Here is a 57,671-nt window from a genome sequence, read left to right on the forward strand (position 1 = left end):
TTTGCCATGATGGTTTCCTCGAGTATATGCGATCATACAGACAGATCGCAACATTGTTAAAATTTGATTTATGATACCATCTGACCATCAGATGGTATCTGGTAATACACTACCGCTAACAGATGATGAATTACTCGTCATCGTCCTTAGCTGTAAATTTCTTAATGATCTCGTCAGCAACGTTCTTCGGAGTTTCTTGGTATTTCAAGAATTCCATTGAATAAGTTGCACGACCTTGAGACATTGAGCGCATTTGTGTTGCATAGCCGAACATCTCAGCCAATGGTACTTCTGCACGAATCGACTTGGTGCCGCCTGGCAGATCATCCATGCCTTGAACCATACCGCGACGACGGTTCAAGTCACCCATGATATCACCCATGTAGTCTTCAGGAGTTTCTACTTCAACTTTCATGATAGGCTCAAGCAGCGCTGGGCTTGCTTGTAGGAAGCCTTTTTTGAACGCCATAGAACCTGCCATTTTGAACGACAATTCGTCAGAGTCAACGTCATGGTAAGAACCATCATATAAAGTGGCTTTGACGCCAACAACTGGGTATCCTGCGATAACGCCGTTTTTCATACGCTCTTGGATACCTTTGTCAACTGCTGCATGGTATTCTTTTGGAACCACACCACCGACGATTTCTTCGCTGAATTCATATTCAACATCGCCAGTAGGATCAAGCGGCTCAAGACGCAACCAAACGTGACCAAATTTACCACGACCACCAGTTTGACGGACAAATTTACCTTCAACTTCTACCGATTGGCGAATTGTTTCACGATAAGCTACCTGAGGCGCACCAATATTGGCTTCAACATTGAATTCACGCTTCATACGATCAACGATAATATCAAGATGAAGCTCACCCATACCTGAAATGATCGTTTGACCTGATTCTTCATCTGTACGCACACGGAATGAAGGATCTTCTTTCGCTAAGCGACCCAACGCAACTGACATTTTTTCTTGGTCAGCTTTGGTTTTTGGTTCAACCGCCAAAGAAATTACTGGCTCTGGGAATTCCATACGCTCTAGAGTGATGATGTTATCGTTATCACAAAGCGTGTCACCAGTAGTAACATCTTTCATACCTACCAAGGCTGCGATGTCGCCTGCACGGATTTCTTCAACTTCTTTTTGTTCGTTTGCGTGCATCTGTACGATACGACCGATACGCTCACGCTTCATCTTAACAGGGTTATAGACACTATCGCCTTGCTTAACAACACCAGAATAAACGCGAACGAAGGTCAAGTTACCCACGTACTTGTCATTCATGATTTTGAATGCTAGTGCAGAGAAAGGTGCTTCATCAGACGCTTCACGTGAAGCTTCAGTTTCAGCTTTATCATCCAAAATACCTTTGATCGCTTCAACATCATCAGGTGCTGGCAAGAATTGGATCACAGCATCCAGCATACGCTGTACGCCTTTGTTTTTGAACGCTGAGCCACATAGCATCGGCTGAATCTCGCTCGCCAAAGTACGGATACGCAAACCTTCGACGATGTCTTCTTTTGACAATTCGCCTTCTTCAAGGTATTTATCCATCAGCTCTTCAGATGCTTCTGCAGCAGCTTCGATCATGTTGGTGCGCCACTCTTCGGCAGTATCAACCAAGTCTGCTGGGATTTCACCATATTCAAACTTCATACCTTGAGATGCTTCATCCCAGATGATAGATTTCATCTCGATCAAGTCGACCACACCAGTAAAGCTTTCTTCTGCACCCACTGGAATAACGATAGGGACAGGATTGGCACCCAAACGCGTTTTCATCTGTTCAACAACGCGGAAGAAGTTTGCGCCTGTACGGTCCATTTTATTCACGAACGCCAAACGAGGCACTTTATATTTGTTAGCCTGACGCCATACGGTTTCAGACTGTGGCTGTACACCACCAACTGCACAGTAAACCATGCAAGCGCCATCAAGGACACGCATAGAACGCTCAACTTCTACAGTGAAATCAACGTGACCTGGAGTGTCAATAACATTAATACGGTGTTCTTTAAATTGGCTAGCCATGCCCGACCAAAAAGCTGTGGTGGCAGCAGAAGTAATGGTAATACCACGCTCTTGCTCTTGCTCCATCCAGTCCATGGTGGCAGCACCATCATGCACCTCACCAAGTTTGTGTGATACACCTGTGTAGAACAAAATACGCTCAGAAGTAGTAGTCTTACCTGCGTCAATGTGTGCCGAGATACCGATGTTACGATAGCGGCTAATAGGGGTTGTACGAGCCATAATTTTTCCTAGAAAAATTCTGTTTAATTTGGTAAATCTGTTGGCTGCTAATGATCACAGCCACACAGATTTTTGAGTATTGTTTTTGAAATAAATTTTCATAAACAATCGCAACAGAGAATGTATCAAAAAATCTTTGATCAATTCCCAATTAGAAACGATAGTGTGAAAACGCTTTGTTTGCGTCCGCCATACGGTGAACATCATCACGTTTTTTAATGGCTGCGCCTTTGCCTTCTGAAGCATCATTTAGCTCACCAGCTAAGCGAAGAGCCATTGATTTTTCAGAACGCTTTGAAGCAGCATCGGCTAACCAACGCATAGCCAAGGCAGTACGACGGGATGGGCGTACTTCCATAGGTACTTGATAGGTAGCACCACCAACGCGGCGAGCTTTAACTTCGACGGTTGGGCGAACATTTTCTAGCACTTCTTCAAAAAAAGCTACAGGATCTTGGATGTTCTTTTTGGCAACAACTGCCTCAAGCGCACCATAAACGATTTTTTCTGCAACTGATTTTTTACCATCAACCATCACATGGTTGATGAATTTAGCGATTGTTTGGCTGCCGAATTTAGGATCTGGTAGAATTTCACGGGCAGCGACGACACGACGTCTTGGCATAATAGTTTCCTTATCTCTTCAGGATTATCTGGTATAAAGCTAGGTTTAACCAGCCTTACTGCATGATTGGGTTTGACACACCAAACCCTGATTCACGCAAAAATGTCTTAGGCAAATGATTAGGCCTTAGGACGCTTAGCACCGTATTTAGAACGGCCTTGCTTACGATCTTTCACGCCTGCACAGTCAAGTGCACCACGTACGGTATGATAGCGCACACCTGGCAAGTCCTTAACACGACCGCCACGGATTAGCACAACGCTATGCTCTTGAAGGTTGTGACCTTCACCACCGATGTAGCTAGAAACTTCATAACCTGAAGTCAAGCGTACACGGCAAACTTTACGCATTGCTGAGTTAGGTTTTTTTGGTGTGGTGGTGTAAACACGAGTACACACGCCACGACGCTGTGGGCACGCTTGCAACGCAGGAACTTTTGATTTTTCCTTGATGGTTGTGCGACCCTTGCGGATTAGCTGGTTTGTAGTTGCCATAGGGCAATTTTCTCCCGTTGTTGTTAAAAATTCGCCATCAGCAAAGCGCCAATCTAAGTTGGCACTTTTAACCAATAACGTAAATCCCCATTTGGGGCAATATATTATAGGGCTAAATCAAGAAAACTTCAAGCAGCCCTATAAAATAAGTTAGGTTTTTGATGAGAATAATTCAAATCGCTATCAAAACATGACTCTTTGATAGCGATTTTTATATTATTCTTCAGTGGTTGATTCTTGGTTTTCAGTATTTTCAGCTGAGTCAGAAATCAAGGTGCTGCTTTGATTAAAACTATCTGAAAAGGTTGCCATTGCTGTGCCAATCACTTCATCAATCAGCTCATTATTATAATGAGCGCCCACTGCCACTGCTGAAATTGGTAGAATCTTGTTTAACCAATTTGGATTAAGATTATCTAAATTGACATATTTATCCAAATCCATAAATTGCTTGGCATAAGGCTGACTTTCGCGGTAACGCTCAGCCAACGCATCAAGCTGCGCTTTGATTCCAGTATGCTGAGCATTGGCAAGCATACTACTTCCCAGAGCCAAAGCTGTCAAAATCACTTGCTTTTCTTGAAGTTTTTCAAGATTGGCGCCTGATAGCACACCATAAGCCTTCTTGGCACCTTCTTTACCAGTCAATGGCTGATCATAAATTGCTGATAGCTGATAAACGGTGCGCAAGGATACCATCAATAGCCATGCTGTGTCTGCGACGACGCCTTTTAGACCTGCCAAGCCTGCGACACCGCCAAGCGTAGCAAGTGCACGATTTTGATTAGCGACATCTTCAGCAAAAGCATCACGCTCTTGAGCACTCATGGTATCGATTAAATCAAATCTTGGATCGTTTTTAAGGTCTTTGATTGCCCATGTGTTCGACCACTCAGCGACTTTGTTATAGACAGATTCACTGATGGCTTCAAATTTAGATTGCGGAACGACTTTGGCTGCGACATTCTTAGCCGCGACTGCTTTAGCACCAAATACTTGTCCTGCAAAAAAGCTACTTTGGGCATGAAACGCATCTTCATCAAAACTTCCGCGATCCAAATCAACGCCTTGATAATGCTTGGTTTTATTTTGGCTAACACCATACATGCCAGATAAATAGGCGCCCACTTTACCAAGTTTGGCAGTCAAGCCCTTGTCTTTATGCGTGGCTTCATACTCTTCGCCAGCAGCTTTGGCGGCTTGCAGGGATTCTTGAGCGCTAACTTGTAGCGCCTGTGCTTCTTCTTTGATGACTTGAGTCGCCAAATCGACATTTTCGGTGACTTCATTAATTTTATCAGTGGCACCAAATTTCTCGCCCAATTCTTGAACTTTTTCATCCAAGGCAGATTTACCTTGTTCAAAAAGCTGATTGAGTTTGTCTTTTGCGCTTTGAGCTGTTGATTGCGCTGAATCAGCAGCAGCGACCGAACCACTGACGACGGCAGCTTGAGCTTCTGTAATGGCGTCGTCAGCAGCCGTTTGGGCGTTTTGTTTGAGCTCTTCGCCTGAAGATTTTAAAGCATCTGCTTTTTGGCTCATCTGAGATTTAACTTCTTCTGTTTTATCCAAAGCGGCTTGCTTAATCTCATCGATTTTTTCACTCACAGTATTTTTCAAAGATTCGGTGGTGTGCTTGACATCATCGACGATATCTTCAACTTTATGCTTAGCCCCTTCAACCGCATGCGCAGCTTTATCTTTAAGCGCTTCTTTTTCTTGGTCAGCACTGTCTTTTAGGGAGTCGACCTGATCGAGGACTTGCTCTTTGATGGTTTCTAACTTATCTTCAACCGCTTGTTTGGCTGAGTCAAATTTTTGGGCAGCGTCATCTTTTAGCGATTCAGCTTCAGCTTTGGCAGCCTCGACTTTATCAGCGGCAGCTTCTTTTAACGCTTCAACTTTATCGGCAGCATCTTCTTGCAAAGACTCAGCCTGAGCCTTGATGTCTTCGACTTTATCCTCAACCAAGCTTTGAGCTTCCTCTACCTTATCTTGGGCTTGAGCTTTGAGATCTTCAGCTTTTTCTTCGGCAGTTTGTTGTAAAGATGCTGCTTGTTCCTTAGCTTGATCGACATTATCTTGAACAGCCTCTTTGGCAGACTCAAGTTTTTCAGACGCTTTGTCTTGCAGATTTTGTGCTTTATTCTCAGCATCTTCTTTGACTGCTTCAGCTTTTTGCTTAGCGTCATCGACCAAAGTCTCACCTGCTTCAGAGACGTCCTTCTCTTGATCCGCTTGGTCATTGGCTTTAGCATCGGTATCGTCGCTCGTATCAGTATCTCGAATGATCAGCACATCAGAGACGGCTTGATTTTCGATATCTACCTCAGCCACGATTTCAACATCGTCATGCTCAGCCACTTCTTGAGCCAATTCTTTGACTTGATCATCATAGCTGTGCTGTGTTTTTTTGGCGGCTTTGTGGGCGGATTTTTTATTTGATTTTGCCATCAGTGACATCTCCATAGTTGTGGCGCTGAGATCAGGGGATTTTTATAAAAGACCAAAAGTCATTTGCTTTTATCTATCGTATGCCCGTCTCATTAAATTGTGTGAAAATTATCAGAAATCATACTCTAAAGACTATCACAAAAACCAAACGACGCCTAGTAATAATATATAACATAAATGTTATTAAATGTTCATAAATACCACCACCAACTGACGCAATAGTGAATGTTTGGTAAATCCTTGCCCATCTTTGCTTATTTTCACCTATTTTTATGAAAATTTTGGGAAAAATTCCCTAAGTTTTAAAGAATTTGTTACAATAGCAAGCATTACAACTGTAAACTTTTTTTAGGATGAAATTATGAAACGTGTTGTCATCACAGGTGCAGGGATTGTGTCTTGTTTGGGTAATGATTTGGACACTGTCAAGCAAGCCTTAGAAAATGGACGCTCAGGCATTCGCTTTAAGCAAGAATATGCCGATTTGGGATTCAAATCATGCGTGGCGGGCAGTATTGATCATGATAGCTTGGACACCACAGGCATCGATCGTAAATTAAAGCGATTTATGAGCGACGCTAGCCTTTATGCGTATATCAGCGCTTTATCAGCCATCAAAAACGCAGGGCTTAGCATTGATGCTGTCGCCGACAATCCTAGGGTTGCGGTGGTTGCCGCGTCAGGCGGGGCTTCTACTGCAGATGTCATGGCGGCTGTGGATGCCATGCGCGAAAAAGGTCTGCGCGGCGTAGGCGCGATGGCAGTTCCCAAAATCATGGCAAGCTCGGTGTCTGCCACCTTGGCAACAGGACTAAAAATCAAAGGCACGTCTTATTCGCTGTCGTCTGCCTGCGCTACATCAAGCCACTGTGTTGGGCATGCTATGGAGCTGATTCAACTTGGCAAAGCCGACATCGTACTGGCGGGTGGCAGCGAAAGTGAGCATTGGACGCAGTCGTGCATGTTCGATGCCATGGGGGCGATGAGTACGCAGTACAGCGATACCCCGCAAGCAGTCAGTCGCCCATACGATCAAGATCGTGATGGCTTTGTGATTGCGGGCGGTGGCGGCATGGTCGTCGTTGAAAGTCTTGAGTCGGCACAAGCCCGCGGGGCGACGATCTTGGCAGAGATCACAGGCTACGGCGCGACATCTGACGGTGCAGAGATGGTCGCACCAAGCGGCGAAGGAGCGGTACGCTGTATGCAGATTGCGCTTGCTCAAGCTAGACTGACTAGCGTCGATTACATCAATACGCACGGTACCAGTACACCGCTTGGAGATATCACAGAACTCAAAGCAATCGCAGCCGTCTTTGGTGGCTCAGATCGGACGCCACCAATCAGCTCAACCAAATCCATGACTGGTCATAGCTTGGGCGCGGTGGGTGTCCAAGAGCTGATCTATTGTCTGCTCATGATGAATCATGGGTTTATCGCGCCGACCATTAATGTCCAAAATCTCGATGAAGGTGCCAAAGAGTTTGATATTGTTACCCAAACTCGCCAAACAGCGCTTGATAGCGTGATGAGCAATAGCTTTGGCTTTGGGGGCACCAACGCCGCTTTGGTTATCCAAAAATTTAAAGGCTAAGACAATCAGGTCATGGGGCAGCATCCCCATGACCTGATCAAATTTAAAACCATCCATCCAAATCTGACAGCTTTTGATTGTCTAAGCTTGGCTTAACATTCTAATCTCAGCTTAAAAGTCAAACCACACCCCCTTTTTCTTTTGTGCAATTTGTTTTACAATTTGCCTTTTTACTTGCCATTTTATAATGCTAAAACACCACATCGCCACCGCCTACACTCCAAGCCAAATCACCGCACTTATCGCCACATATCAGCCAGATTGGCAAGTATGTTTTTTACATAATGCGCATCGCCCTGTGATTGGGATTTGCCCTAAGGTTGCATGGACGGCTAGTTTTGATGATGGACTATCCCTTCACAAAAAAACACGACAAGACGATGAGATGGGCAGCTTGGATGAGCGCTACCCATCTACTTATGACGACTGGCAGCATGAGCTGATCATGTATGCCGATCAAGCCAGTGCCGATGCTCGCGGCTATGACTGCACAGATCATGGCAGCTATGTGCATGGCTTTATGGGCTTTATTGGCTATGATATATCAGCGCATCAGTTGAATCATCAGATTACCATCAAGCCCCATCAGCCTTGCGGCTATTTGGCGCATTATGACATGTATCTTCAGCCTGTCGAAGGCGGCTATGACTTCGTTGGTATGGGCAGCTGTTCTGAATTTTTTCAGCGAATTCATCATCAGCTGTGTAAGTTATTATGCCGCCCCTTGCCCACCGCATCACCTGTGGACTTTCAGCCCACTTGGACACAGGCAGAGTATGTCAAAGCTTTTGAGCGCACCCAAAACTATCTCAAAGCAGGCGATACTTATCAAATCAACCTCACCCAAAAGTGGCACGCCGATGCTTGTGATTTGGCAAGCCATTTACCCAATCTGCATCATGCCATGAATGCACCTTTTGCAGGGTTTTTAAAATTGGGGGAATTTGAACTGCTGTCTATCTCGCCAGAGCTGTTTTTTGAATTTCAAAAAACAGACGGCAAAATTCATCTGATTACCAAGCCCATCAAGGGTACGCGTCCACGCCATGCTGACCCCATCATGGATGACAAGCTTAGACAAGCGCTTATCAATAGCGAAAAAGACATCAGCGAAAATCTGATGATCGTCGATTTGCTCAGAAATGATTTGGGTAAATATGCACAAATCGGCACAGTCAAGACGCCCAAGCGCTTCGCCATCGAAAGCTTTAAAAATGTGCATCACATGGTCAGCACCGTCACAGCCACACTGAGCGATGCGCATCCCATCACAGTATTATTTGGCTCATTGCCAGCAGGCTCCATCACAGGCGCGCCCAAAAAACGTGCGTGCGAGATCATCCATGAGCTTGAAACCTCACCTCGTGGCGCGTACTGTGGCACGATGGGCTATCTGAATTTTAATGGTACAGGCAATTGGAATGTCCTGATTCGCACACTACAAAAATGGCAAAAATGTGAGATTTGGGCGGGTGGTGGCATCACCATCAAGTCTGATGCCAGCGAAGAGTATCAAGAATGCCAAGATAAAATTGGCACTATTTTGGCGCAAATATCCACACCAAAATAGTGCTTGATTTAAGGCTCAGATGGCTTTGGTTCTTTCGATCAGCCAGTCTTTGGCTGCACCACTGACACGATCAATCAGCTCATCATGCACGCGCTGATGATACTGATTTAGCCACGCCTTTTCACCGTCGGTCAAAAGCTCAATCAAAATCAAGCGTGTATCAAAGGGGCATAAGGTCAAATCTTCGAATTTTAAGAATGAGCCAAACTCGCTTTCGGCTGCCGAAACACATGCCAAGCAGTTTTCTAAACGAATACCCCATTGACCTTCGCGGTACAGACCTGGTTCATTGGTGGTGACCATACCACGCTTTAGCACACGCTCTGGCGATGGCGGCGCAAAAACAGAGATCACCTGCGGACCTTCGTGTACATTCATAAAATAGCCGACGCCATGCCCTGTGCCATGACGATAATCCAAGCCCTGCTGCCACAGATGCACTCGAGCCAGTGTGTCGACTTGTGATGACGCCACGCCATCAGGGAAATGCGCTTGAGCCAGTCCAATATGCGCCTTCAGCACATAAGTGACATCACGCTTTTCATCATCACTCACCTGACCGACGCTTGCCATGCGGGTGATGTCGGTTGTGCCATTATAATACTGTGCGCCTGAATCAATCAGTAAGAGCCCATCGCCTGTGATGGCGCTGTGACTGTCTTCAGTGGCTCGATAATGCACAATCGCCCCATTTGCCCTAAAGCCTGCGATGGTATCAAAACTGGGTGACACATAGTGTTTTTGGCGGCTACGCGCTTCGATGAGCATGCGATCGACATCCAGCTCAGTTAAGGGCTCGCCAACCGCTGTTTTGGTTTCAAATTCAGAAAAAAATTCACACAGCGCCGCACCATCTTGACGCATCGCTTCTCGGATGTGCTTAAGGTCTGCCTCGGATTTGATGGCTTTTAGTAGTGTACTTGGATTGACCGCATAAATCAGCTTGGCAGATTCAGGCAACTGCTTTAGTGTGCCTATTGCCACGCGTGCAGGATCAATCAAAAGCTTGCCCAGGATCACAGATACTGCGTCGCCGATCGCTTGATAGTCGGCAATTTGAACACCGATTTTTTCAAGCGTTGAGCGAATTTTTGGACTTAATTTCTCCACATCAACAAACAAAGTTGCCTTAGTATCATCAATCAATAAATGCGCCAAAAATACAGGATTAAACGCCACATCCGAGCCGCGCAAATTCAAAAGCCATGCAATGTCATCCAAACTACTAATCAGATGTGCATCTGCCTGTTTTTGCTGCATTTGTGCGCGCACTTGTTTAAGCTTATCTAAAGCGCTTGTATCCACAAATTCGGCAGGATGCTCATAGATCAGTGCCGTCGGGAGGCTTGGGCGATCTGTCCAAATTTTTGATAAAATATCCAGCTGTGTGACAAGTTCAATGCCTTTGTCCAAAAAAGCGTTTTTTAGATGATCATATTCATTGACCGATAATACATTACCATCAATGGCAACTTTGGCACCAGCAGGCAGCGCATCTGCCAAAAACTGTGCAAAGGTCGGCTGACCGATTTGCATTTTTTTAAGTTCGATGCCTGTACCTGCCAGCTGAATGGGCGCCTGCACCCAATAGCGACTGTCTGCCCATAGCCCTGCGAAGGTTTCGGCGATCACCAATGTACCCACCGACCCTGTAAACCCAGATACCCAAGCCCGACCCTGCCAATACTCAGGCAAATACTCAGACATATGCGGATCGGCTGAAGGGATAATCAGTGCGTTTATGCCTTCGGCTGCCATTGTCTGACGGGCAAGCTGGACGCGCTCTTGATGTTTATTTGTTGAATCTAACATAGCTCTTCCTTATTTTATCGTGATTAATCTGCATGAATCGATATGACCAAAGTCTCTAATTTTAGCATAAGTTTGGATATTTGCTGCATTATAAGACATCCGATTCAGCCAATCTTAAGATCTCAAATAATAAAATAAAAAACCCTTGTGGAGCACACAAGGGTTGAGAGTAAGAAAAAGAATTAGTTGCTCTGTGGTGCAGCCGCTTCCGCTTCAGTCGCTGCGGCTTGATCGGCAGGCGCGGCTTCGGCAGCAGGCGCATCGCTCGGTGCTTCTGCTTCTGTTTGAGCGTCAGTTGCTGGCTGTGCCGCTTCAGGTGCAGGCTCTGCTGCTTGAGCTTCAGCCTCTGACTGCGCTGATGGCTCTGCGTCAGCGGCGGCTGGCTGAGCCACTTCAACTTCGGCAGTTTCTGCCATTGCTTGCTCTGCCTTTGCAGGATGCTCGCCTGCAGGACGTAACCACGCCGAAATCGCAATACCTGCGATCATCACAAGAAAGAGCACAACGCCGATCAGTGCTGTTAACGATTCTTTAAGTGGGTTATTGTTTGAAGCATCATGTGCCATGGTTACCTGCCTAATCGAATAAAATGGGGGGGGTTAATTAATTTGGGATTTAACCTGAAATAAATTTTCCTTATTATATACCAAATTCTGTGTTTTTGTACAATTCCTTTTATCAATTAAGGAATTATTACACCAATCAGCGATCAGCGACACCTTCAGCGGTATAATATTTTTCTCGTTTGGCACTGGTATTGTTGAGTTTATTTGCCCAAATACTGAGCAAAATCAGCACAATCGCTAAACCCAAGACCGGATAGTGACCCCAAACCATATAAGGCGTGCGACCCACGTAGCTCGGCACCTCGCCTCGCAGCACGCCTCGCTCAAACTGCGGTATCTGACTGACCACCCGCCCTTGATGGTCGATCAACGCAGTGACGCCATTATTCGTTGCACGCACAAACCAACGTCCATTCTCCAAGCTTCTCATCTGCACCATTTGTAGATGCTGTATCGGTCCTGCCGTTGTGCCAAACCAAGCATCATTAGAAACGGTTAAAAGAAAATCGCTACCGAGTGCATTTTTGCGTGTCGTATCAGGATAAGCCACTTCATAACAAATCGCTGCACCAATTTTCTCGCCATGCTCACCACCGATCATCAGCGGATCTTGGTCATCATGGCCACGGCTTAGGCTGACCATGCCTTGCATCCCTTCAAGTCCTGGCAACACATCTAAAAGACCGCCCAGCGGAATGTACTCACCAAACGGTACCAACTGCTGCTTTTTGTAAACCGACACTTCATCGCGATCATGTAACATCACGCTATTATATAAAATTGGCATGACGCCCTCAACAGTTGGCATCAAGCGATACATGATGCCAGTCATCCAAGCGCTGCCAGCTTGGGACGCCTGCTGAGCAATGGCCTGAATTTGCCAAGCCGCCTCATCTTGAAACATCGTAATCGCTGCCTCTGGCCATACCACCAAATCACGCCCCCATTCAGACTGCGAAAGCCCTGCATAGATGCCAATGGTCTGTAGACCTGAGCCTTCTTGCCACTTAAGATCTTGCGGAATATTACCCTGTACGAGCGAGACGGTGGTGGTAGAGCCTGTTGGCTTCGTCCAATTTATCCCAATCACCGAAATAATCACAGCAGCGCCTGTCAAAACACCGCCAATGATTACATGTCCAATATTACGGCGAAATAGCTCTATGATGGCCGCCCCGATAAATACTGCCAAAAATGACAGTCCAAACACACCAAAAATCGGTGCAATGCCATTAAGCCAGCTGACTTCTGTAAAAGCATAACCCACAAAAAGCCAAGGAAACCCAGACAAAAACCACGTTTTCAGCCACTCTTGGACTACCCAAAATCCTGCAAAAGACATGGGCTGCCTGGCACTAAAGCGTACAAACGCCCATGCCATCAGCGCATGAAACAGCCCCATGACCAGCGACATCACCCCGATGAGCACAAGCGCCATCGCGGTAGGTACGCCGCCATAATAATGAATGGAGTGATACAACCAAAATGCGCCCACCGCCCAAGTGCCAAAGCCGTACAGCTCCCCCAACCAAAAAGCCTGCTTGGCACTTTGACAGTCCTTAAGCACCACGTATAGTAGCATAGGTGACAAAATAGCGACCGGCACCCAATAATATGGCGCCAATGCCAAACTAAAGATTGCGCCAGAAAATAATGCAATCATCGCTGCAGCAGCAAACGGCAGGCGTGATTGGGTGTTGGCTTTGGTTCTAAATGCAGCGGTGGCGATTCGGGTCATGAGATAATGATGATATTAAGAAATGATAAAACACCATTTTGCCCAATCGGTTGTATTCACAACTTAGGCAAAATGGCAATTGGGTAAACTGGCTATTAAAGAGCTTTTTAATCAAGGCGACATATTAGATTCATGCACTCGCAAGATAAATTTATGCGGTCATCACTTAAATGATTCAAAACACTCAAACACGCAGCCCAGCCTTGATACATCATAAACTAAGGCTGCTAATAACAACGTTTGAATCAACAAGTCAAACCAAGATCAGCGACCTTCTTGGACCTCAGCATCTTGTGTGGCGGTCTCTGCCGTCTCATCAATTTCTACTACTTCAGCGATCTGGGTGGTATCGCCGTCAGCGAATGCTTCAGGTACCACCTGCTCAATCGATGACTCAGACGAATCACTGGGCACAACAATTACTGGTTCGGCAGGCTCAGCCGACATAGGAACTTCTTTTTCTTCGACTGGCTCAGCGGTAGAGTCTTCAGTTTTTTGTGCACAAGCAGACAACGCCAACACAGCAGATATTGCCACGACTTGCCAAATGGTTTGTTTCATGGTGTCACTCCCTTACTTTTTAAGTAAATAGCCAACCTCATGACGCGACATGCGCTTTAAATGAGAGTGGTTTACAATTAGCTTAGTATAGCACAGTTTTTTTATAAAACCCTAATCTTAGGCGCAAGCTTAAACACTCAACACCCAAAGTCCGTCACCACCGATAAAGACTAGCTTAGTTTGCCATGACATTGTTTGTATTTAAGACCAGAACCACAAGGACAAGGCGCATTTCTGTTGATATGCTCAGGAATCACCAATTCATCATCAGGTATGATATGAGCATCCTCTGCCACCACGGGTGCGGCGGCGCCTAAAGTCAGGGTCATACGCTGAGTTGGGCGAGATTCTGCCTGATCCAGATCTGCATCTGGCGTTTGGCTGCCATCGAGATTTACCTCATTGTGCTCAAACATCATACGCATCTGCTCAGCCTGCTGACGACGCTGCTCCTCTAAGGCAGCAAGTTCTTCAGGCGTCGGCACATGTACGCGCGCCAAATCTTGGATCAAATCAGATTTGATCGCACCAAGCATCGACTGAAATAACTCAAATGATTCACGCTTATACTCTTGTTCTGGATTTTTTTGAGCATAGCTGCGCAGATGAATCCCTTTTCTTAATTGATCCATTTGGGTCAAATGCTCTTTCCAGTGGCGATCTAGGCTAGATAGCATGAAGTGGCGCTCAAGCTGCGCTGCTGTTTGTTCGCCCATCTGCTCACGGCGCGTCTGGTAGCGCTCTATGGCAGTTTCGATGATTTTGGAGCGCAAGCCGTCTTCGTCCAAGCGACGGTCGGCATCAAGCCAATCATTAATCGGCATATAAAAACGGAACGCCTCTTCGATTTCATCTTCTAAGCCATCAATATTCCACTGATCATCGATCGAACCTGGCGGCACAAACTGGTCAATCAGTGCATTATACACCTCGTGATGCATGGCTTTGATGCCTTCTTGCAAGTCCATCTCTGCCAACAAATCATCGCGCTGTGAGTAGATGACCTTACGCTGCTCATTGGCAATGTCATCATACTTAAGCAAACTTTTACGAGCATCAAAATCTCGTGCCTCAACCTTGCCTTGAGCGCCTTCGATAGAGCGAGAAACCATTTTATGCTCAATGGCTTCATCTTCTTTTAAGCCCATGGCGCGGAACATATTCGTAATGCGGTCGCCAGCAAAAATGCGCATCAAATCATCTTCAAGCGACAAGAAGAATCGTGACTGACCCGGGTCCCCTTGGCGGCCAGCACGTCCGCGCAGCTGATTGTCAATGCGGCGTGATTCGTGACGCTCAGAGCCAATGATATGTAAGCCGCCCGCCGCCAGAACCGCATCATGACGCGCCTGCCAAGCCGCTTGTGCCTCACTGCGCATCTCATCGGTGATGACTTCGTGCCCATCAAGCTCTGCTTGCCAATTACCGCCCAAAATGATGTCCGTACCACGACCTGCCATATTGGTGGCAATCGTTACAGCGCGTGGTCTGCCCGCCTGTGCGATGATGTCTGCCTCACGCTCATGCTGCTTGGCATTTAGCACATTATGAGTAATGCCTTCTTGATTTAATAAATATGACAACTCCTCGGATGCCTCAATGGTGGCAGTACCCACCAAAACTGGGGCGCCTTTTTCGGTGATTTGCTTAATCTCACGAATGATGCCTTGATATTTACCAAGTTTGGTCAAGAAAATCTGGTCATCCATGTCAATCCGCGCAATCGGACGATGGGTTGGGATGATCACCACATCCAAATCATAGGTAGACTTAAGCTCCGCAGCTTCGGTATCTGCCGTTCCTGTCATACCTGACAATTTATCGTATAAGCGGAAGTAATTTTGGAAAGTGGTGGTCGCCATCGTTTGGTTTTCGGCTTGGATTTCCACGCCTTCTTTGGCTTCGACCGCTTGATGCAGACCATCCGACCAGCGGCGACCTGGCATGGTACGACCTGTATTTTCATCAACAATAATCACTTCGCCATCTTGAACGATGTAATGAATATTTTTGACAAATAGATGATGCGCACGTATGGCGGCTTGAGCATGCGCCAATAAAGGCAAGCGTGCTGGGCTGTACAAGCTTTCATTTTCGCCAAGCTCACCGACTTCCACCAAAAAAGCCTCGATCTTTTCATAGCCTTTTTCGCTGATCTCAATGGTGCGGTTTTTTTCATCGATCCAAAAATCGCCATCGGTGTTGTTTTTATTTTCTTCTTCGTCTTTGGAGCGGACCAAACGCTCAACGATCTTATCAATCAAAGCGTACAGATGCGCTGAGTCTTCGGCTTGACCTGAGATGATCAGCGGCGTACGCGCCTCATCGATTAAGATTGAGTCAATTTCATCGATGATGCAGTAGTTCAGCGGACGCTGCTTTTTTTCACTTAAGCTAAATACCATATTATCGCGCAGATAATCAAAACCGTATTCGTTATTGGTGCCATAAGTGATGTCAGCACGATAAGCGGCAAATTTTTCTTGGGGCGGCTGCTGACTGTAGATCACGCCCACCGTCAAGCCCAAAAAGCTAAATAACGGACGGTTCAACTCGGCATCGCGGCTTGCCAAGTAGTCGTTTACAGTCACCACATGCACGCCTTTGCCACTGATGGCGTTCAGATAAATCGCCAAGGTCGCCATCAGGGTCTTACCTTCCCCAGTTTTCATCTCGGCGATCTTGCCTTCGTGCAGGGTCATACCACCGATCAACTGCACGTCGTAGTGGCGCATGCCATTGACGCGCTTAGATGCCTCGCGGCAAACGGCAAAAGCTTCCGGCAGCAGCTTATCCAAGCTTTCGCCAGCTTGGTGACGCTGCTTAAATTCCTCAGTTTTTTGGCGCAATTCTTCATCGGACAGTGCCTGAATGCCTGCTTCATAACTATTGATTTTGGTGACCACTTTGCGCATACGCTTAAGCTCGCGGTCGTTTTTTGTGCCGATGACTGTGCTGATGATTTTTGTAAACATACTTAATTTTCCGTCAAGAATAGATCACTTATCTATTCCAATGGGCAAAGGGTTTTGTCAGCTTAAACCAGTGAACCAAACTGTCAAAAACGCCCAACCAAATTATAATTGTGAAAATACTTGATCTGCCGCTTCGATGGTTTTATCCAGATCTTCATAGGTGTGTGCTGCACTCATAAATGCCGCCTCAAAGGCTGATGGTGCCAAATAAATGCCCAAATCTAACATGCCATGAAAGAATTTGGCGAATTTTTTGGCGTCGCAGCGACTTGCAACATCATTAAAATTCTTTGGCAACTGATCGGTAAAGAAAATACCAAACATACCGCCCACCGCGCACGTCTCAAAAGGTACACCATGCTTATCAGCGGCCGCTTTTAAGCCCTTGATCAGATAGTCGGTCTTTTTGCTAAGCGACTCATAGAATCCTTCACCAGTCAGCTCATCAAACATCGCCTTGCCTGCACGCATCGCCAATGGATTGCCTGATAAAGTCCCTGCTTGATAGACGCCGCCAAGTGGTGCGATACATTCCATAATCTCGCGCTTACCGCCAAACGCACCAACCGGCAAGCCTGCGCCAATGATCTTACCAAAGGTCGTCAAATCAGGCGTGATGCCAAAATGCGCCTGTGCGCCGCCCAGTCCAACACGAAAGCCCGTCATGACTTCATCAAAAATCAGCACCACGCCATGCTCGGTGCACAGGCGGCGCAGCGCTTGATGAAACTCATGGCTTGGGATTACCATGTTCATATTGCCAGCGATCGGCTCTAAAATCACGCAGGCAAGCTCATCGCCAAATTTCTCAAAACACGCGGTCAGCGCTTCGATGTCATTATATGGTAAAGTCACCGTATGCTTGGCAAAATCTGCAGGCACACCCTTTGAAGTCGGCTCACCGATATCAAGCATCCCCGAGCCTGCCTTGACAAGCAGACTGTCAGAGTGCCCATGATAACAGCCTTCAAATTTGACGATCTTATCACGACCTGTATAGCCACGCGCCAATCGAATCGCGCTCATCGTCGCTTCTGTGCCTGAGCTTGTCATGCGTAGCAAATCAATGCTTGGGACGATTTGACAAATCAAATCCGCCATCGTCGTCTCAGAAGGCGTCGGCGCACCAAAAGACAATCCATCTTCTGCGGCAGCTTTCACCGCATCGATGACTTTATCATGCGCATGACCCAAAATCATCGGACCCCATGAGCCGACATAGTCAATATAAGCATGACCTTCGGTGTCATAAATATAAGCGCCTTTTGCACGCTGCACAAACACTGGCACACCGCCCACGCCGGCAAAAGCACGCACAGGCGAGTTAACTCCCCCTGCGATGTGGCGTTTGGCGTCATTGAATAATTTTTCATTGGTTGGGCGAATGTGTGTCATGGCTGCGTCCTTATGATACATTAAATGAAGTTGAGACAATTAAGCTTTTTTGACGACCGAAGATTTGAGCTTCATGGCACCAAAGCCGTCAATTTTACAATCGATATCGTGATCATCAGGGGCATCATAAATCAGGCGAATGGATTTGACTTTTGTGCCAACTTTGATCGGCGTGCTTGAGCCTTTGACCTTTAAATCCTTGATCACTGTCACCGCATCGCCATCCTGGAGCACGTTACCGACGGCATCTTTGATCACAGCAGCTTCATCGGCTTCATCACCTTCTTGCCACTCGTGAGCACACATGGGGCAAATCAGCAGCGCGCCATCAGCATAAGTATAAGATTCATGACATTTTGGGCAGGCAGGTAGGCTCATGATATCACCTTAAATTGATTCTCAATAAAAAACTTAACTGCTTATTGTAACCGATTTTAGGGGTTAATTGTTATGTTCACTGGTATTTTGTACAAAAATTTAACATCTGCCATCAAATTTATCCTATAATTTGATCAAACAATCCCTATATTTATGATAATAACTGTTTAAAAAAGAGACAACCATGACTGATTTTTGTTATTTTGAGATGACAGGCGCTGACAGCGAAAAATTTTTGCAAGGACAGATCACAGCAGATATCGCTGATATTGGCGAGCAGTTTTTGCCGACAGCGATATGTAACCTTAAGGGTCGTGTACAATTTGGACTTTGGATTGTGCGCACTTTGGCAGGTTTTGGTATCGTTGTGAGCGCCGATATGGCACAGGCTTTGGCAATGCACATCAAAAAATTTGGCGCATTCTCCAAAATCACCCTATCGTCAGCCGAGCCAATCTATCCGCACATCACAGACGGTCAGCCAACCTTTGACCATCACCAAAAAAGCGATGTTCAGCAATGGGAGCGATTAAGCATCGAGACAGGCAATTATTGGCTGACTGCCAATACCAGTGAGCTGTATCAACCCCAAGAACTTCGCCTGCACCAAAAAGGAGGGGTGGCGTATGATAAAGGATGTTATTTGGGTCAAGAGATTGTCGCGCGTCTGTATTTTAAGGCTCGCCCAAAGGCTTATTTGCACCGTATCTTAGGCAAAGGAGAGATGCCAGATGCGGGCAGCAGCATAGGGTCTGTCAGTGTGGTTAATGCCACAAAAACCGATTTGGGCTATGAAGCCTTAGTCATCGCACGCCCTGCAGATTTGGCAGATTTTGAGATTTTGCCGCTGCCAGAAGCTCTGCAGGCAGATGTGGGACGATCAGACTAAGCCTTATGATCATATAAGACTAATAAAAAACGGAAGTAAACAACTTCCGTTTTTTAAGCATTCTCCACCTGTGGTATGAGCACCAGCTCCAGCAAATGGATAAATCGCGCCTCAACATCAACTACCGTGATTTGCCACTCATCAATCTGCACTACCGCCCCCTGAAGGTGGCTGACAAACCCAAGCGCCTGCATCACAAGTCCGCCCATGGTATCAACATCAGCATCATCAAAATGACTGCCCAGAATCTCATTACAATCACTGATCAAAGTAGATGCCTGCACAAGCCAAACACCTGGCTTGTCAGGATGCGGGATGATGTTATTAATGTCGCTGTCTTCATCAATATCATCATGCTCATCGACGATATCTCCGACAATCTCCTCTAACAAGTCCTCCATCGTCACCACGCCCGACACCGACCCAAATTCATCCACCACGATCGCCATATGCACTTGGGCTTTTTGTAGAGAGCGCAACAAAGTGTCTGAGCGTGCGGTCTCACTGATATATAGCGGCTTTCGCACAATATCAGCCAGTTTGAGCGGCTGCTCTTTACCGTCAGCTTTGGCTTTTAGGTACGGTATCAAGTCCTTAATCAGCAAAATCCCGACCACGGCATTATCATCCAAACTGTCAAGCACAGGATAGCGAGAGTGCTCAGTCTCTAAGACTACCGACAAGATGTCGGATAAGTCATCGTCGCTTGCCACAGCATGAACCTGAGGGCGCGGCGTCATAATCTCACGCACTTGGGTTGCCGGCAAGTCAAGCACCCCCTCAAGCATATCCACCGTATCAGGCTCCAAAAACTGGCGAGAGTCTTGAACCAGTTTCAACAAATCGTCTCGCGTTTCGGGTGCGGTGGACAGCCAGCGCTTAAGCCCGCGCATAGACCAGCCGCTCGAATTGTCATCAGACATAGACGGTATAATTTAACCTCGTGTTATCATTAAAATCATGGCGCATTGATTGCCTTGCTACAATTTAGCGTATCATCAGGTTTTATTCAAGTGCTTTTGACAAAATCACAGACATTCACCAATTTTATCAAACTTGCCAATTTTTTTCTTTCAACGATGTTAAGGCTTAACCCATTTAACCACTCGCCTTTCGATGTCTGCATCGCTCATCCCAAGCTCACTGACGCAGCGACCTGCAACAGACACCTTAGCAAACCCTGCGCCATGGTTTTGAGTGCCGTTAAGCAGTCGATGCCAAGGTGGCAATCCTTGACCAAGATAAAGCCGCTTATAGGCGCAGTGGCGCGGCAGCCAAAGCATCTGAGGCATCATCTGCGCCGTCAGACGGATACAGTCGGGCACAAAACGCTGCCGTTCTGCATAGTTTTGGCAATGCCCCGTTTTGGTATCCAAAAGTTGGCACGCCACATCGGTGTACTCTGTGTATTTGGCATCGTCATCGTCAAGAAATTTCACCAAACAGCACGCGCCGCACCCGTCGCACAGCGCCTCCCACTCTGCATCCGTCAGCTCATCAAGACAATAATTTTCCCAAAATTTAGGTCTAAGCTCATCACTAATCATGACACCATCATATTTTCATAAAATTGACTTTATTGTACCGTAAAATTTGAGAAAATTGGCATAAAAACCTTGACTTGACGAAGGCAGCTTGTTAAGTTAAACAAACCAAACGCCGTTCTAGAGGTCGCAAAATGATGCAGCTTTGGGGCGTTTTTGTGATACCACCAAACCAATAAGGATATTTTTATGACAATAACGACTCGCACGCTCACCACCACTGCGCCCGATGGCACACCATTACTCAGCTACATTGCCCTACCAGAGAATACCGCCAACACAGGTAAGGCGCGGACAGTTTTGGTAGCGCCTGAATGGTGGGGCGTTGTCGAACACCCAAAAACAGTTGCTGAGCGCTTGGCAGCTGAGGGGTTTGTCGCGGTGGCTATGGATGTCTATGGCGAAGGTAAAATGACCACAGACGCACATCAAGCCAATGAATGGATGACTCAAATGCTTGAGCATTCTGATGAGCTGATGAATCGCTGCCAAGCCATCTATCACGATGTGGCTAATCTTAGTGAAGTGGATAAAGAGCGTATCGGTATCGTAGGATTTTGCTTTGGCGGTAAAATTGCCTTAGACATGGCACGACTTGGCTTGCCCCTAAAAGCGGTGGCGACCTTCCATGGTAATCCTGCGCCCATCACGCCTGCCACCAAACAAAAGTTCGTCGCCAAAGTCTTGGTTGCGCACGGCAAGGCTGACTCTATGGTCTCAATGGAGGCAATCGACGGTCTTAAAAAAGAGCTTGAGGCAGCCGAGGTTGACTACCAAATCGATATCTACGAAGGCGCAAAACATGGCTTTAGTAACCCACACGCCGATGAGCGAGCTCGTGAAAACGGTGTTGATTTGGGTTACCATCCACAAGCCGCCAAAGACAGCTGGGCAAAAATGATCGCGTTTATGAATGATACTTTATAAATGCGATGCCTTAGCACAATCACAAAAATAAAACCATCTGCTTAAGATCAAGCAGATGGTTTTATGAATTAACGATGGCTTTAGCGCTTGGGTGGCGCATTTGCCAAAATCTCAGTCAAAAGTCGCCAATACACCGCCACCGACTCAATATGCACCATCTCATCAGGCGAGTGGGCATTTTTGATGGTTGGACCGATTGAGACGATGTCCATATCAGGATGGCTTTGCTTGATCAAACCACACTCAAGCCCTGCATGGATGACCTTAATATCAGGCTGATGACCCAAAATCTGGGCATAAAGCTGGGTGGTGATCGGCGTGATCACTGAATTGGCATCTGGATTCCAGCCCACATAATCACCAGCAAACGCGATTTGCGCCCCTGACAGATGCGCAATGCTTGAGAGCGTATCACAGACCGCATCTTTGCCCGAATCAACCAAAGAGCGGATAAGCAGCACACACTTAAGCGCATCATCATCCATCTTAAGCTGCCCAAAGGACAATGATGTCTCCACCGTGTCTTTGGCAAGATCGCTTTGGCGCACCACACCGCTAGGCAGCGCATTGATGAGATGAATGGCTTGAAGAGATGACGCCCAAGTCAGCGCCTTTTGATCAGGCTTAGCAGTCTCAATGATCGCAGTAAAGTTTGGCTCGACTTGCTTAAACTCTTCAAAGATTTGAGCGGTGGCGTGATTGATGGCGTCTGTCAGCGCGGACAAGGACGACTGAGGGCAGCTGATCACGACTTGGGCTTCACGTGGAATGGCGTTTCTTAGCGTGCCACCTTTGATGTGGCTGATGGCAAATTGTCCGTCAAAGTCGCCCAACAGCTTAGCCAATACTCTTGCCATCAGCTTGATGGCATTGCCACGGTTTTTATCGATATCCAGTCCTGAATGTCCTCCGCGCAGCCCTTTGATGGTTAGGCTTAGCGCAGCATCAAAGGAATTTTCTTGCCATGTCAGTGGCAAGCTGAGATCCGCATCGATACCGCCCGCACAGCCAATATATACCTCACCGATTTCTTCGGTGTCGGTATTGACCATGATTTTTGAGGTCAGTTCATTGGCTTTTAGCCCAATCACCCCAACCATGCCTGTCTCTTCGGTCATCGTCAGTAGTACCTCAAGCTCAGGATGCGCCAGTGAATCATCTTCAAGGACTGCAAGACAGCTTGCCATGCCGATGCCATTATCCGCCCCTAAAGTCGTGCCTGTCGCCATCAGCCATGCGTCATCATCAGGATGAAGACGAAGGCGAATCGGATCTGTGGCAAAGTCATGTAGCGTACCTTCATTGGCTTGAGGCACCATATCTAAGTGCGCCTGTAAAGCGATCGGCTCACGATCTTCGTAGCCTTTGGTCGCTGGTTTTTTGATGATGACATTACCAATGCCATCTCGGCGAGCAGACAGCCCATGCGCCGTCGCCCACTCGATGATATCAGCCACCAAAGCTTCTTCATGAAAGCTTGGATGCGGTGTCGCACTGATGCGACTAAACCAGCGCCACAACAGCATGGGATCAAAATCTTTGACAACATTTAAGTTATCTTCATAAGCCGCCAAATTAACAGTCATCTTATTTCCTTACCATTACAATTAAAAAATATCAAAAAATCTCATTCAAATTATCCAAACTACCAAAAACAAAAACAGGCTAGGCATCAAGCACATAGCCTGTTTTATGATGATTTGGATTATACGAACACTTGATCAGCCGCACCCTTAAAGCGCTCAACCGTCCCTTTAACATCGGTCAATTTATCAAGCCCAAACAAGCCAATGCGGAAGCTCTTATAATCGCTTGGCTCATCAACCTGAAGCGGCGTGCCAGCAGCGATTTGGACGCCCACTTTGGCAAAGGCGGCACCTTTATGAATCTCATCACTTGAAGCATGGCAAACGATCACGCCATAAGCTTGGGCGGAGGGGTCAGCGACACTTTGGACGCCTTTGGCATTTAGCACCGCCAAAATCTCTTGACCAAGGGTGATTTGGGCTTGTTTTAGGGTGTCATAGCCGATCTGTTTTGCTTCAAGCAAAGTATCACGCAGCTGCTTTAGACCATCGGTTGGCATGGTGGCATGATACGCATGTCCGCCATTTTCGTAAGCACTCATGATATTTAACCATGCTTTTAGGTCCAAAGAAAAGCTTGATGGTGTACTTGCCAAAACAGCCTCTTTGGCAGCCTCCGACAGCATCACTAAGCCAGCACACGGCGTGCTTGACAGACCCTTTTGAGGTGCTGATAAAAGCACATCAATGCCCAGCGCCTTCATGTCAAGCCAGATGCATCCAGAAGCAATACAGTCAATGACAAGCAGCCCACCGACCGAATGCGTCGCCTCAGCAAGTGCACGAATATACTCATCTGACAGCATCATGCCAGAGGCGGTTTCAACGTGAGGGGCGAACACGATGCCTGGGCGGTGCGCTTTGATATAGGCGGTGACCTCGTCAATATCGGCAGGCACAAACCCATTTTCACCCTCTTGGATATGCGCCTTAAATACATGGCTAGATTTAGCAACGCCAATCGCTTCTAAAATCTGCGTCCAGCGGTAGCTAAACCATCCATTTCTGACGATCACAGTATCTTGACCAGCCGCCAAAGCTCTGGCAACCGCTTCCATGCCTGCCGTGCCCGAACCTGGCACGATGGCGACCGCATCGGCTTGAAATAGTGACTTTAACTCAGATGACAGATCCTTCATTACCTGCTGAAACTGCGCCGACATGTGGTTCAGCGCGCGATCAGTATAAACAACAGAAAACTCCAATAATCCTTCAGGGTCAATATCTTTTCTCAGTGCTGGCATGATCATTTCCTTATTTTATTCAATCAATAGCCACTAATGTACCAAGCCAAGCTCAAAAAATCAAGCCACTTCCGCTGATTTAAGGCAGGTCTTTTGATCTTCTAAGCACCTAAGTAAGTACCTAAACTGTCACTTTATTTAAATACCCAAACTACCTTTATAAACAAAAAAAACCTTGGCTTTTATCAGCCAAGGTTTTTTATGCATCCAAACTGCCTAATTTCAATCAAATTCAGAGTTGATCAAAGCGCATCAGATCAGTTGGTGGTTTGAGCTTCAGCAGGCGCTTGAGCTTCTGCGACAGGCTCTTGAGCAGGTTCTGCAGCCGCTTCGGCATCTGCCACTTGGGCGTCCTCTTGAGCGACTGGCTCTTGGGCGGCAGCATCAGCGCTTGTGTCCGCTGTGGCTGTCTCGGTAGTCATGGTAGGTGCACCTTCATCCTCAAACACCACTTCTTCAGCTTTTGGAGCATTAGCCAAAGCAGCTGATTGCGCTTCTTCAACACGATCCACGGCGTATACTTTTTCATGGTTGTTACCACAAGCGCTCAATGCCAAAACAGCAGCCATTGATGCAGTCACTGCAAAAAACTTCATACCTTTACTCCAAAATTAAAGACTGTTTAAAATAATCAAGTCAACCGCTAACTTTAAAATGCTCAAATAAAGCTTACAACACCCATTTTTCAAGCACAAATTCGATCACAAGCTTGGCAATAAAGCCAAAAAAACCCATACCCAATGCAACAAAGATCCAAAAAGTCCCCGCTTTACCGGCATTTGATTTTTTAGAGATATCCCACATGATAAAAATCAAAAACCCAATAAAAATAGGCAATAAAACGTACAAGCCCAAGGTGGTAATCGTCTCAGCTGATACCAAAAACAGCGTCGCCATCGCAGACATATTAAGTACCTTTGTGATTATTTATCCACACATTATAACAATATTTATCCCAACTACCAACCTTCGCGCAAGAATAAGCACGATATTTTTATAAAAATTTGCTAAAATAGCCTTTGTTTAGGCTTATTAAAAATCTCACCTAAGTTTACATTTTTCATCACCGCCCCATTTTGCTAAAACCACACAGGATATCGCCATGGCTCAAAGACCCCAAAAACAGCCTTCCGCCGTCTATAAAGATGAAGTGCATAATCGTAGCTTGGGTCTAAGTAGCTTGCTTTGGATTGTGGTGGGGCTATTGGTGGCAGCGATGTTGGTGGTTTTTTTATATTTATCGCCCTTATTTGATGGCTTTGGTCAACGAGTGGATCCTGAGCCTGAAGCGGCCGTTGAGCCCATCACCGCCAATGAGCCTGACATTGAATTTGAATTTTATGAAGTCTTACCTGAACAAAAATTCCAAAGTATCCCTGAAGGCGTGAGCATCCAAGATCGGGAAGAAGATAGCCTGCCCAAGCCATCGACCGATGTGGTCATCAATCAAAGCACGCAAGCTGACACCAGCCAGCCAGCGAGCATTTCCATCGTCGAAGAAAATACCACTTATGATGAACCCAGCAATCCTTTGACCACCAATGACCCTGCCCAAACGGGCGAAACAGCACCATCCAATCGTCAAAGCCAATACATACTACAAATCAAAAGCTATGAAAAAGCCGAAGACGCCGACCTAAAACGTGCCGAAGTACTCATGGCAGGCGTGGATGCCATCGTGGTGCGCCAAGATACAAAAGATGGCTATGTGTATCAAGTCATCTCAACGCCCATGACTCAAAAAGAAGCTTCCACCGCCAGCGTACGCCTGCGTAATAACGGCATTGACGCTTTGCTGATCGAGCAGCGCCCCAGCCCCAGATAACCTCACAGTCATCATAAATAAAAAGCGCCCCTTGGTGAGCGCTTTTTATTATTCAAATAAGTTAATTTGGCTATTTTTTGATGATTTTTTTGATACCAATCACACCTGCCAAAATCACCAAGCCTGCAATCAAGCCTACCACACCATTATATAACGCTTCGGTCAAGCCGCCAAACACGCCCGATAGCGCCGCCAAATCCTGAGCTTGATGATGCAAGATGGCAACACCATGCACCAAAATCCCGCCACCGACTAAGAACATGGCAAGCGTGCCAGCAAAGGATAAAAATTTCATGAGCTTTGGGGCAAAAGCCAATAAGGCACGTCCCAAAGCTTGACGAAACGCCGAAGGCTGATTGATCAAATGAATGCCCATGTCATCTAATTTGACGATCAAAGCCACCAAGCCATACACCCCAACTGTCATCAAAATAGCAATGGCAGACAACGCCGCCGCCTTTGTTGTGAAAGTGGCTGCCGTCATCACGCCCAGTGAAATTACCACAATCTCAGCAGATAAAATAAAGTCCGTACGAATGGCGCCGCGGATTTTATCTTTTTCAAAGGCGACCAAATCAATCTGCTCATCGGCATTGGCTTTGAGTCTTTCGGTATGTGCTGCTTCATCGTCCATCTCGTGCGGCAACAGATTGGGCGCAAATTTATGCACCACCTTTTCGGCACCTTCATAGCACAAAAATGCGCCGCCAATCATCAATAAAGGCGTGATCAGCCAAGCAGCAATGGCGCTGATCAGCAGTGCAGCCGGCACTAAAATCAGTTTATTGACAAATGAACCTTTAGCGACCGCCCAAACCACTGACAGCTCTCGGTCAGCACGCACACCCGTGACCTGCTGAGCGTTCAGTGCCAAGTCATCGCCCAAAACGCCTGCGGTTTTTTTGGCTGCCATTTTAGTCATTACCGAGACATCGTCAAGTATCGTTGCGATGTCATCAAGCAGCATTAATAGACTACCACCTGCCATAGTTTCACCTTTTTATTGAATGCCTCACACATCATGTAAAGCGATTAGCCAGTATTATATATTATACGCCAGTCAGACGCATAGATTAAGGTTTTTTGGCGACCATCACTGCACGCTTGGGTCTGGGGTATCCCTCAGCAGTTTTTGAAGAATCCTTGGCATCCAAAAAATCATCCAAAGAATGATAAGTCATCCATTCGGTGGCACGCTGTTCTTCATTGGTCGTGATATTGACATCAACACAGCGAACCTGAGCAAAGCCTGCTTTTTCAAGCCACAGCTGCAAGGCGGGCACCGAAGGCAAAAAATACACATTATTCATCATCGCATAGCGATCTTTGGGAACAAGCACAGTATTGTCATCACCATCCACCACCAAAGTCTCCAGTATCAGCTCACCGCCTTTGGTCAGCTGATTTTTTAATTGTAATAAACAATCAAACGGTGAAGCACGATGATACAGCACACCCATACAAAAAACGCTGTGAAATAACCCTGGCTGATTTGTATCTTGGGGCAGCTCTTCTAGACCCACAGGAATAAAATGGATGGGCGACTGCTCATAGCGGTTTTTGATGTCGCCAAGAAAGTGACGAGTAGCCATAAACTGATGATAAAATAAGCAAGACGGATCAATGACAATCACCGTACTTGCACCTGCCCCAACCATACGAAAACCGTGATAGCCCGAACCGCCACCGACATCCAGCACTCGCTTGCCAGTCAAGTCGCTAATGTGCGGTAGCACTCGCTCCCATTTTAGATCACTGCGCCACTCAGTATCAATATGGATCAGCCGATCGCCTTGCCCAAATTTAAACCCGCCTTTTCGCCATGGCATGAGGTTTTTTAGTAATGCTTCGCTACGCCGATAGTCGCTGTGCTCAAAGTCAATCCATGAAGTGACACAAGCAGCATTCAGATCAATAGCAGTCGGCACAGCATTAGGTAGCTTATTGATGATTGAGTCGTAATACGGAGCGTATGCATAGCGATCCTTATTTTTAATGGCAGCCAACCAATCTGGGAGTAATTTGAGCCATTCATACGCCATCGGATGATGCTGCGCTAGGTCAAACAGGGTCTGATAAAGGTCTTTTTCGGCACGAGTGATCGTATTCATAAGGTCATCGGTCTTCGTCGTTGGGCAAAATTGTCATTAAAAGCTTGGCAGCTGATGATCAGCTTATACTCATTTAAAAGCCACAATGGACGCAAAATTTAAAAACATAAACCAAGTCAAGCTACGCTCAAAGCCTGCTTGCGCCAAGCGTTCATGGTGCTTGTGCAGCGTGTCGGTGATGAGCACATTTTCAAGCGCGTTACGCTTACCACTGATCTCCATATCGCTGTAGCCATTGGCGCGCTTAAAATCATAATACCGCTCCACTCGCCACGCATCGTCTTGTTCATCGGTTAGGTGAGTTTTTTCGGTCAAGATCAAGATACCGCCTTCTGCCAAGGCGTGATGGCATTTTTGGAGCAGCGCCAGTCGCTGATCTGGTGGTAAAAATTGTAAAGTTAGATTAATAATAATCAAATCACATGGCAAAAAATCCACTTCACAAACATCATCCAACCGAAAGCGAATGTCATGATCGGGATAATGCTCACCCACCACTGATTTGGCTTGCTCAATCATCGGCGCTGAGATATCGATGGCGTGAATCTCAAGCTCATCAGGGGCAAATTTATCCGCCAAAGCAAAGCTTACCGCCCCAAGCGATGTCCCCAAATCATAGACACGGCTTACACGCCCCCCGTGATCGCCCACTTGTCGAAATAAGCAGTGGCGGCGCGCCAAAATCGGCAGCATCGCAAGCACTTGCCCATAGCCTGGCACACTGCGGCGAATCATATCAGGGAAACACGCCACCACTTCTTCATCAAAACTAAAGCGAGCCGACTTATCAAGCGGTGTGGTAAATAAAGTGTCGTGTTTGGTATTTGGCATGAGTTATGATAGACTTAAAAAATGGTGTTATTATAGCATTGATTAGGATGAATATATGAAAACTATTTTATTAGGCGGCGGCTGCTTTTGGTGCACCGAGTCGGTATTTGATTCGTTAAAAGGTGTCAGCTCTGTCGTTAGTGGTTACGCCGGCGGTGCAAGTGATACGGCAAACTATCACGCTGTCTGCACGGGCGAGACGGGACATGTTGAAGTCATTGAAGTCAGCTATGATGAGTCAATAGTTGGTATTGATGAGATTTTGTCGGTATTTTTTGCCACGCACGATCCAACAACCCTAAACCGTCAAGGCAATGACATCGGCACGCAGTACGCCTCAGCGATCTTTTATACCGAGGATGAACAAGCAAAAGCAGCTGAGGCGATGATTGAGTCGTTACGCTCAGAGGGTGTGGGTGTGGTCACAAGACTTGAGCCTGCACCAACATTTTATGCTGCTGAGGACTACCACCAAAACTACTATGCCAATAATCCCACTCAAGCCTATTGCAATTTTGCCATTCCGCCCAAGCTTGCCAAACTGCGCGCAAATTTTGCACACTTATTAAAAGACGATCAAGACACATGGTAGCTTGGCTGTGCTTTGGGATAGCAAAAGATAAGATAGCTCACTGAGCGACCAAACACACGACATTCATCAAACACTAAGGAGATTTATGAAATTACGCCTATCCGCCCTAGCACTGGCTGCTGCCGGCATCACGCTGTCACAAACGGCATTGTCTAATGATCTGCCCACCCTGAGTAACAGCGAATTTCAGCAGTGCCTGAGCAATTTAAAAAACAGCAGCACCTTTCGGGGTGTTTCTGGGACGACATTTGAAAGATATCGCCCGTCGCAGCCTGATCCTAGCGTCATTCGCTCACTCAATTATCAGCCTGAATTTAAAAAGGATGTTTGGGATTATTTGGCATCTTTGGTGGACAGTGAGCGCGTCCAAGACGGTATCCGCGCCAAGTATGAGCAAGCCGAAGTCCTGCGCCGCATTGAGAGCCGCTATGGCGTCAAGCCTGAGCATGTGCTTGGCGTGTGGGGTGTTGAGAGTAATTTTGGTCAGACACTTGGTAAAAAGAATTTATTTGACAGCCTAGCGACCTTATCTTGTTTTGATCGTCGCCAAAGTTATTTTCGTGGTGAGTATGCCAGTGCACTAAAAATTGTCCAAAATGGTGATATTCGTCCCGAAGATATGACCGGTTCTTGGGCGGGAGCATTCGGTCAAACGCAATTTATGCCGAGTACCTTTTTGGAGCTTGCGGTAGACTTTGATGGTGATGGGCGTAAAGATTTGGTGAATTCAAAAGCCGACGCACTGGCAAGTACCGCCAATTTCTTGGTCAAGCGCGGCTATCGTCCAGGTGAACCTTGGGGCTATGAGGTGCGCCTCAATGGCTACGATGGCTCAAGCGGTCGCCGTAATAAGCAATCAATCAGCCACTGGCGCGCTCAAGGCATCACTTTGCCAAATGGTCAGCCCATTCCAAATAATATGGCATCAGCAGGCTTGCTACTGCCTGCTGGCAGACAGGGTCCTGCTTTCTTAGTGGGTAAGAACTTTGATACTTTTTATTCTTATAATGCTTCAGAAAGCTATGCGCTAGCGATTGCTCATTTGTCCGATCTTGTGCGTGATGAAAATATGAATACCAACTTTGCCACACCTTGGCCAACAGACGATCCGGGTATCGGTCGCCGCGAATCCAAAGAGATTCAGCAGGCGCTCATCAATGCCGGCTATGACATCGGTGCGGTTGATGGGATCATCGGCGATAATACGCGCCGAGCAATCATGGATTATCAGCGGAAAGTTGGCGTCACGCCTGATGGTCGTGCAGGGCAAAAGTTTCACCGATTGATCACCGGTCACACTGCTTCTATCCAGCCCGCCCAAACGCCGGTTCAATCTATCACCATGCCTGCACCTCAGTATCAGCCAGTGCAGCCAACCAATAGCACGCCAGCTGCCAGTGCGGTAGGGACGGTGACGATAAAACCTGCAACCACGCCATCCAATACAGGGACAACCTATCGGCGTGTCATCAATGCCGACGGCAGTTCATCATGGATATTGGTTGAATGATCCAAATAAAAGCCCAAGACAATCTTGGGCTTTTTTATTAAGTTTGTACTTTGATGCGAACAGTCAATTAAAAATCACTCTTCTTCTTTATCATCATCCCATTCGGCATAAGTTTTTGAAGGATTGATGCCTTGGCTCTTTAGATACTCCACCTGTTCTTCTAGCGTGCGTTTTTTTTCGGCATCATGCATGGTATCGCTTAATTGATCGAATTGTTCAATTTTTTCACGCAAAGTACTTTTTTTGGTATCCGTTGTCATTACAAGCTCCATTTTGGTGGTGGATTTAGTCATTAAATTCTTAATATCATTACACCAAATTTTCATCACAATTGCAAATCTAGCGAGCACCTTTTAATGATTCTTCACACAAAACCCACACTTAGATAAAGCTTTAATCAAAAGCCTGACTTAAACATCGATGGGCAAAAAGTCACTATCAACAAAGCTGATTGGCACCTGTGAGAGTCTGCGCGCGGTGGCAGGCACATCACCTGCCAAGCTAGATGCATAGAATTTGAGCGGCTCATCAAGCACCTCGCCATCAGCACTCACCTCAAAAAACTCAAGCAAAGACTTGACCCTTTGAGCGATAGCAGCGCCCGAATCAAGCAGCGTCATCGAAATCTGCTGCTCATCAATCCAATCCTGCAAAAATTGCCGAAAAAATGGATAATGCGTGCAGCCCAAAACGATCACATCCACGCCCTGTTGATACCATGCTTGAGTTTGTTTGATCAGAAGGTCAGCGACATGATGATCGATCGGCATCCCTGACTCTACCCACGGCACAAGCATCGGCTCAAAGTGCTTGTGCACTGTCACACCTTTTGGCGCTGCCACTTCATGAATGACTTGGGCAAGCAGTTGCCCTTGAAGCGTCGCCTGAGTCGCAAGCAAGGCGATCTGACGTGTCTGACTCATCTCACAAGCAGGCTTAACGGCAGGCACCAAGCCCACAATGGGAATACTACAGCGCGCCCGAAGCGCTGTCAAAGAGTGCGCCGAAGCGCTGTTACACGCGATAACGATGAGCTTACAGCCTTGGCGACACAGCCAGTCCACCGCCTGTAAGGTCAAAAATAAGATCTCATCACCTGACTTGTTGCCATAAGGCAGATTTTGGGTGTCTGCATAGTACACATATCGCTCTTTGGGCATCAGTTGTGACAGATGCCGATACACCGATAAGCCACCAACCCCAGAATCAAAAATGCCAATGGGTGCAGATTTTGGGGAATTTATTGAATCAAAATGCGGATGTATCATGTTGGGAGCCTTAAAACTTTAGGCTCATCAAAGACGCTTTTAAAAGCACCAAGTAAGCCTAACCGTGCTGTTCAATCTGATAGATTTTACCACCACTGCTCAGTTTTAGCACGGTTTTGTTCTGCCCATTTTCTTGGATTTGGCTAAGCTCACCCATTTGGATCAAATGATGCATGGCATTATTCATCAGGCGCGCGGTCAGCCCAAAGCGCGTGTCGATATATACCCGCTCTTCTTCACCAAACTGCTTAAAATACAACGGATGATCCTCATCCAAGCGAATCACATCGCCATTTGTCGTACCAAATTCTATCCACTCACCATCAGCATCCGTCACTTGGGTGACTTGATTGATAAATAATGGCGCGTCGGTCACATGGATTTGATACTTATCGGTCGGAGTTTTGAGATAATGAATGGCTTGACCATCATGCCATTCCACCCACAGTACACTGGCGAACAGATCCACAAGTGACTGACGAGTCACTTTCTCGCCCTCATGCCACCACTCGCCATTATCACGGATTTCGATATTCAGGGGTGACGTTCGTGTGGGCTGCCACTTTTGCAGCGGTGGAATTTTGCGTATCTTGCCGCCCTCGCCTGCTTCCTTAGTTTGTATGGCTTTAAGATCTTGGATCAGTGAATTGGATAAGTCTTTGTTTTTATTATTAATATCATCTATATTTGCCATGATGCTCTCCCTGTTATTTAACCAAAACCATGCCAAATGCTCAAAAAATTAGCCTGATTTTTTGCTGAATTATTTTACCAATTTAGCTTATCATGGCGTTTTTTAGGGGGAATTGCAAGGAGTTTTTATACAAGGCGTTGATAATAATTAAAGCCATTTTACGAAGATTTCTCAAAATTTTTGGGAGATGAGCGGTCTTTTATTTCAAATTGGTCAATACAAACCTTTCAAAAAAACTTGCCTAATTAGCGAAGATTGCTACAATAGACACTGTTGAAATGTTTTGGCAAGAATTTTGCCGCCTGATTTGCCAGCTGCTTTTGCTGCTCGCCTGTTTTTGATATTTGACCTATTTTTTAAGGATGTTTCATGCAAATCGAACGTGAATCTATGGAATTTGATGTCGTGATCGTCGGCGGTGGACCTGCAGGTCTATCCGCTGCAATCCGATTACGCCAATTGGCAATCGCTGCTGGGATGGATGAGTTCACTGTCTGCGTCATCGAAAAAGGCTCAGAATTTGGAGCACACACCCTATCAGGCGCCGTGATGGAAACGCGCGCGCTTGATGAGCTGATTCCTGACTGGAAAGAGCGCGGCGCACCGATCACGGTACAAGCCAAAGAAGACCGCGTATATATGCTTACCAGCGAAAAGGGCAGCGTCACCTTACCTAGCTCAGTTGTGCCAAGCAGCATGCACAATGATGGCAACTATATCGTATCGCTTGGTAATGTGGTTCGCTGGCTTGCCGAACAAGCAGAAAGCCTAGAAGTGATGATGTTCCCAAGCTTTGCAGCAAGCGATGTTTTGTATCATGAAGATGGCTCGGTGCGCGGTGTGGTGACAGGCGATATGGGTCTGAATGCTCAAGGCGAACCAAAAAACAGCTTTGAGCCTGGCTATGAACTACTTGCCAAATACACCATCTTTGCCGAAGGCTGCCGTGGACATCTTGGTAAGCGTCTGATCAGCCGTTTTCATTTGGACAAAGACAAAGATCCGCAGCACTATGGCATCGGTCTCAAAGAGCTTTGGGAAATTGATGCCGATAAGCATGAGCAAGGCGTTATCATGCATGGTTCAGGTTGGCCACTGTCAGAGACTGGCACCACTGGTGGCTGGTGGCTGTATTTTGCCGAAGACAATCAAGTCAGCTTTGGCTTGGTGGTTGATTTGTCGTATCATAATCCACATGTCTCACCATTTGATGAGCTTCAGCGTCTTAAGCTGCACCCAACCATTCGCCCGATCTTAGAAGGCGGTAAGCGTCTGTCATATGGCGCAAGAGCCCTAACCAAAGGCGGTCTGAACAGCTTACCAAAATTGACTTTTGCTGGCGGTGTGCTGGTGGGCGATGATGCAGGTTTCCTAAACCCTGCTAAGATCAAAGGCACCCACACCTCTATGAAATCAGGTATGCTCGCTGCCGAAAGCATCTTTAATGCCATTCAGGCAGGGCGCAGCGCTGATGAAGTAACTGAATACCAATCTGCTTTTGAGAACTCTTGGCTGTTTGAAGATGCTTATCAAGCTCGCAACTTCTCGCCATCATTACATCGCATGGGCACTTGGATGGGCGGCGCATTTACTTTTGTTGAGCAAAACTTATTTGGCGGCAAAATGCCATTGACCATTCATGACAACACCCCAGATTACTCAACACTTGATAAGGCTGATCATGCCTACAAGCCTGATTATCCAAAGCCTGATGGCAAGCTCACCTTTGACAAGTTATCAAGCGTGTTTATCTCAAATACAAACCACGCCGAAGACCAGCCAAACCATCTGCGCCTGACAGATCCAACGGTGCCTGTTTCGGTCAATTTACCGCTTTATGCTGAGCCAGCGCAGCGCTATTGCCCAGCAGGCGTCTATGAGATCGTCCAAAAAGAAGGTGAGGCACCTAAATTTGTAATTAATAGCCAAAACTGCGTCCATTGTAAGACTTGCGACATCAAAGATCCGTCGCAAAATATCACCTGGGTGACCCCTGAGGGCGGTGGCGGTCCTAACTATCCAAATATGTAATCCAAATACATAAAAGACCAAAAAGCGCTTTATCACATCATGAAGCGCTTTTTATTTTGGGGACATGGCTAAGCCAAGGTCATGTATTGATAAAACAGTTAGACTGGCTTACGATAGCTGTGGATCAGCTCATGGCAGATGGAATCTAGAGTGTCTGCATCAGACGTTTTGGCAATTTGACGAATCAATCTTGAGGGGCTGTGCATGAGGGTTTGGCTGAGCGCATGAGAAAATTCGCTCAGTACCGCTTTGGCATCCTCACCTTGATCAATCTGCGCCATCGCCTGACTGAGCAAGGCTTGAGTGCGCGCTTCGGCCATTTGACGATAATCTTGAATGTGCGTACGGGCAACCTGCGCCTGCATCTGCGCTTCGATGTCTGCCACCAGCTGACCCACCAAAAGCTCCGCCTCAACCGCGGCTTGCTTACGCTCAGCGATATTACCTGCGATGACATGCTGCAGATCATCTACCGAATATAGATAGATATTATCTAACTGCCCAACGGAAGGCTCAATATCTCTTGGCACCGCCAAATCCACAAGCAGCATCGGCTGATGGCGGCGTATCTTGAGCGCATGCTTGACCATAGCGGTATCGATGAGCGCCTGCATACTACCACTACAGCTGCTGACGATGTCCGCTTGTGGTAACACTGCACCCAATCTATCCAGACCTGCAAGCTCAATCTCAAGAGCACGCCCCGCTTGCTTAGCCATCTCAGACAGCTCATCAGACAGCGCCTGAGCTCTGTCAGGACTTCGGTTACAGATGATGATTTTTTTGACGCCTAAGGCAGCGACATTATGTGCCACCAAGCGATTCATCTCGCCTGCCGCCACCAATAAAAACGTCAATTTACTTGGCGTATCAAAAATCTGCGTAGCAAGACGAGCAGTTGCAAATCCTAAGGTCACCGCTTGCTGACCGACTTTGGTGTCACGGCGCACCGTCCGCGCCGCAGCAAACACCTGCTGCGTCAGCCACCCAAAATCACTGTCCACACCGCCATACTCTCGAGACAGTGCCACCGCCTGACGAATCTGACCCAAAATCTGCGGCTCGCCAAGAATCATTGAGTCCAGACCTGCCGCCACTCTCAGCCAGTGATTGAGCGCGCGTGAGTCTTCATAAGTGTACAAATAAGGGGCGATCTCATCAAATGACACGCCCTTGAATTCTGCCAACCATTCGCCAATCGCCTGAAGCTTAGCAGATGTCAGAGTGCCTGATTGTTCGTCTTGAGGCTCGTGGTGACCGACCACATCATCACTGATGCCAACATAAAGCTCGCTGCGATTACAGGTTGAAACGATGGTGCAGCCATTTGCCAATGTTGATAACTGCCCGATTGCCTGAGGCATATCCGAGCCAAACGAAAGCCGCTCCCGCAGTGAAACGGGGGCAGTCTTATGATTGACTCCGATGACAGCTAATTTCATACAAATGACCAAACAGCCCAAGCTGTTGCTATAATTTAAAAATTCACTATTATAACAGCTTTGATGCCATCACCGCCAATAAATTACAAGTTTATTTTGTTGAATATTTTAAATTTCAGTCTTTTATATAAGTTGTTAATGACGCTCTTTGATGAAAAGATCGGGAAAATAAAGGCGTGATCGTCGATTTACACAATTTCATGCCATTTCGTTTTGGTTATTTTGACGGTTTTGTTTGCACTTATCAAAAATACTTTTATAATAGAGCGTATTGCACCTTTAAATTTAGGTTATTTAATCATCTCACCTTCAGGAGGTGTTTGGCAGGTTATGAATTGGCTTGGGCGTAAACGGCGGTATCACTCAGACGATGTCTCAAAATCGGCACATCAAGGTACACCTGCACCCAAAAATTCTGTCAAAACTTTCAAACTATCCAAACCCATCCTGACCGCTTCAGTGCTCGCAGGCTTGATAGCAGCCACCGCCTTGCCTGCACATGCCAATGTTTTTGATCCTTTGCTGCGCATTTTATTGCCATTTTATAAAGACACCCCAAAAGCCGAGGCAGAACCTGAAGAGTCTTTAGAGGATATCGCTCAGACGCCCCCCGGCATGGCTGATATAGGCGAAGAAGCGTCCCCGATCACACATCAAGAAAATATATCGCTGCCAGATGCCAGCATTCCTGAGATTTTGTTAGGGGATACGCTGATCGCCGAAGACATAGAGCCTGTGCTGAATACGCCTGATTTATATGCGCTGATGGATGCTGAATTTGCTGCTGATCGTGGTGATATTGAGCGGGCTTTGAATATTTATAAGGCAGAATCCTTTAAGCAAAATGCCACCAATGTGTTTGAGCGCGCTTTGTCTTTATCGATTGAGTATGAAGCGCCTGCTCAGTCGCTGGCCTTTGCCACCGCTTGGCAAGATCATAATCCTGATCATATTCCTGCTTGGTTTTATGTCACTCATTTGGCACTCAAAGCAGGTGAATACAACCAAGCTGCTGCGATGCTATCAACCATCTTGCATTACGATCCGCGCTCAGACTTAGGGCAAATTTTGACTGGCATCATACCGCCCAAGCGAGAAGATAAGCGAGCTTTATTATACGCCTTACAAGGGCTTGGTGAAAAAAATGCATCCATCTCGGTGCTCAGAGCAGGGATCTTGATGGGATTGGCAGATTATCAGGTGGCGCGTCTGCATGTCAATCAAGCTCTAAGCATTGAGCCAAATAATTTGGCATTTATCACCCTGAAATTAGACATCTTGCGTGCCGCCAATCAGATGGATGAACTTTGGCGCTATCTGCATCAAGTGCGCAAAAAGCTCCCCAAAGAAAAAGAGCTTTATTTGTACGAGGCGCGCCATCTGATCGAAGTGGGTAATCTTAGTCAGGCTTGGCAGCTGCTCACACAAGCTGTCAGAAACACTCAAGATAAGGACATTACGCTTTTGGCAGGATTAGTTGGGCTTGATAGCGGTCGCTATGCTGCTGCCATCGAGATGCTCAGCCCCCTGATCAAAAATCCAGATATGGCAAGTCAGGCGTATTATTACATTGGTATCGGCTATGAGCGCTTAGGCAACCCCCAACAAGCGCGCGAAAACTTTGAAAAAGTGCATCATTATGAACATGTGCTTGATGCCACCAATAAAGTCGTTGGCTTTTATTTGGCGGAAAATAACACCGCTGATGCCATCAAAACGCTGATCCGCTTGCGTGATGAATTTGAAAGCTATGCCACTGACAGCTACATCCTTCAAGCTGAGATTTATTTGCGTCAAGGCGATGAACAAAAAGCCAAGGATCTGCTCACTGTGGCAAATCGTGAATATCCTGACGATGATCGCTTATTATATGCCAGCTTTCAGCTGCTTGAAAATGAACTTGAGCCTCAAGATAAGCGCCAAGCCATCGATCGACTGCTTGAGATTGATGAATACAATCCCTACTATCGCTTGGCAGATGCCAAACTTCGCCTGAGCCAAAACGCTAATGACACTGATGCACTCAACACCGCCGAAGAGATCAGCAACATCAGCTTTGATGATCCAGAGTATGACAGCCAGCTTCAGCTAGACGCCCTACTTGTTCTTGGTAGTCATGCTTTATCTGAGCAAAATTATGAAGCGGTGATTGATTATCTGCAAGCCCCTTATGAAGTGATGCCTAATCTGAACGTCGGCATTACCCTACTTCGAGCGTATCAAGGACTTGGGGATGAAGAAGCAGTGGCAAATCTTTTGGCTGACTTACAGTCTCGTTTTGCTGGTTCTGGCGCCATGGCTGACGACAGTCAAATTTATTAAACGATTAACCAGTCTTAAGTGCTGACCAAGCATTCTCATCTGGTCTACTTAAGCCCCTAGGAGATAGATTGTGAAAAAAATCGCATTTGCTGCTTTGAGCGCCTCCGCACTTTTATTAAGTGCTTGTGCCAGTACACAGTCAAGCACCCAAACACCCATCACGACCTTGCCCACTGCCGATACACCCCTTAAATTTGCAATTACAGGCAAAATCGGCGTGGTCACTGCCACGCCTGAAGGCAGGCAAGCAGGCAGCGCCTTTTATGCTTGGGCGCAAGAGGACAATCGATTCAGTGTTGATTTGACAGGTGCGCTCGGTATTGGCGCAACCCAAATCCGCTATAACGGCACGACCGCCACCTTGGATAGCGAGCGCACAGGCACGATGACTGCCGACACGCCAGAAGCGCTTTTATTGACTGCGACAGGTTGGCAAGCGCCAATCTCTCAGCTACCACACTGGATCTTGGGACGCAGTGCCCCTGATGATAGCGTCGCTGACTATGATAGCTCGGGTCGACTGGTACATGCTGCTAATGGCGCATGGCGTGCCCAGTTTGATTATGATAAAAGCGCTCTGCCCTCGCGCCTGCGCATCACGCATACCGATCAGCACAGCGTCACCATGACCATGGTACATCAATAACACATGGCTTTGAAGATTTTTTCTCCAGCAAAAATTAATTTATTTTTGCACATCACCGGCAAGCGTCCTGATGGCTATCACGACCTACAAAGCGTCTTTCGGGCGCTGGATTTTGGGGATTGGTTAAGCTTTGATCTGGCAGACACAAACAGCTCTTTGGTTACGCTGACAGGCGCCGAGGGCTTGACCGAAAATCTTGATCAAAACCTCATTGTTAAAGCTGTCACCTTACTTGCCAAACACTTTCCAAATCACGCCAAGCCTTTGGTGATTGACTTACAAAAACGCATCCCCACAGGCGCAGGCTTGGGCGGCGGCTCAAGTAACTGCGCCATGACACTCATCGCGCTCAATCAGCTGTGGGCGCTTGATTTGTCGCTGCAGGTTTTGATTGATTTTGGTCAGCAGCTTGGGGCGGATGTACCGTTTTTTATTTTTAGTCACTTTCATCAGCAAGATGCGATCGTCTGTGGCATTGGAGAGATTTTGACGCCGCTTAAGCTACCCTCAGCGCGTTATTTACTGTTATTTCCTCAGGCGCATCTGTCCACAGCCCAGTTTTTTGCCCACCCTGATTTACAAAAAAACTGCCTACCCATATCAGATATCGGCAGCCACTATGATGACTACGGCGATGCCATGACCGATACATTTATCAATGTCTTTGAGCCAATTGCTGTTATGCACTCGCCCGCCGTCGCCTCGGCGCTTGACTATCTAAAATCACTACAAGCATCCACAGGCACGACCGCGCGCTTGACAGGCACTGGCAGTACGGTATTTTTGCCCATTCCTGACGGTACAGATGAAGCAGTGCTCAAACAGTGGCTGACTGATGCGCCCTGCCCTGCAGCCATTGCGCAGAATTTATATTAAAAATCATATAATTTTCAATAAGTTATATAAATTTTGATCTAAATCATGCAAAAATAGTTGCATTGATTTTAAAATTTGGTATAATCTTTGCCCTATACAGGGGTATCGCCAAGTTGGTAAGGCATCAGGTTTTGATCCTGACATTCGTTGGTTCGAGTCCAGCTACCTCTGCCATATTTTGTCTGATGCATTGCATCAGACACTCGGTCATAGTACCGAACCAAAGAATCCGATCAAAAGGTTTCTTTCGCTGATTGCTTAATCAGCATCCCACAGGGGTATCGCCAAGTTGGTAAGGCATCAGGTTTTGATCCTGACATTCGTTGGTTCGAGTCCAGCTACCTCTGCCATATTTAAATTGGGTCAGTCATTCGTGATTGACCCAATTTTTTTTATTCTGTCGGCTTAGATTTTTCTACCAAATACTCATAAAATTTTATAAAAACGTTTCAAAAATCGGCACGCCCCCTGCAAATTATGGTTCAAAAATGCTAAAATATAGCCTCCATTGGTTATGTTAGCTTTCGATTCGCTTTTATAGGATTTTTACCATGTCATATATGGCTGTCTTTTCAGGTAGTGCCAACCCTAAACTTGCCCAAACTGTCGCCGATAATCTGCACATTCCTTTGGGTAAGGCAGACATCAATCGTTTTTCTGATGGCGAAATCGCTGTTGAAATCAGAGAAAATGTTCGCGGTAAAGATGTATTCATTCTCCAGCCCACCTGCGCGCCCACCAATGACAATTTGATGGAAGTCATTTTGTTGGCAGATGCATTGCGCCGCTCAAGTGCTGGTCGTATCACAGCAGTGATTCCTTATTTTGGCTACGCACGCCAAGATCGTCGCCCACGCTCTGCGCGTGTCCCTATTTCTGCCAAAGTGGTTGCTGATATGCTGTCGATTGCTGGCATTGACCGCGTGATGATGGTAGATCTACATTCAGATCAGATTCAGGGATTTTTTGATGTGCCTGTCGATAACTTATACGGCACGCCTGTGCTCTTGCGTGATCTTAAGCAACAAAACTATGAAAACTTGATGGTCGTTTCACCAGACGTTGGCGGTGTTGTGCGTGCTCGTGCCATGGCGAAGCTGCTTGGCGAAGCTGACCTTGCCATCATTGATAAGCGCCGTGCTCGCGCTAATGAATCGCAAGTGATGCATATCATTGGTGATGTCTCTGGTCGAGACTGTGTCATCGTTGACGATATCGTGGATACTGCAGGCACGCTGTGTAAAGCCGCTCAAGCCCTAAAAGACAATGGCGCGCGCCGTGTCGTTGGCTATATCACCCACCCTGTCTTATCAGGAAAAGCGATCGAAAATATCCAAAATTCTGCCTTGGATGAGCTGGTGGTGACTGACACCATTCCATTGACTGAAGAAGCAGCGGCTTGCGCGAATATTCGCCAAGTGAGCATCGCATCTATGATTGCTGAATCATTGCGCCGCATCAATAACGAAGAATCGATCAGCGCCATGTTTGAGTATGACGTTTGATCCGTTTGTTACTCATAAAAATTCCGCCAAGCAGTGGCGGAATTTTTTTAACGCATACGCGATAAAATATTATCTTTTAAGACAAATTGATGGTACAGCGCTCCAATGATATGCGCCGCCACCAAAGCAAGCAATATCGGCCACACAAGATCAGTATGCCAATCCATCAGCCGACGTGCCAGCTCATCATTGATCGTCTCAAAGCCAGAAATATTCATCACGCCAAAAATATTAACACCGTAGCCGCCATACATGGATGCCAAAAACGCCGTCAAAGGCATCGCAATCATCGCGGCATATAAGGCAAAATGAACGACACTTGCCGTGATGGTGTGGATTTTTGATACTGGCAGTGGCGCAGGATCTTTAGTCAACACCCGATTGGCAATACGAAGAATCGTCCAAATCAAAAAGCTTACGCCAATGGATTTATGCAAGCTAAGATAATCCTCGCCTTGCTCAACCAAAAACCAAGCCAGCACAATCAATAGCGCGCCAATCCAATGAAAAATGCGCGCCGCCAAATTGTATTTTATCGCATGAGCAGAGGTCATCTGAGTCATGGTTAGTACACCCTAATAATTGAATAATTCAAGCCATTTTTTGGTTAGTCATTTAATAAGCAGTTAAATATAAACCAATTAAAAGGCTCGATTGAAAGACTTAATCAATAAAAGTTAATTTTATAAAACTTAAAAATAATTCCATTTTATCAAAATTCCTTAAAGCCGATGTCCTTTTAACTGTTGATGTTTTGTATCCATGCCTGCTGAGAGTTTTGCTTTGATTGATTGAAGGAATTGCTATCACCCTCATCAAAAATCATGCTAAGATGAGTGCATACAATACACTAACTCGGATAAGGATCGGCATGACCGCTCATAAAGATCAGTCAACCAAACCCCCAAAAACACGCTTAAAAAACCCCTTTACCACCCTAAGTGTCATCGCTGCATTGACAATGGGTGTGGCGGTGAGCGCCTGTAGTGATGATCGCCCAAATCCGCCTACCCTCAAAGCTGCTGATGACGGCATCACGCTTGATAAAGACAGCATCATGACCGTCAAGATGTCCAAGTATCAGCCAAGTTTTGCCTTTGATGGCAAAATCATCCCAGCCAATCAAGCGTCGTTAAGTCTTGATACTGCTGCGACAGTTGAGCATATTTTTGTGGATGCAGGCGATGATGTCTCTAAAGACGATGTACTGCTTAGCTATTTGACCCATTTAGAATCCTCGCCCAGCGAAATCACTGCCCTACATGCGCCATTTGATGGGATGATTCATGCCATCTTTGCCCACGCAGATGAGCACTACGATGCCAAGACGCCTTTGGTCGAGATCTATGATATTTCTCAATTAAAATTCATCAGTCATCTGTCTTCGGCACTGATGGATTATATTAAGTTGGGTGATGCGGTAACTTTTGGGATTGATGGCGTGGCTCACGTCGGACAGATTAGCCAAGTCAATGTCAATGAGCAAAACCCCCAACTGATCGAAGCGCACGTCATCATCGCACTCAATCCTGATGAAACACCCAAAGACCTGCTTGGGCGGCGCGTGGTTGGGCACATTGATTATGGGCAGATCCAAGTTGGGGTGATGATGCCTCGCAGGGCTGTCTATGATCGCCAATTGAACATCTTAGCTTTAGATGGGTTTGATGAGCCGCCGCACAAGCCAGATGCGCCGATTGATGGCTATGTTTGGGTGGTAAAACAAGATCATCGGCTGTCTTTATCGCCTGTTAAAATTTTGGAATACCACCCTAAGACTGAGCAGTTTTTGGTGCAAGGCATCACCGAAGATAGCCTTGTGACCACAGCGACGCTACCCAAGGAAGCACACGATAAGCAAGTGACTGTCCGCTAAGCACCTAAGTGTCAGATGTTGGCATCCCTCCAGCCGGATAAATGTTACACATTTTTGAAATTGTTTGCTAAAATTGAGAAAATTGACCAATTTTTATGCAATTTGGCTACAAATATACACTTGCCAACACCTATAAAACTTGGCAAGATAGCCTTATATATGAATCACTATAATTTAAATTTAAGGGCATTAAAATGAATAAACAGATCCTACTGATTGAAGATGATCCAGATTTAGCAGAGCTTATCAGTGATTATCTTTCTATGAATTATTATGAAGTGCATCATGCTTCCACCGGTCAAGGCGGCTTAGATATTTTGGACGCCAAAGAGCGTGATATCAGCTTGATCGTTTTGGATTTGATGCTCCCAGATATGGATGGCATGCAAGTTTGCCAAAAAGTACGCGGCTCAAAAAATGCCATGATTAATAAAGTGCCTATCGTAATGCTCACCGCCAAAGGAGACACCACCGACCGCGTTTTAGGACTTGAGATGGGCGCTGATGACTATATCGCCAAACCATTTGAGCCGCGAGAGCTGTTAGCGCGTATCCGTGCTGTCTTGCGTCGTCATGAGACGCCAAATCAAGCAGACACCAATTCAGGCAGCCTTACTTTTGGTCGCTTGACGGTTTATCCAGACAGTCATGAAGTGACGATTGATGATAAGACTGTGCGTCTGACCACGCATCAGTTTCAGCTGCTGCATTACTTTGCCACTCATGCCGGCAAAGTGCTCAATCGTGAGCAGCTATGGCAAGCCATGCCAAACGATGACAGCTCAGAAAATATTGATCGCGCCATCGATGTTCACATCTCAAGATTGCGCGCCTTGATTGAGGACAATCCACGTCAGCCCAAGCGCATCATTACAGTGCGAGGCGTTGGCTATCAATTTGCCACCGATCAAGTTTAACGACAGTATTATCCAAAACCATCAGGCGATAGGCTTGATGGTTTTTTCTGCATTTTATTGGGGTGTTTCGCCGCTTCTTAGCTCATATCTGATGTGAGCGTGGGTCATCATTTAATTAACAATTGGAGTCTTATGAGCTCGGTACATCATGGTAAATTTGGTTTTCGCTCCATTTCGGCGCGATTATTTATCAGCGTTTTTTTGGCGCTTTTAACCTTTACCATTGCTTTTGTGCTGCTGTCTCAATTTGCGCATAACAATTCTGATCATGCAAGAAACCGAGCTGTCGCCAGTCAAATCATGAATCAAATTGAGCCGTTTTTGGCGGAGGCGCACACCTTATCAGCTCAAAATAATTTGCTGCAAGCGCGCTTTTCTTTGGTTGTTATCAAAAAAAGTTTTGATATTTTTGATGAAAGCTTGAACGCCAAAATTGGGCTGTATGACCCACAAGGGCGGCTGATGCTACAAACCGAGAATACCGATTTGCCCGAAACGCTTTTGCCTGATCCGCCGTGGATTAGCCAAATTTTTGCGCCGTCGCCCCCACACATTGTGGTGGAGAGCGCGCTTGGGTATTCTTTATGGTATGAAAATCGCATTCCCAGTCCTGAGCGCCCTTTGATGGCGTGGTTTAATCTATTTTCAGGAACGGTTTTGTTATTTACCATCATGTCGGCGGTGCTTTGGTGGATTTCGCACAGCATCACTTGGCGGATCAATCAGCTGAGCCGACAGATGAGCCGCTTGGGTGAAGGCGATTTTAGTGTGCGCGTCAGCGAAGAGGGTAATGATGAGATCGCAGTGCTTGCGCATGGCTTTAACCAGTCTGCCCAAAAAATCGAACAGCTAATCAATGCTCACAGCCTTTTGCTTGCACACGCTTCACACGAGTTTCGTACACCCATCACTCGGATTCGCCTACAAATTGAAATGATGGATATGCTCACAAGTCAGCTTGATGCAGCCACCAAAGCCAAATTTGACAAACGGGCTTCTGCGGTGAATCGTGATTTGACAGGGCTTAATGATTTGGTTGAAAGCATTTTGTTGGTATCTCGGCTAGATGCAGGGCACGCTCTGCAAGCCACTGAGCAAGTCGATTTGTATGAGCTGATCCGCTCAGAAGTTCAGCATTATCCTGAAGCGACATTGATCGGCGAACCAGTAAGCGTGATGGCTCAGCCAAAATTACTTACCCATCTGGTGCGCAATCTGCTTAATAATGCCATGATTCATGGCATACCGCCTGTGCAAGTTTATCTGTATCACGCTGCCGATATCCAAGAAGCCAAATTGATCCCCCAGTGCCTACTGGACAGTTTTTGTCAGATTGGGGATAGCGATATTCTACACTCAAAGTCAGATGAGGCGCTCGCCCCAGAAAGCAAAACGCCCACTGATTTTTTGAAGCGATTGACACGTCCCAAAGAAAAGGACAAGCCAAAGTTCGACAAGCCAAATTTTGCAGTGCTTGCCTTTATTGATCAAGGCTTGGGCATCCCTGAAGATAAGCGTGAGGATATTTTTAGCCCTTTTGTGCGCTTGAAACAAGAAAAAAAAGGATCGGGGCTTGGACTATCATTGGTGTCACAGATTGTTGAAGCACATCATGGGAAAATCATCACAGATACCTGGCAGGGGCATACGCGCTTTTTGGTAATTTTACCCCTCACTGCCAAATCAAAGCCACTGGCTTACGAAACGAAAAATGAGCCTGCCAATCATTAATCATTGATACATTCATGATTGGCGGTAATGCTAGAGCAGGCGATCATTTTGACATCATTCCAAAGTCTCGTGCGTCTATGATATAATATAGGGTTTACTTCATTGACCAAGACAGTTTAACGATGTCCACACACTCCCCCTCACCCATGATCACCCTCTCAGGCGTTAGCAAACGCTTTATGATAGAAAAAGAGGGTAAAACCACGAGTTTTACTGCGGTTCAGCCAACCGATTTGATCGTTCAAAGCGGTGAAATCTACGGTATCATTGGTGCTTCCGGCGCCGGCAAATCCACCTTAATTCGCTGCGTCAATCTGCTTGAGCGCCCAAGTGAAGGTTCTGTCGTGATCGATGATGTGGATTTGACGGCGTTGTCTGAGCGTGAACTGATCGCTCAGCGCCGAAAAATTGGCATGATTTTTCAGCATTTTAATCTGCTGCACTCACGCACCGCCTTTGAAAATATCGCCTTACCGCTTGAGCTGTCAGGGACGCCTAAGTCGGTGATCGCAAGTAAAGTGGGTGATCTGCTTGAGCTTGTTGGCTTAAGCGACAAAAAAGATGTCCACCCTGCCAATCTGTCAGGCGGACAAAAGCAGCGTGTCGCAATCGCACGAGCCTTGGCATCTGACCCAAAGGTGTTATTGTGCGATGAAGCCACTTCTGCGCTTGATCCTGCCACCACCCAGTCCATCTTAACTTTGCTCAAAAAAATCAATGAAGAGCTTGGCATCACCATTTTATTGATCACCCATGAGATGGATGTAGTGAAGCGCATTTGTGATAAAGTGGCAGTGATGGATAGGGGCGTGCTGATCGAGCAAGGCACAGTCGCTGAAATTTTTGCCAATCCCCAAACTGAGCTTGCCAAATCTTTCATTCGCTCAACATTTCATATTGGTCTGCCAAGCAGCTATCTTAGCCAACTAAAATCAGAGCCTGCGTTGGGCTTATCCCCAGTGATTCAGTTTGAATTCACAGGAAATTCGGTGGATATGCCGCTATTTTCACTTGCCTCAAAGCAGTTTGATGTGGATTTTAATATTTTGACGTCACAGATGGATTATGCAGGTGATGTCAAATTTGGCTTTACCATTGCTGAGCTGATTGGTGAAGGCACTTCGGTCATGCAAGCTATAGAGTTTTTAACCGCCCATCGGGTCAATATTGAGATTATCGGCTATGTGGAATGAAATCGTCACAAAATTTGTCAGCGAAATGCACCCAAAAATGTGGGAGATGGTCGCCCAATCAACTTGGGAAACCATCTATATGGGTCTTGCTGCGACTGCCATCGCTGTCTTGGTTGGGTTGCCGATGGGCTTTTTGGCGTTTTTGACCGATAAGGGGCGCATTCTTGAGAATCGTAGCGCTTTTGCCATCTTAGATGTCGTCATCAATGTGGGTCGATCCGTGCCATTTATTATTCTGCTGATCATCTTGATGCCGGTGACACGGTTTTTGGTGGGTACAACACTTGGAACCACCGCTGCCATCGTGCCATTGAGCGTGGCGGCGATTCCGTTTTTTGCACGCTTGACCGCCAACGCTTTATTAGAAGTGCCCACAGGGCTGACCGAAGCTGCCAAATCTATGGGCGCAACGCATTGGCAAGTGGTGAGTAAATATTATTTTGCCGAAAGTTTGCCCATTTTGATTAATGCGGTGACTTTGACCTTGGTGTCTTTGATTGGTTATTCTGCGATGGCAGGCGTCGTTGGCGGCGGCGGCTTGGGCAGTCTTGCGATTAACTATGGCGAGCATCGCAACATGGTGTATGTCAAATGGATTTCAACCATCATCATCGTCGCGATTGTGATGATTTTCCAAAAAGCTGGCGATGTCTTGGCTGCCAAAGTCGATCATCGATAACAACCTTGACTCTGATTATTCATGGGTTGAAAATTTTTCATAAGTTTTTATATCAAATATTAAAATTGGTGCTTGCCCTGAGATTGGCTTTTGTGATTTAATATGACAGCTTTCTGACACTCCGATTTGTCAGCGCAGGGCATGCGTCTTTGGCATGTTTATTGACTCTATTTTTAAGGTTTTTTTTATGAATTTTGGTAAAATTTTTGGTATTTGCGCGCTGGCGTCTGGCATCGCATTGGCAGGCTGCAGCAACCAATCAAACGATCAAGCAGCGACCTCTGATGCAGCTGCACAGACCATCAAAGTTGGCGTCATGGCAGGTCCTGAACAAGCCGTGGCTGAAGTTGCCGGTCAAGTCGCTAAAGACAAATACAATCTAACGGTTGAATTGGTTGAGTTTAATGACTATGCCATGCCAAACTCAGCAGTCTCAAAAGGTGAGCTTGACGCTAACGCCATGCAGCACAAGCCTTATCTTGAAAAAGACAGCCAAGAAAAAGGCTTGGATAACTTGGTCATCGTCGGTAACACTTTTGTTTATCCATTGGCAGGTTATTCAACCAAAATCAAGACATTGGATGAGCTACAAGATGGCGCCACCATCGCTGTTCCAAATGATCCATCAAACTTGGCTCGTGCGCTGATTTTGCTAGAAAAGCAAGGCTTGATCAAGCTAAAAGACAACACCAACCTATTCTCAACCACACTTGATATCGTAGAAAATCCAAAGAATCTGGTGATCAAAGAAGTCGATACTTCGGTTGCTGCTCGTGCGATTGACGATGTTGATCTGGCGGTGGTGAACAATAACTATGCCGGTCAAGTCGGCTTAACTGCAACAGAAAATGGTGTTTTTGTTGAAGACAAAGACTCACCTTATGTCAATATCATCGTCGCTCGTGCAGATAATAAAGACTCTGAAGCGATCCAAAACTTCGTCAAAGCCTATCAAACAGACGAAGTGGAAGCTGAAGCCAAAAAGCAATTCAAAGATGGGGTTGTCAAAGGCTGGTAATCCAAACCATAAAAAATCCTCCAGATATTTGGAGGATTTTTTATGAGATCAAGAATTTATCTTTAACGCTCACTGACTTGAGCGGCGTTACGCTCGTCAATTTCACTCATTGGCGTTGCGGGTACAAACTGTCCATTATTAACATCCGTTCCGCGTGCGGCGTGCTCTGTTTTGAGCGACTTGGCAACTTCAGGCGGCATATAGTTTTCGTCATGCTTTGCCAGCACTTCACTGGCAACAAACACGCCATCTTGTAGCTCACCTGTCGCGACGATACCTGAATTTTCGGCAAATAAATCTGGCAAAACACCCCGATAACTGACCGGTACGACAGCTTTATAGTCGGTGATTTTAAATTGTATGTTCAGCTGATCGCTTGGGTCTCGCTGAACGCTGCCTGCAACCACCATGCCGCCTGCTCGGATGCGCTTGGCTTCAGGCGCTTGACCTGCAGCGATCGCCGTTGGGTCAAAATAATAATCCGTCTGATTGCGAATGGCATATAAAATCAAACTGACCGCCACGACAGCACCCAGCAGCACTGCCAGCACCCAGATCAGTTTTTTTTGTCGTACAGAATTCATAGTTCCCCACATCATACCTGCATCGCCATACTCACATATGATCGTATGGCGATCAAAATTCGAGCACCTACTGTCGGCGCTGTTTATTGGTTAATCGTCCGCGTGCATGCTGACGACTGAGTTTTTGGATGGTGGCTTTGCGCTCTTTTTTGGTATAAATGATTAACCCCAAAATAGCAATCAAAGTCAGCGCATAGCACAGCCACACATAATAACCGTGCCCGCCCATCGCGATAAACTCGCTCATTGACTTAAAATATGGCGTCATCACACATCTCCATGACGTTGATTAATCAAACGCGTCACCCAAGCTTTATTGGCTTCACGAGCCAAAATCAGTGAATTGGTGCGATAAATGGCAATCGCCGCCACCATAAAATACATCCCCAAAAGCATGATCAAAAGCGGCACCCACATGGATGCGCTCATTTTTGGTGCATTGGTGACGGTAAATGTTGCGCCTTGATGCAGCGTATTCCACCATTCAACGGAGTATTTGATGATGGGCAAGTTCACTGCACCTACGATGGATAAAATGGCGGCTGCTTTTCCGCGGTTGCTACTATTTTCAAAAGCAGAAAATAGCGCAATCACGCCAGCATACAAAAACGCCAAAATCAGCATGGAAGTCAGGCGCGCATCCCACACCCAATAGGTGCCCCAAGTTGGTTTAGCCCAAATTGAGCCAGTCAATAAGCTTAGCACACAAAAGATAAATCCGATGGGCGCAATGGCTTGGGCGACGATGTTGGCGGTCTTAATTTTCCAAACCAAAAAAATTATCCCAAGCACACTCAAAGCAAAATAAATGCTCATCGCAAGACTTGCTGCGGGCACATGAATAAAGATAATGCGATAGCTGTTACCTTGCAGATAATCAGGCGGCGCAAAGCCAAGCGCCCACACCACACCAACGCCAAGCAGCACAGCAGCGATTGCAGCCAAATACTTTACCCAAGGCGAAAAAATATGGAAAAATCGCTCAGTACCAACGGTAGTCAAAAACCCTTGCCACAGACGGTCAAAAAACCCGCCATTTTTGGGAGCTGTGTTTGGAGCTGGGCTGTGTTTTGGCATAAATCACCTAGCTATTTAATGCTTATCAATCATTAAAAAGAATATAAACGTCTTATTATATCACATCACCCCCATTACTCATATACAATTTGCCGATAAACTGGGCATTTAAGGAGCTGTTTTACTGATCTTGACTTGTAAAATCAAGCGTTTGTCGTCATAATGAAAGACAGTGTCTTTATTTTTAGGTAGTTTTATGACAAATTCTGTAAAAACTCGCAAATCATCTCGTCAAATCTCTTTGGTCTTGCTTGGTGGTGCAGGACTCAGCTTAGCGGCATGCTCATCTGAAGCTCCGCAAGCGGTAGCACCTGCCGAGCCACACGAGCAGCCTGCACAATATACCAGTGCTGAAGCACAAGCACTTCAAGAACAAGCCGCCGCCTTGCAAGCGCAAGCTGCCGAACTTGAGATGCAGGCTCAAGAAGCACAAATGGCAGTCAGCCAGACCGAAGATGGCGGTGAAGCAGTTGCCACCGATGGCAATGGTACAGGCAGCTTATTGGCAGCGGCAGCGGCAGGTGCGGCGGCAGGCTATGTGGCAAGCCGAGCAGCTGGCAACCGAGCTGCCACTGCTCAAGCCTCACAAACTGCTCAAACGCCTGCCACCACGCAGCAGCCGGCACAGAGCGCTCAGCAGCAAGCCACCAATGGCAATCGCCAAAGCTTGGCACAAGCCACTCAAGATAACAAAACTGGCACCAGTCGCCAAGGGTTTGGTGCGACGGGCGGATCGACGGGCGCAGCCTCATGAGACGCATTGCCGTCACACCGCGTCCAGATTGGCAAGACGAGATGGCGCGCATTGGCTTTAATTATCACAGCATTGATGGCAATTATTGGCAAGAAGACGCCTGCTATGTGTTTACCGAGGGGCAAATTGACCTCATTGAGGATGCGACCAACGCCTTGCACCAAATGTATGTGCAAGCGGTCGCCCATGTGGTGAAAACTGGCGATTATGCAAGACTTGGCATTGATGATACCATTGCCAAACAAATCGAGGACAGCTTTCGCAGCCAAGCGGTAAGCTTGTATGGACGCTTTGATTTGTGCTTTGATGGTTTCAATCCGCCTAAACTTTATGAATACAATGCCGATACGCCTACTGCCTTATTTGAGGCAAGCGTCGCACAGTGGTATTGGCTTCAGGCTCAGGGCGGTATCTTGAGCGGTGCTGACCAATTTAATAGTATTCATGAGCGTCTTTTGGTAGAGTTTGGCGCACTCAAATCCACCATCAACCAAGACACGCTGTACTTGACGGCGGTATCAAACAGCATGGAAGATCTGACCACCACGCAATACCTCCAAGATGTCGCCATTCAAGCGGGATTGCAGACAGAATATATTGATATTGGAAGCATTGGCTATCGCGCTCGCGATGGTCAATTTACCGATTTACAAGATCGTGTTATCCACCATCTGTTTAAGCTGTATCCATGGGAGTGGCTGATCGCAGAAGACTTTGGCAAGTATATTGCCAGTAGCGGTATTCGCCTGATTGAGCCTGCCTATAAGCTTTTGATGAGCAATAAAGCACTGCTTGCCGTCTTATGGGAGCTGTTTCCAAATCACCCTAATCTGCTGCCAGCCAGTCTAACTGCGGCTGACATAACAGGCAATGTGGTCAAAAAGCCCTTTTATTCTCGTGAAGGCGCCAATATCAGCCTAATCCATGAAGGTCAGACGCTTGCGACCGATGGACAGTATGGTCACGAAGGCTATGTCTATCAAGCATCTTCACCTTTACCAAAATTTAGCAACAATCAAGGGCAAGACGTGTTTGCGGTGATTGGCAGCTGGATCGTCGGGCATAGCGCCGCCGGCATCGGCATCCGAGAGGACAGCACGCTCATCACCAAAGACACCAGCTTATTTGTCCCACACGCCTTTATCTAACTGAGTGATACCCATAAAAATCTCAAGCAGAACACGGCTTGAGATTTTTTATTAAAAACATTGATCACGCTAATGAAGCTTAAAATGGTTGTTTCTATATCACTTAGGAATGTAAATTATAAAATGCTTTAAAATCAATCAATTAAATATTAACTTGTCAAAATTGAAGTGTGAATACGTAAAAATAAAGATTAAAAAGACTAGATTTCAGATTTTATTTTTACACAATGTACTTACTATAAAATACCAAACAGATAATATTTGTCCATAAATTCATTGGGTTGATTATGCCATTTTTACACTTATTGACTAATCACGATTAAATCCACCTCATCAGTCAGTAACTTTTCAAAATTTGACACAATATCAATGTTGGGGAACCATGCTAATGCCCGAGTGGTTGAACGCTCAATAAATTTTATCACGTTAAACCGAAAAAAGGGAACATGGAAAATACGGGTAGAATACCCACTCCCCACAATGGCAACATTAATTTTCTTCATATTTGGCTATCCTTAATTAATAAAATTGTGGCGAGTATAAGATCGTTTCTATCTATCCGCCATTTAGGTTATTTATACAGAATATCTAAATAGATTTAACTTTTGACATCTTTTTTCCTAAATAAAAAATACCAAACCCAAAACCTTGTGCTGTAAGCCAGTGCAATTAAAATCGCAAAAAAGTCAAAATAAAAGACCGCTTGTGGTTCATCATAATTGAAATAGGCAAAATCCACTTTCAGCAATAAATAGGGCAACAACTCTCGTTGCACAAAAACGAAAATACCATAAGCGGCAATAATCAGCTAACAAGCTGGAATAAGTCTGCATGCAAGCCAATGTTCAAGATCTAAACGGTAGCCATTTGCGAATAAATTAGCAATAGGTTTCCAATGTAACCCCAAATGTACACCCACTAAAATTTGCAACCAATGGGTGTTGGTCATATGAATTTTTCGCATTAAATCTGTGGTAGAGTGGAATAGCATTTCCACCAATAGATGTTTAGAAAGCATAATGCCACTGATACAAGCGGTTAAAAATAACAAAAAAGTTGCAAAATTGACCGCACTTTGCAAAATGCGATAGCTGTTATAACTGCCTGAAAAGGTCTTTTTGAGCCACCAGATATTCAGTGAAAGATGTGAGATAATCAAAGCAAAAAAGACCAAGCCGAGCCATTCGTGCGTGATTTCTTCGTAAAGATGATAGCCAAAAAGAGAAAGCAATATTGCCGTTAGAACCAAATCTTGAGCGAGTTGGAAGAGATATTTTTTCTTCATAAAATTGAAATTTAAATGGTAGAGACATACGCTGTGTGTCCCTACATTTTTATTTTGTATAACCATTTTCGGTTAAGAATTTAGCTAATCGTTTTTCCACTTGTTGTTCAGCCCTTACCGTTTTATGCAAATACGCCTCAAAACCGTTTTTTACGTTGGCTTGTGGTTGAAGTTACTGAATATCTTTATCCGTTCCACCCAAACGACTGCCTCCGTGACCAACCACCGGCACAATATTTTTCCCACTAAAGTCTACTTGCTCGAGCAAAGAATAAAGCGCCATTGGCATTTTGTACCACCAAATCGGATAGACCAAAAATACCGTATCTGCATCGGTTATCATGCCAAGACAAGTGAAATCATGGCATTTGTTTGGGGCAAACGTGATTTGCAAACCGCTTTGGCTTTAAAGCAGCGTTTAAAAGCACTCAAAGTAAGCTATGAACGTATTGCCGGCGATAATTGGGATGCTTTTGTAAATGCGTTTTCTGATACCGGTGACCAATGGGTGGGTAAGCAACATACTAAAGCGATTGAGGGTAATAACTGTCGGATTCGGCACAGATTAAGTAGAGCCGTCAGGCGCAGTTGCTGTTTTTCCAAATCAATGTTTTATCATGTTAAATCTTTTAATATTGGATTTTAGGCAATCAATCATCCCAAACAAATTTAACCCAGCACACTTTTCAGGACACCACCAATGTTTTAAATAAATAAGGAAATATGCAAATGAATAAATTAACAGCAGGTCGCCCAAGCGCAACTAAAAGCAAACTTTCTGTTGCTGATGTCAGCGAGCAAGAGCGTATTAAGCGGATTAGCTTTGATATGACAGAAGCCAATCATCGTGAACTAAAAAAATATGCGGCGGAACAGGGCGTAACCATTCGGGAAGTGCTGAATGGTTTAATTGATGAGTTATTGGCGAAAAAGAAAAAATAATTGAAAGCAGTGTTGATGGGTAACAACACAGCTTAAAAATTTTACAATATAAAACAATGTTATATGAATAATTTGTAAAAAATCTTCAAAATTATGCAGGATTTGGGTGTTTGCAAATTAAAATAACTTATTTTGCCTTCAATTTTTAACCAGTCAAATTTACCATTTTTGCGCCGTAAAGCCCCGTTCTTCAGGTTGGGGATATAGCTTTTTTGACTTTTTCTCTTGCCCACTCTTCGTATTGGGAAGTTTGATTTTTAACTGGTTTTAAATTCATTTTGCTATGATATTCTGTTTAAGGTTTTTATTATTATACCTAATGAATGTTTAAATTGGGGTGTTCACGCAAAAACACATTGACTGCTTTAAATCCGTATGTGGTACTGTGGTGATGGTTATTTTATTTTTTGATATTTCAAAAGCTTGCGGCTCTATTGTCCAGACAAGTGATTGGGGATGGAATGTGTGCATTATTACTCCTGAGTAATGAGACTGTATTATAGTAAAGATTTCATACATATTGAAAAACAAGCGGTAAGATTTTGAGAAAAATTTGCAAATTATTTTTTCAAATCCCTTGACCTTAACCCTAGGTTAAGCTTTAAAATGATGTCCAATCAATCTCAATAAAAATAAGGACATCTTATGAAATTACATAAATTCCCCCGCTCATTGTTGCTTTTAAGTTTAGGCATAACCACTTTTGCTCAAGCACAAACACTTTCTATGGAAGTGTGGAAAAGCCCGACTTGTGGCTGTTGTAATGAATGGATCAGCTATATGCAGAAAAACGGTTTTGCGGTTAAAGTCAACGAAACAGGCAATTATGATGCTCATAAGCGCTTTAACATTAAATATGAACATGCTTCTTGCCACACAGCCGTGATTGATGGCTATGTGATTGAAGGACATGTACCTGCTGAGGATATCAAACGTTTACTCTCAGAAAAACCCGATGCAATAGGCTTGTCTGCACCGGGAATGCCAATTGGTTCACCCGGTATGGACGGTGAAGCATACGGCGGACGCAAAGATCCTTATGATGTTGTTTTGATTAAGAAAAACGGTGAAAGTGAAGTGTTTAAATCCTATAACCAATAGGGGGGGGGTGAAAGAATGAAACGTCGAGATTTTTTACGTTATGGAATTGGAATTAGCTTAGCCAGTGGCTCGCTTTATAGCCTTGCGAATATGATGAACCACGCACAACATGGCAATATGGCGATGATGCATTCAGTACCTACTGGCCTAATGCCAACTGAGGCAATGCCTTCAGGTTTATCGCTTAATGGGATATTACCAAAACTTGCTAATCAATCGACTCAAGCTGGGCTATTCAAAGCCACTTTAAAAGCAGAGCCAATTAAAATTCGCCTCGCAGACAATAAAGAAACGGAATTTTGGGCTTATAACGGACAACTACCAGGGCCACAAATTGAAGTATTTGAAGGCGATACCGTAGAAATTGAATTTATCAATCACCTACCACAACCCTCAACAGTACATTGGCACGGCTTAGATGTACCAAATGAGGCGGATGGTAACCCGATGGATATGGTTGAACCGCAAGGGAAAAAAGTCTATCGCTTTACGCTACCTCAAGGCAGTGCTGGGACATATTGGTACCACCCTCATCCACATGACCATGTTTCCGAACAAGTCTATAAAGGCTTAGCAGGCACTTTCGTTGTTAAAGCGAAAAATGATCCGCTTGCACACCTTCCTGAACAACATTGGGTGATTTCCGATCTGCGTTTAAATGCCGATGGCACCATTCCAGCAAACACGATGTTAGATTGGATGAACGGTCGTGAGGGTGAATTTGTGTTAATCAACGGTCAATATCAGCCCCAGATTCAAGTGAAAACGAATGAACGAATCCGTCTTTGGAATGCCACTAGCGCTCGTTATTTTCGTTTAAACATTCCAGGGGTGAAATGGATTGTGGTGGGTACCGAAGGTGGTTTACTTGAAAAACCTCGCTCGCCTGTTGATGAACTGCTACTTACACCAGCCGAACGCGTTGAAGTGATTATGGTGGGTGAAACGCAAGGAACAGTCAATTTACAAAGCGGTTATTATGATCGCCGTAAGATGATGGTGCAAGAACAGCCTAAAGATCTCACTTTAGCCACAATTCAGGTGAAATCAGAACCTGTTCAGTTACCTGAAAGCTTAAGGTCCTTGCCTAACTGGGATGAGCCA

Annotated in this window: 55 protein-coding genes and 2 tRNA genes (1 of these 57 running past the window's edge); 26 read left to right on the forward strand and 31 right to left on the reverse strand. The window is 45.9% G+C overall.

Annotated elements, in window-relative coordinates:
* Positions 1-130: 130 nt before the first annotated feature.
* The 4 genes from fusA to B0180_RS03960 all read right to left on the reverse strand — a co-directional run bounded on the left by fusA (position 131) and on the right by B0180_RS03960 (position 5,830).
* Positions 131-2,257 (reverse strand): elongation factor G, encoded by a 2,127-nt coding sequence (gene fusA / locus B0180_RS03945; RefSeq protein WP_078255772.1) that lies wholly within the window; start codon positions 2,255-2,257, stop codon positions 131-133.
* A gap of 151 nt (positions 2,258-2,408) precedes the next feature.
* Positions 2,409-2,882 (reverse strand): 30S ribosomal protein S7, encoded by a 474-nt coding sequence (rpsG, locus tag B0180_RS03950; protein ID WP_003656378.1) that lies wholly within the window; start codon positions 2,880-2,882, stop codon positions 2,409-2,411.
* A gap of 119 nt (positions 2,883-3,001) precedes the next feature.
* Entirely contained in the window at positions 3,002-3,376 is a 375-nt protein-coding gene (gene rpsL / locus B0180_RS03955) for a 30S ribosomal protein S12 (protein WP_003656377.1), read from the reverse strand.
* A 216-nt stretch (positions 3,377-3,592) separates the two neighbouring features.
* Entirely contained in the window at positions 3,593-5,830 is a 2,238-nt protein-coding gene (locus tag B0180_RS03960; protein ID WP_078255773.1) for an EcsC family protein, read from the reverse strand.
* Positions 5,831-6,191: 361 nt separating this feature from the next.
* On the opposite strand from B0180_RS03960, the gene B0180_RS03965 reads away from it, so the two are divergent.
* Together B0180_RS03965 and B0180_RS03970 are read left to right on the forward strand one after the other, a co-directional pair.
* Positions 6,192-7,424, forward strand: coding sequence for a beta-ketoacyl synthase N-terminal-like domain-containing protein (locus tag B0180_RS03965; RefSeq protein WP_078255774.1), 1,233 nt, complete (start codon positions 6,192-6,194; stop codon positions 7,422-7,424).
* A gap of 187 nt (positions 7,425-7,611) precedes the next feature.
* The gene (locus tag B0180_RS03970; protein ID WP_078255775.1) at positions 7,612-8,994 is read left to right on the forward strand and encodes an anthranilate synthase component I family protein; all 1,383 of its coding nucleotides are present in this window, start codon (positions 7,612-7,614) and stop codon (positions 8,992-8,994) included.
* A gap of 15 nt (positions 8,995-9,009) precedes the next feature.
* On the opposite strand, the gene B0180_RS03975 is transcribed toward B0180_RS03970, so the two are convergent.
* From B0180_RS03975 to B0180_RS04005, 7 genes are all read right to left on the reverse strand, one after another.
* Positions 9,010-10,806, reverse strand: coding sequence for an aminopeptidase P family protein (locus B0180_RS03975; RefSeq protein WP_078255776.1), 1,797 nt, complete (start codon positions 10,804-10,806; stop codon positions 9,010-9,012).
* Positions 10,807-10,988: 182 nt separating this feature from the next.
* Positions 10,989-11,372, reverse strand: coding sequence for a hypothetical protein (locus tag B0180_RS03980; protein WP_078255777.1), 384 nt, complete (start codon positions 11,370-11,372; stop codon positions 10,989-10,991).
* A 136-nt stretch (positions 11,373-11,508) separates the two neighbouring features.
* The gene (lnt, locus tag B0180_RS03985; RefSeq protein WP_233424920.1) at positions 11,509-13,110 is read right to left on the reverse strand and encodes an apolipoprotein N-acyltransferase; all 1,602 of its coding nucleotides are present in this window, start codon (positions 13,108-13,110) and stop codon (positions 11,509-11,511) included.
* A 264-nt stretch (positions 13,111-13,374) separates the two neighbouring features.
* Positions 13,375-13,671, reverse strand: a complete 297-nt coding sequence (locus tag B0180_RS03990) for a hypothetical protein (RefSeq protein ID WP_078255778.1) — start codon at positions 13,669-13,671, stop codon at positions 13,375-13,377.
* Between the two features lie 170 nt (positions 13,672-13,841).
* Positions 13,842-16,646 (reverse strand): preprotein translocase subunit SecA, encoded by a 2,805-nt coding sequence (secA, locus tag B0180_RS03995; RefSeq protein WP_078255779.1) that lies wholly within the window; start codon positions 16,644-16,646, stop codon positions 13,842-13,844.
* A 102-nt stretch (positions 16,647-16,748) separates the two neighbouring features.
* Positions 16,749-18,041: a glutamate-1-semialdehyde 2,1-aminomutase gene (gene hemL / locus B0180_RS04000; protein WP_078255780.1), complete on the reverse strand. Its 1,293-nt coding sequence runs from the start codon at positions 18,039-18,041 to the stop codon at positions 16,749-16,751.
* Between the two features lie 39 nt (positions 18,042-18,080).
* Positions 18,081-18,419: a zinc ribbon domain-containing protein YjdM gene (locus B0180_RS04005; RefSeq protein WP_049238225.1), complete on the reverse strand. Its 339-nt coding sequence runs from the start codon at positions 18,417-18,419 to the stop codon at positions 18,081-18,083.
* Between the two features lie 184 nt (positions 18,420-18,603).
* Here B0180_RS04005 and ygfZ point away from each other — a divergent pair, with 184 nt between their 5' ends.
* The gene (gene ygfZ / locus B0180_RS04010) at positions 18,604-19,308 is read left to right on the forward strand and encodes a CAF17-like 4Fe-4S cluster assembly/insertion protein YgfZ (protein WP_078255781.1); all 705 of its coding nucleotides are present in this window, start codon (positions 18,604-18,606) and stop codon (positions 19,306-19,308) included.
* A gap of 53 nt (positions 19,309-19,361) precedes the next feature.
* Here ygfZ and B0180_RS04015 read toward each other — a convergent pair whose 3' ends face one another.
* Together B0180_RS04015 and B0180_RS04020 are read right to left on the reverse strand one after the other, a co-directional pair.
* On the reverse strand, positions 19,362-20,231 hold the full coding sequence (locus tag B0180_RS04015; RefSeq protein WP_078255782.1) for a CBS domain-containing protein: 870 nt from the start codon (positions 20,229-20,231) through the stop codon (positions 19,362-19,364).
* 159 nt (positions 20,232-20,390) lie between these two features.
* The gene (locus tag B0180_RS04020) at positions 20,391-20,855 is read right to left on the reverse strand and encodes a YcgN family cysteine cluster protein (RefSeq protein ID WP_078255783.1); all 465 of its coding nucleotides are present in this window, start codon (positions 20,853-20,855) and stop codon (positions 20,391-20,393) included.
* A 186-nt stretch (positions 20,856-21,041) separates the two neighbouring features.
* Here B0180_RS04020 and B0180_RS04025 point away from each other — a divergent pair, with 186 nt between their 5' ends.
* Positions 21,042-21,779, forward strand: a complete 738-nt coding sequence (locus B0180_RS04025; protein ID WP_078255784.1) for a dienelactone hydrolase family protein — start codon at positions 21,042-21,044, stop codon at positions 21,777-21,779.
* 80 nt (positions 21,780-21,859) lie between these two features.
* Here B0180_RS04025 and B0180_RS04030 read toward each other — a convergent pair whose 3' ends face one another.
* From B0180_RS04030 to B0180_RS04045, 4 genes are all read right to left on the reverse strand, one after another.
* On the reverse strand, positions 21,860-23,365 hold the full coding sequence (locus B0180_RS04030; RefSeq protein ID WP_078255785.1) for an aminoacyl-histidine dipeptidase: 1,506 nt from the start codon (positions 23,363-23,365) through the stop codon (positions 21,860-21,862).
* A gap of 119 nt (positions 23,366-23,484) precedes the next feature.
* The gene (locus B0180_RS04035; protein WP_078255786.1) at positions 23,485-24,609 is read right to left on the reverse strand and encodes a pyridoxal-phosphate-dependent aminotransferase family protein; all 1,125 of its coding nucleotides are present in this window, start codon (positions 24,607-24,609) and stop codon (positions 23,485-23,487) included.
* Positions 24,610-24,866: 257 nt separating this feature from the next.
* Complete coding sequence (locus tag B0180_RS04040) at positions 24,867-25,205, reverse strand: hypothetical protein (RefSeq protein ID WP_078255787.1); 339 nt, start codon at positions 25,203-25,205, stop codon at positions 24,867-24,869.
* Positions 25,206-25,278: 73 nt separating this feature from the next.
* Entirely contained in the window at positions 25,279-25,515 is a 237-nt protein-coding gene (locus B0180_RS04045) for a DUF2788 domain-containing protein (protein WP_049238211.1), read from the reverse strand.
* Positions 25,516-25,711: 196 nt separating this feature from the next.
* Here B0180_RS04045 and B0180_RS04050 point away from each other — a divergent pair, with 196 nt between their 5' ends.
* Positions 25,712-26,434: an SPOR domain-containing protein gene (locus B0180_RS04050; RefSeq protein ID WP_078255788.1), complete on the forward strand. Its 723-nt coding sequence runs from the start codon at positions 25,712-25,714 to the stop codon at positions 26,432-26,434.
* A 70-nt stretch (positions 26,435-26,504) separates the two neighbouring features.
* Here the strand turns inward: B0180_RS04050 and B0180_RS04055 are convergent, their stop codons facing one another.
* The 3 genes from B0180_RS04055 to cmoA all read right to left on the reverse strand — a co-directional run bounded on the left by B0180_RS04055 (position 26,505) and on the right by cmoA (position 29,376).
* Positions 26,505-27,422 carry a DUF808 domain-containing protein gene (locus B0180_RS04055; protein ID WP_078255789.1) on the reverse strand — a complete coding sequence of 306 codons (918 nt, stop codon included), beginning with the start codon at positions 27,420-27,422 and terminating at the stop codon, positions 26,505-26,507.
* An 85-nt stretch (positions 27,423-27,507) separates the two neighbouring features.
* On the reverse strand, positions 27,508-28,545 hold the full coding sequence (cmoB, locus tag B0180_RS04060; RefSeq protein ID WP_078255790.1) for a tRNA 5-methoxyuridine(34)/uridine 5-oxyacetic acid(34) synthase CmoB: 1,038 nt from the start codon (positions 28,543-28,545) through the stop codon (positions 27,508-27,510).
* A 69-nt stretch (positions 28,546-28,614) separates the two neighbouring features.
* Positions 28,615-29,376 (reverse strand): carboxy-S-adenosyl-L-methionine synthase CmoA, encoded by a 762-nt coding sequence (cmoA, locus tag B0180_RS04065; RefSeq protein WP_078255791.1) that lies wholly within the window; start codon positions 29,374-29,376, stop codon positions 28,615-28,617.
* A 55-nt stretch (positions 29,377-29,431) separates the two neighbouring features.
* Here cmoA and msrA point away from each other — a divergent pair, with 55 nt between their 5' ends.
* Both msrA and B0180_RS04075 read left to right on the forward strand, forming a co-directional pair.
* Complete coding sequence (gene msrA, locus B0180_RS04070) at positions 29,432-29,968, forward strand: peptide-methionine (S)-S-oxide reductase MsrA (RefSeq protein ID WP_078255792.1); 537 nt, start codon at positions 29,432-29,434, stop codon at positions 29,966-29,968.
* An 85-nt stretch (positions 29,969-30,053) separates the two neighbouring features.
* Positions 30,054-31,478, forward strand: a complete 1,425-nt coding sequence (locus B0180_RS04075) for a lytic murein transglycosylase (protein WP_078255793.1) — start codon at positions 30,054-30,056, stop codon at positions 31,476-31,478.
* Between the two features lie 74 nt (positions 31,479-31,552).
* Here B0180_RS04075 and B0180_RS04080 read toward each other — a convergent pair whose 3' ends face one another.
* The 3 genes from B0180_RS04080 to B0180_RS04090 all read right to left on the reverse strand — a co-directional run bounded on the left by B0180_RS04080 (position 31,553) and on the right by B0180_RS04090 (position 33,440).
* Entirely contained in the window at positions 31,553-31,738 is a 186-nt protein-coding gene (locus tag B0180_RS04080) for a hypothetical protein (protein WP_227538726.1), read from the reverse strand.
* 150 nt (positions 31,739-31,888) lie between these two features.
* Positions 31,889-32,746 (reverse strand): glutamate racemase, encoded by an 858-nt coding sequence (gene murI / locus B0180_RS04085; protein ID WP_078255794.1) that lies wholly within the window; start codon positions 32,744-32,746, stop codon positions 31,889-31,891.
* Positions 32,747-32,804: 58 nt separating this feature from the next.
* Positions 32,805-33,440, reverse strand: a complete 636-nt coding sequence (locus B0180_RS04090; RefSeq protein WP_078255795.1) for a DUF1285 domain-containing protein — start codon at positions 33,438-33,440, stop codon at positions 32,805-32,807.
* A gap of 369 nt (positions 33,441-33,809) precedes the next feature.
* Here B0180_RS04090 and B0180_RS04095 point away from each other — a divergent pair, with 369 nt between their 5' ends.
* Positions 33,810-35,471, forward strand: a complete 1,662-nt coding sequence (locus B0180_RS04095; protein WP_078255796.1) for an electron transfer flavoprotein-ubiquinone oxidoreductase — start codon at positions 33,810-33,812, stop codon at positions 35,469-35,471.
* A 98-nt stretch (positions 35,472-35,569) separates the two neighbouring features.
* On the opposite strand, the gene hemA is transcribed toward B0180_RS04095, so the two are convergent.
* Entirely contained in the window at positions 35,570-36,913 is a 1,344-nt protein-coding gene (gene hemA, locus B0180_RS04100; protein ID WP_078255797.1) for a glutamyl-tRNA reductase, read from the reverse strand.
* Between the two features lie 330 nt (positions 36,914-37,243).
* On the opposite strand from hemA, the gene B0180_RS04105 reads away from it, so the two are divergent.
* From B0180_RS04105 to B0180_RS04130, 6 genes are all read left to right on the forward strand, one after another.
* Positions 37,244-39,235 (forward strand): tetratricopeptide repeat protein, encoded by a 1,992-nt coding sequence (locus B0180_RS04105; protein WP_078255798.1) that lies wholly within the window; start codon positions 37,244-37,246, stop codon positions 39,233-39,235.
* 70 nt (positions 39,236-39,305) lie between these two features.
* Positions 39,306-39,881, forward strand: a complete 576-nt coding sequence (locus tag B0180_RS04110; RefSeq protein ID WP_078255799.1) for an outer membrane lipoprotein LolB — start codon at positions 39,306-39,308, stop codon at positions 39,879-39,881.
* Between the two features lie 3 nt (positions 39,882-39,884).
* The gene (gene ispE, locus B0180_RS04115) at positions 39,885-40,757 is read left to right on the forward strand and encodes a 4-(cytidine 5'-diphospho)-2-C-methyl-D-erythritol kinase (protein ID WP_078255800.1); all 873 of its coding nucleotides are present in this window, start codon (positions 39,885-39,887) and stop codon (positions 40,755-40,757) included.
* Between the two features lie 98 nt (positions 40,758-40,855).
* Positions 40,856-40,931, forward strand: a tRNA-Gln gene (locus tag B0180_RS04120).
* A 100-nt stretch (positions 40,932-41,031) separates the two neighbouring features.
* Positions 41,032-41,107, forward strand: a tRNA-Gln gene (locus tag B0180_RS04125).
* A 201-nt stretch (positions 41,108-41,308) separates the two neighbouring features.
* Entirely contained in the window at positions 41,309-42,262 is a 954-nt protein-coding gene (locus tag B0180_RS04130; RefSeq protein ID WP_078255801.1) for a ribose-phosphate pyrophosphokinase, read from the forward strand.
* Positions 42,263-42,309: 47 nt separating this feature from the next.
* Here the strand turns inward: B0180_RS04130 and B0180_RS04135 are convergent, their stop codons facing one another.
* Positions 42,310-42,825, reverse strand: coding sequence for a cytochrome b (locus tag B0180_RS04135; RefSeq protein WP_078255802.1), 516 nt, complete (start codon positions 42,823-42,825; stop codon positions 42,310-42,312).
* Positions 42,826-43,133: 308 nt separating this feature from the next.
* Between B0180_RS04135 and B0180_RS04140 the strand changes: the two genes are divergently transcribed.
* The 6 genes from B0180_RS04140 (at position 43,134) to B0180_RS04165 (ending at position 49,676) form a co-directional block, all read left to right on the forward strand.
* The gene (locus B0180_RS04140; RefSeq protein WP_078255803.1) at positions 43,134-44,138 is read left to right on the forward strand and encodes an efflux RND transporter periplasmic adaptor subunit; all 1,005 of its coding nucleotides are present in this window, start codon (positions 43,134-43,136) and stop codon (positions 44,136-44,138) included.
* 194 nt (positions 44,139-44,332) lie between these two features.
* Complete coding sequence (locus tag B0180_RS04145) at positions 44,333-45,055, forward strand: response regulator transcription factor (protein WP_049238189.1); 723 nt, start codon at positions 44,333-44,335, stop codon at positions 45,053-45,055.
* A 132-nt stretch (positions 45,056-45,187) separates the two neighbouring features.
* Positions 45,188-46,786 carry a sensor histidine kinase gene (locus B0180_RS04150; protein ID WP_078255804.1) on the forward strand — a complete coding sequence of 533 codons (1,599 nt, stop codon included), beginning with the start codon at positions 45,188-45,190 and terminating at the stop codon, positions 46,784-46,786.
* Positions 46,787-46,932: 146 nt separating this feature from the next.
* A complete protein-coding gene (gene metN, locus B0180_RS04155) occupies positions 46,933-47,979 on the forward strand; it encodes a methionine ABC transporter ATP-binding protein MetN (protein WP_078255805.1) in 1,047 nt (348 codons plus the stop codon).
* Positions 47,969-48,658 carry a methionine ABC transporter permease gene (locus tag B0180_RS04160; RefSeq protein WP_049238185.1) on the forward strand — a complete coding sequence of 230 codons (690 nt, stop codon included), beginning with the start codon at positions 47,969-47,971 and terminating at the stop codon, positions 48,656-48,658. The genes metN and B0180_RS04160 overlap by 11 nt, the downstream gene beginning before the upstream one ends.
* A gap of 187 nt (positions 48,659-48,845) precedes the next feature.
* Positions 48,846-49,676: a MetQ/NlpA family lipoprotein gene (locus B0180_RS04165; RefSeq protein ID WP_078255806.1), complete on the forward strand. Its 831-nt coding sequence runs from the start codon at positions 48,846-48,848 to the stop codon at positions 49,674-49,676.
* Positions 49,677-49,738: 62 nt separating this feature from the next.
* On the opposite strand, the gene ccmE is transcribed toward B0180_RS04165, so the two are convergent.
* The 3 genes from ccmE to B0180_RS04180 form a co-directional block, all read right to left on the reverse strand.
* On the reverse strand, positions 49,739-50,260 hold the full coding sequence (gene ccmE / locus B0180_RS04170) for a cytochrome c maturation protein CcmE (protein WP_078255807.1): 522 nt from the start codon (positions 50,258-50,260) through the stop codon (positions 49,739-49,741).
* A gap of 67 nt (positions 50,261-50,327) precedes the next feature.
* On the reverse strand, positions 50,328-50,528 hold the full coding sequence (gene ccmD / locus B0180_RS04175; RefSeq protein ID WP_049238179.1) for a heme exporter protein CcmD: 201 nt from the start codon (positions 50,526-50,528) through the stop codon (positions 50,328-50,330).
* On the reverse strand, positions 50,528-51,337 hold the full coding sequence (locus B0180_RS04180) for a heme ABC transporter permease (protein ID WP_078255808.1): 810 nt from the start codon (positions 51,335-51,337) through the stop codon (positions 50,528-50,530). The genes ccmD and B0180_RS04180 overlap by 1 nt, the downstream gene beginning before the upstream one ends.
* 196 nt (positions 51,338-51,533) lie before the next feature.
* Between B0180_RS04180 and B0180_RS04185 the strand changes: the two genes are divergently transcribed.
* Positions 51,534-52,091: a hypothetical protein gene (locus B0180_RS04185; protein ID WP_049238280.1), complete on the forward strand. Its 558-nt coding sequence runs from the start codon at positions 51,534-51,536 to the stop codon at positions 52,089-52,091.
* Positions 52,088-53,239 carry a glutathionylspermidine synthase family protein gene (locus tag B0180_RS04190; RefSeq protein ID WP_078255809.1) on the forward strand — a complete coding sequence of 384 codons (1,152 nt, stop codon included), beginning with the start codon at positions 52,088-52,090 and terminating at the stop codon, positions 53,237-53,239. Before B0180_RS04185 ends, B0180_RS04190 begins: the two co-directional genes overlap by 4 nt.
* A 302-nt stretch (positions 53,240-53,541) precedes the next feature.
* Here B0180_RS04190 and B0180_RS04195 read toward each other — a convergent pair whose 3' ends face one another.
* The 3 genes from B0180_RS04195 to B0180_RS10185 form a co-directional block, all read right to left on the reverse strand.
* Positions 53,542-53,742 (reverse strand): Rossmann-fold NAD(P)-binding domain-containing protein, encoded by a 201-nt coding sequence (locus B0180_RS04195; RefSeq protein ID WP_078255810.1) that lies wholly within the window; start codon positions 53,740-53,742, stop codon positions 53,542-53,544.
* 305 nt (positions 53,743-54,047) lie between these two features.
* On the reverse strand, positions 54,048-54,524 hold the full coding sequence (locus B0180_RS04200; RefSeq protein ID WP_205276583.1) for a DUF4405 domain-containing protein: 477 nt from the start codon (positions 54,522-54,524) through the stop codon (positions 54,048-54,050).
* A gap of 172 nt (positions 54,525-54,696) precedes the next feature.
* Positions 54,697-54,867, reverse strand: a complete 171-nt coding sequence (locus tag B0180_RS10185) for a flavodoxin (protein ID WP_233424921.1) — start codon at positions 54,865-54,867, stop codon at positions 54,697-54,699.
* Here B0180_RS10185 and B0180_RS04210 point away from each other — a divergent pair.
* The 4 genes from B0180_RS04210 to B0180_RS04225 form a co-directional block, all read left to right on the forward strand.
* Positions 54,856-55,170, forward strand: a complete 315-nt coding sequence (locus tag B0180_RS04210; RefSeq protein ID WP_233424928.1) for an IS1 family transposase — start codon at positions 54,856-54,858, stop codon at positions 55,168-55,170. The two genes, B0180_RS10185 and B0180_RS04210, sit on opposite strands and share 12 nt — an antisense overlap.
* Before the next feature lie 83 nt (positions 55,171-55,253).
* A complete protein-coding gene (locus B0180_RS04215) occupies positions 55,254-55,466 on the forward strand; it encodes a hypothetical protein (protein ID WP_005653483.1) in 213 nt (70 codons plus the stop codon).
* A 645-nt stretch (positions 55,467-56,111) separates the two neighbouring features.
* The gene (locus B0180_RS04220; RefSeq protein ID WP_078255811.1) at positions 56,112-56,567 is read left to right on the forward strand and encodes a DUF411 domain-containing protein; all 456 of its coding nucleotides are present in this window, start codon (positions 56,112-56,114) and stop codon (positions 56,565-56,567) included.
* A gap of 15 nt (positions 56,568-56,582) precedes the next feature.
* On the forward strand, positions 56,583-57,671 hold the 5' portion of the coding sequence (locus B0180_RS04225; RefSeq protein WP_078255812.1) for a multicopper oxidase family protein. It continues 459 nt past the right edge of the window; only the first 1,089 of its 1,548 coding nucleotides appear in the window; it begins with the start codon at positions 56,583-56,585; its stop codon lies off the right edge, out of view.

Source organism: Moraxella canis, from assembly GCF_002014965.1.
Lineage (GTDB): Bacteria > Pseudomonadota > Gammaproteobacteria > Pseudomonadales > Moraxellaceae > Moraxella > Moraxella canis.

Excerpts from the sequence above, each read along its gene's own strand:
- fusA (WP_078255772.1), bottom strand. The coding sequence starts at position 2,257 with ATGGCTCGTACAACCCCTATTAGCCGCTATCGTAACATCGGTATCTCG.
- rpsG (WP_003656378.1), bottom strand. The coding sequence starts at position 2,882 with ATGCCAAGACGTCGTGTCGTCGCTGCCCGTGAAATTCTACCAGATCCT.
- rpsL (WP_003656377.1), bottom strand. The coding sequence starts at position 3,376 with ATGGCAACTACAAACCAGCTAATCCGCAAGGGTCGCACAACCATCAAG.
- B0180_RS03960 (WP_078255773.1), bottom strand. The coding sequence starts at position 5,830 with ATGGCAAAATCAAATAAAAAATCCGCCCACAAAGCCGCCAAAAAAACA.
- B0180_RS03965 (WP_078255774.1), top strand. The coding sequence starts at position 6,192 with ATGAAACGTGTTGTCATCACAGGTGCAGGGATTGTGTCTTGTTTGGGT.
- B0180_RS03970 (WP_078255775.1), top strand. The coding sequence starts at position 7,612 with ATGCTAAAACACCACATCGCCACCGCCTACACTCCAAGCCAAATCACC.
- B0180_RS03975 (WP_078255776.1), bottom strand. The coding sequence starts at position 10,806 with ATGTTAGATTCAACAAATAAACATCAAGAGCGCGTCCAGCTTGCCCGT.
- B0180_RS03980 (WP_078255777.1), bottom strand. The coding sequence starts at position 11,372 with ATGGCACATGATGCTTCAAACAATAACCCACTTAAAGAATCGTTAACA.
- lnt (WP_233424920.1), bottom strand. The coding sequence starts at position 13,110 with ATGACCCGAATCGCCACCGCTGCATTTAGAACCAAAGCCAACACCCAA.
- B0180_RS03990 (WP_078255778.1), bottom strand. The coding sequence starts at position 13,671 with ATGAAACAAACCATTTGGCAAGTCGTGGCAATATCTGCTGTGTTGGCG.
- secA (WP_078255779.1), bottom strand. The coding sequence starts at position 16,646 with ATGTTTACAAAAATCATCAGCACAGTCATCGGCACAAAAAACGACCGC.
- hemL (WP_078255780.1), bottom strand. The coding sequence starts at position 18,041 with ATGACACACATTCGCCCAACCAATGAAAAATTATTCAATGACGCCAAA.
- B0180_RS04005 (WP_049238225.1), bottom strand. The coding sequence starts at position 18,419 with ATGAGCCTACCTGCCTGCCCAAAATGTCATGAATCTTATACTTATGCT.
- ygfZ (WP_078255781.1), top strand. The coding sequence starts at position 18,604 with ATGACTGATTTTTGTTATTTTGAGATGACAGGCGCTGACAGCGAAAAA.
- B0180_RS04015 (WP_078255782.1), bottom strand. The coding sequence starts at position 20,231 with ATGTCTGATGACAATTCGAGCGGCTGGTCTATGCGCGGGCTTAAGCGC.
- B0180_RS04020 (WP_078255783.1), bottom strand. The coding sequence starts at position 20,855 with ATGATTAGTGATGAGCTTAGACCTAAATTTTGGGAAAATTATTGTCTT.
- B0180_RS04025 (WP_078255784.1), top strand. The coding sequence starts at position 21,042 with ATGACAATAACGACTCGCACGCTCACCACCACTGCGCCCGATGGCACA.
- B0180_RS04030 (WP_078255785.1), bottom strand. The coding sequence starts at position 23,365 with ATGACTGTTAATTTGGCGGCTTATGAAGATAACTTAAATGTTGTCAAA.
- B0180_RS04035 (WP_078255786.1), bottom strand. The coding sequence starts at position 24,609 with ATGCCAGCACTGAGAAAAGATATTGACCCTGAAGGATTATTGGAGTTT.
- B0180_RS04040 (WP_078255787.1), bottom strand. The coding sequence starts at position 25,205 with ATGAAGTTTTTTGCAGTGACTGCATCAATGGCTGCTGTTTTGGCATTG.
- B0180_RS04045 (WP_049238211.1), bottom strand. The coding sequence starts at position 25,515 with ATGTCTGCGATGGCGACGCTGTTTTTGGTATCAGCTGAGACGATTACC.
- B0180_RS04050 (WP_078255788.1), top strand. The coding sequence starts at position 25,712 with ATGGCTCAAAGACCCCAAAAACAGCCTTCCGCCGTCTATAAAGATGAA.
- B0180_RS04055 (WP_078255789.1), bottom strand. The coding sequence starts at position 27,422 with ATGGCAGGTGGTAGTCTATTAATGCTGCTTGATGACATCGCAACGATA.
- cmoB (WP_078255790.1), bottom strand. The coding sequence starts at position 28,545 with ATGAATACGATCACTCGTGCCGAAAAAGACCTTTATCAGACCCTGTTT.
- cmoA (WP_078255791.1), bottom strand. The coding sequence starts at position 29,376 with ATGCCAAATACCAAACACGACACTTTATTTACCACACCGCTTGATAAG.
- msrA (WP_078255792.1), top strand. The coding sequence starts at position 29,432 with ATGAAAACTATTTTATTAGGCGGCGGCTGCTTTTGGTGCACCGAGTCG.
- B0180_RS04075 (WP_078255793.1), top strand. The coding sequence starts at position 30,054 with ATGAAATTACGCCTATCCGCCCTAGCACTGGCTGCTGCCGGCATCACG.
- B0180_RS04080 (WP_227538726.1), bottom strand. The coding sequence starts at position 31,738 with ATGACAACGGATACCAAAAAAAGTACTTTGCGTGAAAAAATTGAACAA.
- murI (WP_078255794.1), bottom strand. The coding sequence starts at position 32,746 with ATGATACATCCGCATTTTGATTCAATAAATTCCCCAAAATCTGCACCC.
- B0180_RS04090 (WP_078255795.1), bottom strand. The coding sequence starts at position 33,440 with ATGGCAAATATAGATGATATTAATAATAAAAACAAAGACTTATCCAAT.
- B0180_RS04095 (WP_078255796.1), top strand. The coding sequence starts at position 33,810 with ATGCAAATCGAACGTGAATCTATGGAATTTGATGTCGTGATCGTCGGC.
- hemA (WP_078255797.1), bottom strand. The coding sequence starts at position 36,913 with ATGAAATTAGCTGTCATCGGAGTCAATCATAAGACTGCCCCCGTTTCA.
- B0180_RS04105 (WP_078255798.1), top strand. The coding sequence starts at position 37,244 with ATGAATTGGCTTGGGCGTAAACGGCGGTATCACTCAGACGATGTCTCA.
- ispE (WP_078255800.1), top strand. The coding sequence starts at position 39,885 with ATGGCTTTGAAGATTTTTTCTCCAGCAAAAATTAATTTATTTTTGCAC.
- B0180_RS04130 (WP_078255801.1), top strand. The coding sequence starts at position 41,309 with ATGTCATATATGGCTGTCTTTTCAGGTAGTGCCAACCCTAAACTTGCC.
- B0180_RS04135 (WP_078255802.1), bottom strand. The coding sequence starts at position 42,825 with ATGACTCAGATGACCTCTGCTCATGCGATAAAATACAATTTGGCGGCG.
- B0180_RS04140 (WP_078255803.1), top strand. The coding sequence starts at position 43,134 with ATGACCGCTCATAAAGATCAGTCAACCAAACCCCCAAAAACACGCTTA.
- B0180_RS04145 (WP_049238189.1), top strand. The coding sequence starts at position 44,333 with ATGAATAAACAGATCCTACTGATTGAAGATGATCCAGATTTAGCAGAG.
- B0180_RS04150 (WP_078255804.1), top strand. The coding sequence starts at position 45,188 with ATGAGCTCGGTACATCATGGTAAATTTGGTTTTCGCTCCATTTCGGCG.
- metN (WP_078255805.1), top strand. The coding sequence starts at position 46,933 with ATGATCACCCTCTCAGGCGTTAGCAAACGCTTTATGATAGAAAAAGAG.
- B0180_RS04160 (WP_049238185.1), top strand. The coding sequence starts at position 47,969 with ATGTGGAATGAAATCGTCACAAAATTTGTCAGCGAAATGCACCCAAAA.
- B0180_RS04165 (WP_078255806.1), top strand. The coding sequence starts at position 48,846 with ATGAATTTTGGTAAAATTTTTGGTATTTGCGCGCTGGCGTCTGGCATC.
- ccmE (WP_078255807.1), bottom strand. The coding sequence starts at position 50,260 with ATGAATTCTGTACGACAAAAAAAACTGATCTGGGTGCTGGCAGTGCTG.
- ccmD (WP_049238179.1), bottom strand. The coding sequence starts at position 50,528 with ATGACGCCATATTTTAAGTCAATGAGCGAGTTTATCGCGATGGGCGGG.
- B0180_RS04180 (WP_078255808.1), bottom strand. The coding sequence starts at position 51,337 with ATGCCAAAACACAGCCCAGCTCCAAACACAGCTCCCAAAAATGGCGGG.
- B0180_RS04185 (WP_049238280.1), top strand. The coding sequence starts at position 51,534 with ATGACAAATTCTGTAAAAACTCGCAAATCATCTCGTCAAATCTCTTTG.
- B0180_RS04190 (WP_078255809.1), top strand. The coding sequence starts at position 52,088 with ATGAGACGCATTGCCGTCACACCGCGTCCAGATTGGCAAGACGAGATG.
- B0180_RS04195 (WP_078255810.1), bottom strand. The coding sequence starts at position 53,742 with ATGAAGAAAATTAATGTTGCCATTGTGGGGAGTGGGTATTCTACCCGT.
- B0180_RS04200 (WP_205276583.1), bottom strand. The coding sequence starts at position 54,524 with ATGAAGAAAAAATATCTCTTCCAACTCGCTCAAGATTTGGTTCTAACG.
- B0180_RS10185 (WP_233424921.1), bottom strand. The coding sequence starts at position 54,867 with ATGATAACCGATGCAGATACGGTATTTTTGGTCTATCCGATTTGGTGG.
- B0180_RS04215 (WP_005653483.1), top strand. The coding sequence starts at position 55,254 with ATGAATAAATTAACAGCAGGTCGCCCAAGCGCAACTAAAAGCAAACTT.
- B0180_RS04220 (WP_078255811.1), top strand. The coding sequence starts at position 56,112 with ATGAAATTACATAAATTCCCCCGCTCATTGTTGCTTTTAAGTTTAGGC.